Origin of the sequence: Rhodopseudomonas pseudopalustris, from assembly GCF_900110435.1 — a bacterium.
GTDB lineage: Bacteria > Pseudomonadota > Alphaproteobacteria > Rhizobiales > Xanthobacteraceae > Rhodopseudomonas > Rhodopseudomonas pseudopalustris.
This window is the reverse complement of record NZ_FODT01000002.1, coordinates 397,410-452,369: the sequence shown is the minus strand read 5'-3', so window position 1 is coordinate 452,369 and position 54,960 is coordinate 397,410. Positions and strand designations below refer to the sequence as shown.

At 64.1% G+C, this 54,960-nt stretch carries 58 protein-coding genes and 1 pseudogene (2 of these 59 running past the window's edge); 25 read left to right on the top strand and 34 right to left on the bottom strand.

Annotation, left to right across the window (positions count from 1 at the left end):
* The 4 genes from BMY71_RS05480 to BMY71_RS05465 form a co-directional block, all read left to right on the top strand.
* Positions 1–194, top strand: partial view of a TerC family protein gene (locus BMY71_RS05480; RefSeq protein WP_092682254.1) — the 3' end only. Its footprint begins 469 nt before the window's first position; 194 of the gene's 663 nt are visible here — the last part of the coding sequence; its start codon lies beyond the left edge, outside the window; it ends in the stop codon at positions 192–194.
* A gap of 61 nt (positions 195–255) precedes the next feature.
* Complete coding sequence (locus BMY71_RS05475; RefSeq protein WP_092682252.1) at positions 256–1,758, top strand: sigma-54-dependent transcriptional regulator; 1,503 nt, start codon at positions 256–258, stop codon at positions 1,756–1,758.
* A gap of 344 nt (positions 1,759–2,102) precedes the next feature.
* Positions 2,103–4,265, top strand: coding sequence for a L,D-transpeptidase family protein (locus tag BMY71_RS05470; protein ID WP_092682251.1), 2,163 nt, complete (start codon positions 2,103–2,105; stop codon positions 4,263–4,265).
* A 293-nt stretch (positions 4,266–4,558) separates the two neighbouring features.
* Positions 4,559–6,163, top strand: a complete 1,605-nt coding sequence (locus BMY71_RS05465; protein ID WP_092682249.1) for a peptidoglycan L,D-endopeptidase MepK — start codon at positions 4,559–4,561, stop codon at positions 6,161–6,163.
* 281 nt (positions 6,164–6,444) lie between these two features.
* Here the strand turns inward: BMY71_RS05465 and BMY71_RS05460 are convergent, their stop codons facing one another.
* Entirely contained in the window at positions 6,445–6,717 is a 273-nt protein-coding gene (locus tag BMY71_RS05460; RefSeq protein WP_011501826.1) for a DUF2312 domain-containing protein, read from the bottom strand.
* 174 nt (positions 6,718–6,891) lie between these two features.
* On the bottom strand, positions 6,892–7,185 hold the full coding sequence (locus tag BMY71_RS05455) for a DUF1244 domain-containing protein (RefSeq protein WP_175557618.1): 294 nt from the start codon (positions 7,183–7,185) through the stop codon (positions 6,892–6,894).
* A gap of 215 nt (positions 7,186–7,400) precedes the next feature.
* Here BMY71_RS05455 and BMY71_RS05450 point away from each other — a divergent pair, with 215 nt between their 5' ends.
* Positions 7,401–7,991 (top strand): DUF1036 domain-containing protein, encoded by a 591-nt coding sequence (locus tag BMY71_RS05450; RefSeq protein ID WP_011501824.1) that lies wholly within the window; start codon positions 7,401–7,403, stop codon positions 7,989–7,991.
* Positions 7,988–9,421 carry a pyruvate kinase gene (gene pyk, locus BMY71_RS05445; protein WP_011501823.1) on the top strand — a complete coding sequence of 478 codons (1,434 nt, stop codon included), beginning with the start codon at positions 7,988–7,990 and terminating at the stop codon, positions 9,419–9,421. Before BMY71_RS05450 ends, pyk begins: the two co-directional genes overlap by 4 nt.
* A gap of 358 nt (positions 9,422–9,779) precedes the next feature.
* Here pyk and BMY71_RS05440 read toward each other — a convergent pair whose 3' ends face one another.
* The 4 genes from BMY71_RS05440 to ykgO all read right to left on the bottom strand — a co-directional run bounded on the left by BMY71_RS05440 (position 9,780) and on the right by ykgO (position 12,233).
* A complete protein-coding gene (locus BMY71_RS05440) occupies positions 9,780–10,208 on the bottom strand; it encodes an OsmC family protein (protein WP_092682247.1) in 429 nt (142 codons plus the stop codon).
* A 37-nt stretch (positions 10,209–10,245) separates the two neighbouring features.
* The gene (locus BMY71_RS05435) at positions 10,246–11,208 is read right to left on the bottom strand and encodes an alpha/beta fold hydrolase (RefSeq protein WP_092682245.1); all 963 of its coding nucleotides are present in this window, start codon (positions 11,206–11,208) and stop codon (positions 10,246–10,248) included.
* Positions 11,209–11,278: 70 nt separating this feature from the next.
* A complete protein-coding gene (locus tag BMY71_RS05430) occupies positions 11,279–11,959 on the bottom strand; it encodes a tetratricopeptide repeat protein (RefSeq protein ID WP_092682243.1) in 681 nt (226 codons plus the stop codon).
* Between the two features lie 148 nt (positions 11,960–12,107).
* Positions 12,108–12,233, bottom strand: a complete 126-nt coding sequence (gene ykgO / locus BMY71_RS05425; protein WP_011501819.1) for a type B 50S ribosomal protein L36 — start codon at positions 12,231–12,233, stop codon at positions 12,108–12,110.
* Between the two features lie 328 nt (positions 12,234–12,561).
* On the opposite strand from ykgO, the gene BMY71_RS05420 reads away from it, so the two are divergent.
* Complete coding sequence (locus tag BMY71_RS05420) at positions 12,562–13,431, top strand: amidohydrolase family protein (RefSeq protein WP_092682241.1); 870 nt, start codon at positions 12,562–12,564, stop codon at positions 13,429–13,431.
* A gap of 111 nt (positions 13,432–13,542) precedes the next feature.
* Positions 13,543–14,025, top strand: a complete 483-nt coding sequence (locus tag BMY71_RS05415; protein WP_092682473.1) for a YbaK/EbsC family protein — start codon at positions 13,543–13,545, stop codon at positions 14,023–14,025.
* 66 nt (positions 14,026–14,091) lie between these two features.
* Here the strand turns inward: BMY71_RS05415 and BMY71_RS05410 are convergent, their stop codons facing one another.
* From BMY71_RS05410 to BMY71_RS05395, 4 genes are all read right to left on the bottom strand, one after another.
* A complete protein-coding gene (locus tag BMY71_RS05410; protein WP_011501816.1) occupies positions 14,092–14,391 on the bottom strand; it encodes a hypothetical protein in 300 nt (99 codons plus the stop codon).
* A 170-nt stretch (positions 14,392–14,561) separates the two neighbouring features.
* On the bottom strand, positions 14,562–15,887 hold the full coding sequence (locus BMY71_RS05405) for a methyl-accepting chemotaxis protein (protein ID WP_092682239.1): 1,326 nt from the start codon (positions 15,885–15,887) through the stop codon (positions 14,562–14,564).
* Positions 15,862–16,383: a PAS domain-containing protein gene (locus BMY71_RS05400; RefSeq protein WP_092682237.1), complete on the bottom strand. Its 522-nt coding sequence runs from the start codon at positions 16,381–16,383 to the stop codon at positions 15,862–15,864. The genes BMY71_RS05405 and BMY71_RS05400 overlap by 26 nt, the downstream gene beginning before the upstream one ends.
* A gap of 221 nt (positions 16,384–16,604) precedes the next feature.
* A complete protein-coding gene (locus tag BMY71_RS05395) occupies positions 16,605–16,814 on the bottom strand; it encodes a hypothetical protein (RefSeq protein ID WP_041805193.1) in 210 nt (69 codons plus the stop codon).
* Between the two features lie 279 nt (positions 16,815–17,093).
* On the opposite strand from BMY71_RS05395, the gene BMY71_RS05390 reads away from it, so the two are divergent.
* The 3 genes from BMY71_RS05390 to BMY71_RS05380 are packed head-to-tail and all read left to right on the top strand — an operon-like array spanning position 17,094 to position 19,024.
* Complete coding sequence (locus tag BMY71_RS05390; RefSeq protein WP_175557617.1) at positions 17,094–18,455, top strand: lipopolysaccharide biosynthesis protein; 1,362 nt, start codon at positions 17,094–17,096, stop codon at positions 18,453–18,455.
* 51 nt (positions 18,456–18,506) lie between these two features.
* Positions 18,507–18,737 carry a hypothetical protein gene (locus BMY71_RS05385; protein WP_011501811.1) on the top strand — a complete coding sequence of 77 codons (231 nt, stop codon included), beginning with the start codon at positions 18,507–18,509 and terminating at the stop codon, positions 18,735–18,737.
* Entirely contained in the window at positions 18,734–19,024 is a 291-nt protein-coding gene (locus BMY71_RS05380) for a type II toxin-antitoxin system RelE/ParE family toxin (protein ID WP_092682234.1), read from the top strand. The genes BMY71_RS05385 and BMY71_RS05380 overlap by 4 nt, the downstream gene beginning before the upstream one ends.
* Before the next feature lie 20 nt (positions 19,025–19,044).
* Here BMY71_RS05380 and BMY71_RS05375 read toward each other — a convergent pair whose 3' ends face one another.
* The 4 genes and pseudogenes from BMY71_RS05375 to BMY71_RS05360 all read right to left on the bottom strand — a co-directional run bounded on the left by BMY71_RS05375 (position 19,045) and on the right by BMY71_RS05360 (position 21,940).
* Positions 19,045–19,833, bottom strand: coding sequence for a 3-hydroxybutyrate dehydrogenase (locus tag BMY71_RS05375; protein ID WP_092682471.1), 789 nt, complete (start codon positions 19,831–19,833; stop codon positions 19,045–19,047).
* A gap of 45 nt (positions 19,834–19,878) precedes the next feature.
* A pseudogene (locus tag BMY71_RS05370) lies at positions 19,879–20,142 on the bottom strand (DUF3734 domain-containing protein); the annotation flags it as partial.
* A 75-nt stretch (positions 20,143–20,217) separates the two neighbouring features.
* Positions 20,218–20,730 carry a CAP domain-containing protein gene (locus BMY71_RS05365; protein ID WP_011501808.1) on the bottom strand — a complete coding sequence of 171 codons (513 nt, stop codon included), beginning with the start codon at positions 20,728–20,730 and terminating at the stop codon, positions 20,218–20,220.
* 175 nt (positions 20,731–20,905) lie between these two features.
* Positions 20,906–21,940, bottom strand: a complete 1,035-nt coding sequence (locus BMY71_RS05360) for a glutamine synthetase beta-grasp domain-containing protein (RefSeq protein ID WP_092682232.1) — start codon at positions 21,938–21,940, stop codon at positions 20,906–20,908.
* Positions 21,941–22,412: 472 nt separating this feature from the next.
* Between BMY71_RS05360 and BMY71_RS05355 the strand changes: the two genes are divergently transcribed.
* Positions 22,413–22,616, top strand: coding sequence for a DUF2735 domain-containing protein (locus tag BMY71_RS05355; RefSeq protein WP_175557616.1), 204 nt, complete (start codon positions 22,413–22,415; stop codon positions 22,614–22,616).
* A gap of 104 nt (positions 22,617–22,720) precedes the next feature.
* Here the strand turns inward: BMY71_RS05355 and BMY71_RS05350 are convergent, their stop codons facing one another.
* From BMY71_RS05350 to cysG, 5 genes are all read right to left on the bottom strand, one after another.
* Positions 22,721–23,656 (bottom strand): glutaminase, encoded by a 936-nt coding sequence (locus BMY71_RS05350; RefSeq protein ID WP_011501805.1) that lies wholly within the window; start codon positions 23,654–23,656, stop codon positions 22,721–22,723.
* A gap of 232 nt (positions 23,657–23,888) precedes the next feature.
* The gene (locus BMY71_RS05345) at positions 23,889–24,398 is read right to left on the bottom strand and encodes a DUF934 domain-containing protein (RefSeq protein WP_092682230.1); all 510 of its coding nucleotides are present in this window, start codon (positions 24,396–24,398) and stop codon (positions 23,889–23,891) included.
* Positions 24,385–26,040 carry a nitrite/sulfite reductase gene (locus tag BMY71_RS05340; RefSeq protein WP_092682228.1) on the bottom strand — a complete coding sequence of 552 codons (1,656 nt, stop codon included), beginning with the start codon at positions 26,038–26,040 and terminating at the stop codon, positions 24,385–24,387. The genes BMY71_RS05345 and BMY71_RS05340 overlap by 14 nt, the downstream gene beginning before the upstream one ends.
* A gap of 9 nt (positions 26,041–26,049) precedes the next feature.
* Positions 26,050–26,364 carry a DUF2849 domain-containing protein gene (locus tag BMY71_RS05335; protein WP_092682226.1) on the bottom strand — a complete coding sequence of 105 codons (315 nt, stop codon included), beginning with the start codon at positions 26,362–26,364 and terminating at the stop codon, positions 26,050–26,052.
* Positions 26,361–27,797 (bottom strand): siroheme synthase CysG, encoded by a 1,437-nt coding sequence (gene cysG / locus BMY71_RS05330; RefSeq protein WP_092682224.1) that lies wholly within the window; start codon positions 27,795–27,797, stop codon positions 26,361–26,363. The genes BMY71_RS05335 and cysG overlap by 4 nt, the downstream gene beginning before the upstream one ends.
* A gap of 350 nt (positions 27,798–28,147) precedes the next feature.
* On the opposite strand from cysG, the gene cysP reads away from it, so the two are divergent.
* The 5 genes from cysP (at position 28,148) to BMY71_RS05305 (ending at position 33,745) form a co-directional block, all read left to right on the top strand.
* Positions 28,148–29,155, top strand: coding sequence for a thiosulfate ABC transporter substrate-binding protein CysP (cysP, locus tag BMY71_RS05325; RefSeq protein WP_092682222.1), 1,008 nt, complete (start codon positions 28,148–28,150; stop codon positions 29,153–29,155).
* Between the two features lie 183 nt (positions 29,156–29,338).
* Entirely contained in the window at positions 29,339–30,166 is an 828-nt protein-coding gene (gene cysT, locus BMY71_RS05320; RefSeq protein ID WP_092682220.1) for a sulfate ABC transporter permease subunit CysT, read from the top strand.
* A complete protein-coding gene (gene cysW, locus BMY71_RS05315; RefSeq protein ID WP_092682218.1) occupies positions 30,166–31,032 on the top strand; it encodes a sulfate ABC transporter permease subunit CysW in 867 nt (288 codons plus the stop codon). The genes cysT and cysW overlap by 1 nt, the downstream gene beginning before the upstream one ends.
* A gap of 147 nt (positions 31,033–31,179) precedes the next feature.
* Complete coding sequence (locus BMY71_RS05310) at positions 31,180–33,354, top strand: malate synthase G (RefSeq protein WP_092682216.1); 2,175 nt, start codon at positions 31,180–31,182, stop codon at positions 33,352–33,354.
* A gap of 190 nt (positions 33,355–33,544) precedes the next feature.
* Positions 33,545–33,745, top strand: coding sequence for a CsbD family protein (locus BMY71_RS05305; RefSeq protein WP_011501796.1), 201 nt, complete (start codon positions 33,545–33,547; stop codon positions 33,743–33,745).
* Between the two features lie 266 nt (positions 33,746–34,011).
* Here the strand turns inward: BMY71_RS05305 and BMY71_RS05300 are convergent, their stop codons facing one another.
* A complete protein-coding gene (locus tag BMY71_RS05300) occupies positions 34,012–34,167 on the bottom strand; it encodes a Thivi_2564 family membrane protein (RefSeq protein WP_011501795.1) in 156 nt (51 codons plus the stop codon).
* A 127-nt stretch (positions 34,168–34,294) separates the two neighbouring features.
* Positions 34,295–34,960 carry a DUF2865 domain-containing protein gene (locus BMY71_RS05295; RefSeq protein ID WP_092682214.1) on the bottom strand — a complete coding sequence of 222 codons (666 nt, stop codon included), beginning with the start codon at positions 34,958–34,960 and terminating at the stop codon, positions 34,295–34,297.
* Between BMY71_RS05295 and BMY71_RS24815 the strand changes: the two genes are divergently transcribed.
* A complete protein-coding gene (locus BMY71_RS24815) occupies positions 34,896–35,051 on the top strand; it encodes a hypothetical protein (RefSeq protein WP_175557602.1) in 156 nt (51 codons plus the stop codon). The genes BMY71_RS05295 and BMY71_RS24815 overlap by 65 nt on opposite strands.
* A 34-nt stretch (positions 35,052–35,085) precedes the next feature.
* On the opposite strand, the gene BMY71_RS05290 is transcribed toward BMY71_RS24815, so the two are convergent.
* Positions 35,086–35,838 carry a L,D-transpeptidase gene (locus tag BMY71_RS05290; RefSeq protein WP_092682469.1) on the bottom strand — a complete coding sequence of 251 codons (753 nt, stop codon included), beginning with the start codon at positions 35,836–35,838 and terminating at the stop codon, positions 35,086–35,088.
* A 245-nt stretch (positions 35,839–36,083) separates the two neighbouring features.
* On the opposite strand from BMY71_RS05290, the gene BMY71_RS05285 reads away from it, so the two are divergent.
* Positions 36,084–37,187: an AI-2E family transporter gene (locus tag BMY71_RS05285; RefSeq protein WP_139202599.1), complete on the top strand. Its 1,104-nt coding sequence runs from the start codon at positions 36,084–36,086 to the stop codon at positions 37,185–37,187.
* Between the two features lie 261 nt (positions 37,188–37,448).
* Here the strand turns inward: BMY71_RS05285 and BMY71_RS05280 are convergent, their stop codons facing one another.
* Both BMY71_RS05280 and BMY71_RS05275 read right to left on the bottom strand, forming a co-directional pair.
* Positions 37,449–37,829, bottom strand: a complete 381-nt coding sequence (locus BMY71_RS05280) for a hypothetical protein (RefSeq protein WP_041805189.1) — start codon at positions 37,827–37,829, stop codon at positions 37,449–37,451.
* 471 nt (positions 37,830–38,300) lie between these two features.
* On the bottom strand, positions 38,301–39,107 hold the full coding sequence (locus BMY71_RS05275; protein ID WP_092682212.1) for a response regulator: 807 nt from the start codon (positions 39,105–39,107) through the stop codon (positions 38,301–38,303).
* A 224-nt stretch (positions 39,108–39,331) separates the two neighbouring features.
* On the opposite strand from BMY71_RS05275, the gene BMY71_RS05270 reads away from it, so the two are divergent.
* The gene (locus BMY71_RS05270) at positions 39,332–39,550 is read left to right on the top strand and encodes a NepR family anti-sigma factor (RefSeq protein ID WP_011501789.1); all 219 of its coding nucleotides are present in this window, start codon (positions 39,332–39,334) and stop codon (positions 39,548–39,550) included.
* On the top strand, positions 39,550–40,095 hold the full coding sequence (locus tag BMY71_RS05265; protein ID WP_011501788.1) for a sigma-70 family RNA polymerase sigma factor: 546 nt from the start codon (positions 39,550–39,552) through the stop codon (positions 40,093–40,095). The genes BMY71_RS05270 and BMY71_RS05265 overlap by 1 nt, the downstream gene beginning before the upstream one ends.
* A 121-nt stretch (positions 40,096–40,216) precedes the next feature.
* On the opposite strand, the gene BMY71_RS05260 is transcribed toward BMY71_RS05265, so the two are convergent.
* From BMY71_RS05260 to BMY71_RS24810, 3 genes are all read right to left on the bottom strand, one after another.
* The gene (locus tag BMY71_RS05260) at positions 40,217–41,872 is read right to left on the bottom strand and encodes an HWE histidine kinase domain-containing protein (protein ID WP_092682210.1); all 1,656 of its coding nucleotides are present in this window, start codon (positions 41,870–41,872) and stop codon (positions 40,217–40,219) included.
* Positions 41,873–42,090: 218 nt separating this feature from the next.
* Positions 42,091–42,723 (bottom strand): urease accessory protein UreG, encoded by a 633-nt coding sequence (ureG, locus tag BMY71_RS05255; protein ID WP_092682208.1) that lies wholly within the window; start codon positions 42,721–42,723, stop codon positions 42,091–42,093.
* Between the two features lie 316 nt (positions 42,724–43,039).
* The gene (locus tag BMY71_RS24810) at positions 43,040–43,207 is read right to left on the bottom strand and encodes a hypothetical protein (RefSeq protein ID WP_175557615.1); all 168 of its coding nucleotides are present in this window, start codon (positions 43,205–43,207) and stop codon (positions 43,040–43,042) included.
* 308 nt (positions 43,208–43,515) lie between these two features.
* Here BMY71_RS24810 and BMY71_RS05250 point away from each other — a divergent pair, with 308 nt between their 5' ends.
* Both BMY71_RS05250 and BMY71_RS05245 read left to right on the top strand, forming a co-directional pair.
* Positions 43,516–43,755 (top strand): hypothetical protein, encoded by a 240-nt coding sequence (locus tag BMY71_RS05250; protein WP_041805188.1) that lies wholly within the window; start codon positions 43,516–43,518, stop codon positions 43,753–43,755.
* Positions 43,756–44,120: 365 nt separating this feature from the next.
* Positions 44,121–44,405: a hypothetical protein gene (locus tag BMY71_RS05245; protein WP_092682206.1), complete on the top strand. Its 285-nt coding sequence runs from the start codon at positions 44,121–44,123 to the stop codon at positions 44,403–44,405.
* A 70-nt stretch (positions 44,406–44,475) separates the two neighbouring features.
* Here BMY71_RS05245 and BMY71_RS05240 read toward each other — a convergent pair whose 3' ends face one another.
* The 3 genes from BMY71_RS05240 to aadR form a co-directional block, all read right to left on the bottom strand.
* Positions 44,476–46,587, bottom strand: coding sequence for a molybdopterin oxidoreductase family protein (locus tag BMY71_RS05240; protein WP_092682204.1), 2,112 nt, complete (start codon positions 46,585–46,587; stop codon positions 44,476–44,478).
* A gap of 573 nt (positions 46,588–47,160) precedes the next feature.
* Complete coding sequence (locus BMY71_RS05230; protein WP_041805741.1) at positions 47,161–48,417, bottom strand: cyclic nucleotide-gated ion channel; 1,257 nt, start codon at positions 48,415–48,417, stop codon at positions 47,161–47,163.
* A gap of 50 nt (positions 48,418–48,467) precedes the next feature.
* A complete protein-coding gene (aadR, locus tag BMY71_RS05225) occupies positions 48,468–49,187 on the bottom strand; it encodes a transcriptional activatory protein AadR (RefSeq protein WP_011501779.1) in 720 nt (239 codons plus the stop codon).
* A gap of 218 nt (positions 49,188–49,405) precedes the next feature.
* Between aadR and BMY71_RS05220 the strand changes: the two genes are divergently transcribed.
* Positions 49,406–49,690, top strand: coding sequence for a c-type cytochrome (locus BMY71_RS05220; protein ID WP_092682200.1), 285 nt, complete (start codon positions 49,406–49,408; stop codon positions 49,688–49,690).
* Here the strand turns inward: BMY71_RS05220 and BMY71_RS05215 are convergent.
* Genes BMY71_RS05215 through BMY71_RS05205 form a run of 3 tightly spaced genes read right to left on the bottom strand, consistent with a single transcriptional unit; the run spans position 49,653 to position 52,748 of the window.
* Positions 49,653–50,825 carry an ABC-type transport auxiliary lipoprotein family protein gene (locus BMY71_RS05215; protein ID WP_092682198.1) on the bottom strand — a complete coding sequence of 391 codons (1,173 nt, stop codon included), beginning with the start codon at positions 50,823–50,825 and terminating at the stop codon, positions 49,653–49,655. The genes BMY71_RS05220 and BMY71_RS05215 overlap by 38 nt on opposite strands.
* A 7-nt stretch (positions 50,826–50,832) precedes the next feature.
* Positions 50,833–51,609, bottom strand: coding sequence for an ABC transporter ATP-binding protein (locus tag BMY71_RS05210; protein ID WP_011501776.1), 777 nt, complete (start codon positions 51,607–51,609; stop codon positions 50,833–50,835).
* Positions 51,610–51,611: 2 nt separating this feature from the next.
* The gene (locus BMY71_RS05205) at positions 51,612–52,748 is read right to left on the bottom strand and encodes an ABC transporter permease (protein ID WP_011501775.1); all 1,137 of its coding nucleotides are present in this window, start codon (positions 52,746–52,748) and stop codon (positions 51,612–51,614) included.
* Between the two features lie 178 nt (positions 52,749–52,926).
* Between BMY71_RS05205 and BMY71_RS05200 the strand changes: the two genes are divergently transcribed.
* Positions 52,927–53,337: a hypothetical protein gene (locus BMY71_RS05200; RefSeq protein WP_041805186.1), complete on the top strand. Its 411-nt coding sequence runs from the start codon at positions 52,927–52,929 to the stop codon at positions 53,335–53,337.
* Positions 53,338–53,410: 73 nt separating this feature from the next.
* Here the strand turns inward: BMY71_RS05200 and BMY71_RS05195 are convergent, their stop codons facing one another.
* Positions 53,411–54,960, bottom strand: partial view of a bifunctional acetate--CoA ligase family protein/GNAT family N-acetyltransferase gene (locus tag BMY71_RS05195; protein WP_092682196.1) — the 3' portion only. The gene runs 1,174 nt beyond the window's last position; only the last 1,550 of its 2,724 coding nucleotides appear in the window; its start codon lies off the right edge, out of view; its stop codon occupies positions 53,411–53,413.

The window sequence follows — 54,960 nt, the reverse complement described above, 5'->3', positions numbered from 1 at the left end:
TGATCTTCGGCCTCGGCCTGTCGATCGCGCTGATGGGTCTCGCCGCGACCGTGATCGCCAAGCTGCTGCAGAAGCACCGCTGGATCGCCTATGTCGGTCTCGCCATCATTCTCTACGTGGCGCTCGACATGATCTATCGCGGCGTCCTCGAAGTTTGGCCGCACGCATTCACCGCGCTTTCGTCACTTTCATGAACCATTAACGCTTTCACGCCCATGGTGCACCAATTCGGGACACTGCAGGCTTGAGAGTGGTATGGTTGAGCGGATTTTGATCGCAGACGACGACCCGGTGCAGCGCCGGCTGGTCGAGAACATGGTGCAAAAGTGCGGCTACGAGGCCGTGCTGGCCGATAGCGGCGACGCCGCGATCGCGCTTCTGACAGCGCCGGATACCGCCGCGATCGACGCCGTGGTACTCGATTTGGTGATGCCGGGCCTCGATGGCCTCGGCGTGCTCGGCAAGATTCGCGAGTCGGGTCTGAGCGTTCCGGTCATCGTACAGACCGCGCATGGCGGCATCGACAACGTGGTGTCGGCGATGCGCGCAGGCGCGCATGATTTCGTGGTCAAGCCGGTCGGCATCGAGCGGCTGCAGGTATCCTTGCGCAACGCGCTGAACGCCAGCGCGCTGAAGGGCGAGTTGCAGCGCATCCGCCACAGCCGCGAGGGCCGGCTGACCTTCGCCGACATCATCACCCGCAGCGAGTCGATGGCCGCGGTGCTGCGCGCCTCCGAGAAGGCCGCAGCTTCCTCGATCCCGGTGCTGATCGAGGGCGAATCCGGCGTCGGCAAGGAGATGTTCGCGCGCGCCATTCACGGTTCGAGCGAACGGCGGAGCAAACCGTTCGTCGCGGTCAACTGCGGCGCGATCCCCGACAATCTGGTCGAATCCATCCTGTTCGGTCACGAGAAGGGTGCGTTCACCGGCGCCACCGACCGTCACATGGGCAAGTTCGTCGAGGCGACCGGCGGCACGCTGTTTCTGGACGAGGTCAGCGAATTGCCGCTGGCCGCGCAGGTCAAGCTGCTGCGGGCGCTGCAGGAAGGCGCGGTCGAGGCGGTCGGCGGGCGCAAGCCGCTGAAGGTCGACGTGCGCATCATCTCGGCGACCAATCGCCGCCTGCTCGACCGGGTCAAGGCCGGCCAGTTCCGCGAAGACCTGTTCTATCGCCTGCACGTGCTGCCGCTGACGGTCCCGCCGCTGCGATCACGGCGCGAGGACATCCCGCCGCTGCTGCGGCATTTTCTGGTGCGGTTCTGCGCCGAGGAAAACCGCACGATCGGTGGCATCACCGGCGAAGCGATGGCCCGCCTCGCCCAGCTCGACTGGCCGGGCAACATCCGCCAGCTCGAAAACGCCGTGTACCGCGCGGTGGTGATGAGCGACAGCGACCAGCTCGGCGTCGACGACTTCCCGCTCGCGAGCGCGCCCTCGACCGTCCCGACCGGCGAGGCGGACGGCGAGCCGCTGATCCTGGAGCCGCCGACCTCGGCGCAATTCGTCGCCGCCAACGAGGCGCCGATCGCGCCGCTGCCGACCCATGGCAGCCTGCCGATGCTGAATAGCGACAATGATGTCCGGGCGCTGGACGAGCTGGAGAGCGAGATCATCCGCTTTGCGATTTCCCATTATCGCGGCCAGATGTCCGAAGTGGCACGGCGGCTGAAAATCGGCCGCTCGACGCTGTATCGCAAGCTCGACGAGATGGAAGCTGTTCGGGCGGCGCAGGCGTCATCGCCGGCGAATACCCGCTGAGAAATTGTGGCGACGCCGTGGCACCGCACCGCCACGGCCTTGACCGCCCGGAACATTTGAACCGTTGCGGAGTGGTGACAGACAAAGCCGGCAACACATGGCAAAAACGCTGCGCATCAACGGTTAACGCTTTCTAACCGGGATGCGCGGTCAGTTTGTCGTGACTCGCCCGGCGGGCGCTGGCCGCTCCGACAGGGCGCGTGTATCGTCGGACGAGTCGTGAGTTTGCGACGCGTTGTCGCTCGTGGCGCGGGTCACTCGTGGCGCGGGTCAGCGAATCCATCGAAAAACGAACAGCAAGAACACGAACTGCCCTCCGGCAGCTTCTCCCAAGGGGTGCACGAATGCGAGATCACTCGACTGGCCGCCGCGGTTTTGAAGGTGTGCTGATGGCCGTTGCGGCAACCTTCCTGACCGTATCGGTGACCTCTGCGATCGCGCAATCGCCCAGCAAATCCCCCGCCGATCTCGCGATCGACGCCGCCGTTCCGGTGCCGCAGCCGGTCGACCTGCCGCCGCCGTCGATCGGCGATTTCAAGCCCGACACGCTGGCCGCTCCGGTGAATCCGCCGGCCGAGACCAACACCGACAGCGCCGCCGCGCCCACGCCGGCCGCGCCCGCACAGTCTGCGCCTGCGCCGACCGCAGCGGTGCCGGAAACGGCCTCGCCGGTCGCCGCGCCGCCCGCCGCCACCGCGACGGCGCCCGCCGCCGAGCCCGTCAAGGAGCCGGTGAAGACGCAGGCAACCAAGGACCAGCCCGCCGAGCCGCAGAAGGCCGCGAGCACCGTGCCGGCCGCCGATCAGCCGGTCGCCGACAAGGTGCGCGACACGCTCGCCACCAAGGCGGCGCGCTATTTCGACCGCAAGGCCGAGCGCGCCGCGGTCGAGAAATTCTATGAAGGGCGCGACTACGCGCCGGTGTGGACGGCGTCGGGCGCCTTGACGTCCGCCGGAAAGGGCGTGATCGCGCGGCTGAAGGACGCCGCCGCCGACGGCCTCGATCCGACCGATTACCCGGTGCCGGATTTCGCCGCAGCGACCTCGCCCGACGCGCTCGCCGAGGCCGAGCTGCGGCTGACCGAGAGCATGATGGACTATGCGCGCCAGGCGCAGAGCGGCCGGATGCACTGGTCGCAGGCCGGCTCCGACATTCAGTATCCGGAACACCCGATCGATCCGGCCGAAGTGCTCGCCAACGTCACCACCGCGAAGGACGCCTCGGCGGCGCTCGACAGCTACAACCCGCCGCACAAGCCGTATCGCGAACTGAAGAAGAAGCTCGCCGAACTGCGCGGCGAAAGCGGCATGCCGGTGCTCAAGATCGCCGAGGGCGAGACGCTGAAATTCGTGCCGGCGCGCAAGAAGCAGCCGGCGGTGACCATGGACGATCCGCGCGTGCCGCAGCTCCGCGCCAAGCTCGGGATCACCGAGGACGCCGATAGCTCCACCTACGACGCCAAGGTCGCCGAAGCGGTGCGCAAATTCCAGCGCAGCGCCGATCTGAAGCCGACGGGCGTGCTCGACGACCGCACCGTCAAGGTGCTGAACACGCCGAAGCGCGACCGCAGCATCGACACCATTATCGTCAACATGGAGCGCTGGCGCTGGCTGCCGCGCCAGCTCGGCGCGGCCTCGATCGGCAACGCCTATGTGATCCTCAACATCCCGGACTACACGCTGAAGGTGATGCAGAACGGCGCCCAGGTCTGGACCACGCGCGTGGTCACCGGCAAGCCCGGCAAGCACGCGACGCCGCTGCTGACGGAAACGATGAAGTACATCACCGTCAACCCGACCTGGAACGTGCCGCCCTCGATCATCAACAACGAGTACCTGCCGGCGCTTGCGCAGGACCCGACCGTGCTCGACCGGATGGGCCTGAAGATGTCGCGTAATCGCGACGGCTCGATCCACATCTCGCAGCCGCCGGGCGAAGCCAATGCGCTCGGCCGCGTCCGCTTCAACTTCCCGAACAAGTTTCTGGTGTACCAGCACGACACCCCGGACAAGAATCTGTTCGCCCGTGACGAGCGCGCCTTCAGCCACGGCTGCATGCGGGTGCAGAATCCCGATCAATACGCCGCGGCGTTGCTCAACATCACCATGCCGAACGAGCGCTATACGCCGGAGAAGATCCGCTCGATGTACGGCCGCAGCGAGATCGACCTGAAATTCCCGACGCCGATCCCGGTCAACATCACCTACCAGACCGCGTTCGTGGACGATGACGGCAAGCTGCAGATCCGCAAGGACATCTACGGCCGCGACTCCGCCATGCTGGCGATCTTGCGCAACGACAAGGGCAAGAACCTCGAAGCCGTGGTTGCTCACTCCCAGCCGAATTACAGCCGCCCGACCAGTCTGCCGCCGGGCGTGAACGTCGCCGGGGACTACACCGGGTCGTCGCAGGCCTCCGGCTTCAACTTCTTCGAGCGGCTGTTCGGCGGTCCTCCGGCACCTCCGCAGCAGCAGATGCGCCGCCAGCAACAGCGCTACACCCGCTGATCGCGGTTCCGGCGTTAATCTGAAAAGCTGAAATGGAACAACGGCTCATCTCCGGATGAGCCGTTTCCATTAACCATTGTCCATCAGGATGCCGGCAGCGGGCTCGATTTCGCCATAGTCCGCGGGTTATGGTTGACGATCGACTTGGGGAAACGGGCGTCGTTTTCGGTTCGGTAACGCTCCGTCGGCGATGTAACGACCCTGTCCGGCATTTGGTCTGGCAGACTTGGTCTGACAGATCTGGGGTTTGCCGACAGGCTCCCGTTCGGTCGTCCTTCTGGTGGGGCTTCTTCGTGCTAGCTGGACTCACGCGCCGTCTAAAATCATTGTCATTTCCCAGAGCCGGCTATGGCGCCGTGCTGAGTTCGGCCGTGCTGCTGGCCGGCGCGGGATCCGTGCACGACGCCTCGGCGGTCGGGGACAGCCGCACCCTCTCCTTCCACCACACCCATTCCGGCGAAGACCTCACCGTCACCTTCAAGCGCAACGGCCGTTACGACGAAGAGGCGCTCGGCAAGCTCAATCACTTCCTGCGGGACTGGCGCAGCCAGGACAAAACCGTGATGGACCGGACGCTGTTCGACATCCTCTGGGAAGTCTATCGCGACGTCGACGGCAAGCAGCCGATCCAGATCATCTCCGCCTACCGCTCCCCCGCCACCAACGCGATGCTCCGCCGCCGTTCCTCCGGTGTGGCCCGCCATAGCCAGCATACGCTGGGCCACGCGATGGATTTCCATATTCCGGGCGTGGCGCTCGAGCAGATCCGCTTCGCCGGGCTTCGCCTGCAGCGTGGCGGCGTCGGCTTCTACCCGACCTCCGGCTCGCCCTTCGTCCATCTCGACACCGGGCGGATCCGCCACTGGCCGCGCATGAGCTCCGACCAGCTCGCCAGGGTGTTCCCGGATGGCCGCACCGTTCACCTGCCGACCGACGGCAGGCCGCTGCGCGGCTACGAACTGGCGCTGGCCGACATTCAGAAGCGTGGCGACGGCAGCGGCGCCTCGTCGTCCAAATCCAATTTCCTGACCGCGCTGTTCCGCGGCAAGTCGGCCGACGACGAAGACGAGGGCGCGAGCGCCGCCACCGCAGCCGCCAGCGCCAAACCGGCCGGCAAGCTTCCGGACATCAAGGTCGCGGACGTCAAGGCCGCCGAGGTCAAGCTCGTCAACACCGAGCCGGTGCCGATGCCGCGCGCTAAGCCGGCCGTGCCGATTCAGGTCGCGTCCGCCGACAACATCGTCCCGCTGCCGTCCGCGAAGCCCGCCAGACAGGCAGCGAAGTCCGAATCGAAGCCGCAGACTCCGACGGATATCATCAACGCGCGCGGTTTCTGGGATGACATTCCCGCGGCGCCGAAGCAGGCCAGCCCGGCGCAAGTCGCCGCGATCAGCGCCCGTCAGGCGCTGGAAGCGGCGGACCCGCAATCGCCGATGAACGCGATGGCGTTTGCCGCCAATTCGAGCGAGAAGGCCGCGAAGCCGCAGACCCATCCGCAAGTGGTGACAGCGAGCGCGCCGATCCCGTCCGGTAGCCGATCCGCATCGCTGGCGCGCCATCCGGTGACGACCAGCAGGATCGACACCGTGGTCGGCAAGACCGCACAGGGCAAAGTCGGCGTGGTCGCAAATTCGGCGCGGATCACCGCCGCCGGCAGCCGCGACAGCGACGTCTGGATGCGCGCGATGATCCTGATGCCGAGCGCGGTCACGACCGGCGCCACGGCGATCGGCGATGCCGACATGACGCAGCTGACCAAGCACTTCGCCAAGCCGCAGACCACGGTGACGATGGCGTTCAGCGACGATCCGCAGCCCGGCCTCTACGCCGACACGTTCACCGGCCCGGCCGTGGCGACCGTGTCGACCACGACCTTCACCACCGCCGCACTGCGCTGAGCGCAGCCGCATCACACATCTTGCTGCCTCGCATCATCGCTGCTTCTCGCAGGTCATCGCGAGTCCGCGAAACAGCTGCATCCCACTCCGACGTTATCGCCCGCGAAAGCGGGCGACCCAGTATTCCAGAGCGCCTAGCTTCGGATCGAACATCGCATCGGCTCGGCATCCACCATCGGGATGCTCTGCGATACTGGTCACCCGCTTTCGCGGGTGATGACGACGTTGCTGTTGTGCGCGGCCTGTCGAGGCCGCGAAGGACTGCTTGAGAGCTCGCGCCCTCACAGCATTCCGAGCGCCTGCATGTAGGTCTCGAGGATGGTCTCCTGCTCGGCGCGCTCGTTGGCGTCCTGCTTGCGCATCCGCACGATGGTGCGCAGCGCCTTGACGTCGTAGCCATTGCCCTTGGCCTCGGCATAGACGTCGCGGATGTCGTCGGAGATCGTCTTCTTTTCTTCTTCCAGCCGCTCGATCCGCTCGATGATGGCCTTGAGCTGATCCTTGGCGAATCGGGTCGCGGGTTCGTCTTGGACGGCGGCAGCAGAGGTGGCCATCGTTCACTCCTGGGGGCATGATGATCTGAAAAGGGCGGCGGGGATGATCGCCTCGCGCCGCATCTGAGGGGGGACAGTCCCCAGAGCGACCCGCCCCGTCAAGGGGCATCGTGCCGATCCACAGCGACGCACAGAAGAAATCTCGGAGGGAGTTTTGCGTGCTGGACTCGCGCGTCAGTGGCGGTGGGTTTTCTTGAACGCGTCGAGCTGCGCCGGCGTCGCTTCGCTCTGATGCTTCGCTTTCCACGCTTCGTAAGACATGCCGTAGACCGCCTCACGGCTCTCGTCACGGCTCAGCGCGACGCCCTGCGCGTCAGCGGCCTCCTTCAGCCAGTTCGACAGGCAGTTGCGACAGAACCCGGCGAGATTCATCATGTCGATGTTCTGGACGTCGCTGCGCTCGCGCAGATGCGCCACCAGCCGCCGAAACGCCGCGGCTTCGAGTTCGGTCCGTGTGTTGTCGTCCATCGTGGTCACCTTCTCGTGCACTTCAACGCCCTTCTCAAATGGGCGCGGTCTCGAATTCTGCCACATCTTGCGGCTCATGCGATGGGATCGAACAGCCGCGCCAGAACATCATCGCCACGTTCCAGGGGCGCCCTACCGGACATTCGCCCTGCAGCGCCGTTGACAGGCCGGTCATGTCACGCGAAATCATCCTCGTTTTGTTATAGCTTGGCGGCATGACCAGCACAGATTCTCTCCCCCGCATCGCACAACCGCGCCGTATCCAGGTCGCCCTGTCGGCCGCGCTGGCGCTTTGCGCCGTGGTGCTGGCCGTGGCGCCGGCGGCGGCGGATTTCCGGCTGTGCAACAACACGTCGAGTCGGGTCGGCATCGCGCTGGGCTACAAGGACGTCGACGGCTGGACCACCGAGGGCTGGTGGAACGTGGCGTCGCGGAGTTGCGAGACGCTGCTGCGCGGCACTCTGGTGGCGCGCTATTACTACATCTACGCGCTCGACTATGACCGCGGCGGCGAGTGGTCCGGTCAGGCTTTCATGTGTTCACGCGACAAGGAGTTCACCATCAAGGGAACCGAAAACTGCCTCGCGCGAGGCTTCGACCGCACCGGCTTCTTCGAAGTCGACACCGGCGAGCAACGCGCCTGGACCGTGCAGCTCACCGAGAGCAACGAACAGAACACCCAGAAGCTGCCGGGACTTCCCGGCGGCTCGCCGCCAGGCGCCGGGATGCCGGGCATCCCGCCGACGCCGGGCCGCACCGCGCCGGCCACACCGACCGCGCCGCCGGGCGACGGGAACAAGCCATGAGACGCCTGCGCCGAATCAAGATCCTCGCGACCTTGGGCCCCGTTTCTTCCGACAGCGCGATGATCCGAAAGCTGTTCGAGGCGGGCGCCGACGTGTTCCGCATCAACATGAGCCACACCTCGCATGACAAGATGCGGGAGCTGGTGAAGACCATCCGCAATGTCGAGGGCAGCTACGGCCGCCCGATCGGCATTCTGGTCGATCTGCAGGGGCCGAAGCTTCGTGTCGGCTCGTTCGCCAACGGCCCGATCCAGCTCAACAACGGCGCGACCTTCGTGCTGGATTCCAGCAAGGAGCCCGGCGACGCCGACCGCGTGCAGCTGCCGCACCCGGAGATTCTCACCGCGCTGAAGGTCGGCGACGCGCTGCTGCTCGACGACGGCAAGGTCCGGCTGATCTGCGAAGAGGCTTCGCATGATCGCGCGGTGACCCGCGTGGTGATCGGCGGCAAGATGTCCGACCGCAAGGGCGTCAGCCTGCCCGACACCGATCTGCCGGTGTCGGCGATGACCCACAAGGACCGCGCCGACCTCGAGGCCGCGTGCGAGACCGGCATCGACTGGGTGGCGCTGTCCTTCGTGCAGCGCGCCGATGACGTCGCCGAGGCGAAACGGATGATCCGCGGCCGCGCCGCGGTGATGGCGAAGATCGAAAAGCCGCAGGCGATCGATCGGTTGCAGGAGATCCTCGACGTCTCCGACGCGCTGATGGTCGCGCGCGGCGATCTCGGCGTCGAGATGCCGCTGGAGCGGGTGCCTAGTCTGCAGAAGCAGATGACGCGGATGGCGCGCCGCGCCGGCAAGCCGGTGGTGATCGCGACCCAGATGCTGGAATCGATGATCTCGAGCCCGGTGCCGACCCGCGCCGAAGTCTCCGACGTCGCCACTGCGGTCTATGAGGGCGCCGACGCGATCATGCTGTCGGCGGAATCCGCCGCGGGCAAGTATCCGGTCGAAGCGGTCTCGACGATGAACCGGATCGGCGAAGAGGTTGAACGCGATTCGATCTACCGCACCGTGGTGACGGCGCAGCGACCGGAGCCGGAAGCCACCGCAGGCGACGCGATCGCCGGCGCGGCGCGGCAGATCGCCGAAACGCTCGACCTGTCGGCGATCATCTGCTGGACCAGCTCGGGCTCGACCGCCCTGCGCGTCGCGCGCGAGCGGCCGAAGGTCCCGGTGGTTGCGATCACCCCCAACATCAACACCGGCCGCAAACTATCGGCGGTGTGGGGCGTGCATTGCGTCGTCGCCGAAGACGCCAAGGATCAGGACGACATGGTCGACCGCGCCGGCCGGATCGCCTTCCGCGACGGCTTCGCCAAATCCGGCCAGCGCGTCATCATCGTCGCCGGCGTGCCGCTCGGCACACCCGGCGCCACCAACATGGTCCGGATCGCTTATGTCGGGCCGACCGATACGGATGTGTGAGGCTAGAGCTTTTCCGGTTCTGATAGAATCAGAGCCGGAGCTCTAGCTTTTTGTTCCGACGCGTTTTCTTCACGCGAACCGGTTTCCACTTCGCTCGAAAACGCTCTAGGTGACCTGCGCACGGTCCGCACAACATCAACGTTGGTCATTCCGGGGCGTGCGCAGCGCGAACCCGGAATCCATAGCCCCAGAGTTCGTTAGTTCCGATCACTCCCCCAGTGCTTCACAATGAACACAGGGAATATGGATTCCGGGTTCGCGAGCTACGCTCGCGCCCCGGAATGACGAACGAAAAGCCTGGTTGCGCAGAGAGCATGAGTTGCGCTCGTGAGCTCATGCTTCGTCTCTAATTCGCCACTCAGCTCGCCAGCTTGGCGTCGAGGGTGATCTTGGTGTTGAGCAGTTTCGACACCGGGCAACCGGCCTTCGCCTTGCCGGCGAGTTCCTGGAAGGTGGTGTCGTCGGCGCCGGGGATCTTGGCGTTCAGCGTGAGATGAACCGCGGTGATGGCGAAGCCGTCGCCCTGTTTTTCAAGCGTGACGTCGGCCTTGGTCTCCATCTGCTCGGCGGTGAGCTTGGCTTCGCCGAGGATCAGCGACAGCGCCATGGTGAAGCAGGCGGCATGGGCGGCGCCGATCAGCTCTTCAGGATTGGAGCCGGGCTTGCCTTCGAAGCGGCTGGCGAAGCCGTAGGGATAGTCGGACAGCGCGCCGCTCTTGGTCGAGATCGCGCCCTTGCCGTCCTTGATGCCGCCCTGCCATTTGGCCGAACCGAATGTGGTGCTCATTGGGTAGCTCCTGCGTTGGTGAGTAGTCGTGTGAAGACTAATGCAGCGCTGCGTGCGATTTCGTGACGGTGGTCGCAATCAGCGCCTCGACTTCGCGCTGGACCAGATCCAGAGCGGTATTCTGCACCATGTGCCCGACATCGGGCAGCACGATCAGCTTCGCCTGCGGAACCGCGGCGGCGAAAGCGCGCGAATGAACGTCGACAGACACAATCCTGTCGGCGTCACCGTGGATCAGCACGGTCGGCGCTGTGATCTGCGGATAGCGCGCGGCCTGCTCGGCCACAGCCTCGTTCAGCGTGGTCAAGTCCCAGCTATTAGCGAGGAATGCGCGCGGCCGCAGCAGCAGCGGTGTCGCGCTGGCGTCGACGTAATCCACGGGCATGGTCTGCGGCGTGAACGCCGCGCGCGCCCCGGGCTCCGTGAGCAGCAATCCGAGCGGCAGCGTGACGGTATGAGCCAGCAGCGGGCCGATCACCGGCGTCGTCATCACCTGGTTATAGGTGCCGACGCCGCCGCGCCACGGATGCGTCACCGGCGCCAGCATCACCAGCCCCGCCACCCGCTGTGGCTGGTCGAGCGCCAGCCGCGCCCCGAGCGCGCCGGCCATCGAATGCACCACGAAGATCGCGCGCGAGACGCCGAGCCGGTCGAGCGCCTCGCCGATCGCCTGCGCCTGCATCGCCGGTGACGAATTGGTCAGATCGTCCCGGAAACTCCAGCCATGTCCGGGCCGGTCGACCAGAAGCACACGATGCTGCTGCGCGAGTCGGTCGCCGAGCGGCGCCTGCATCGCGCGGAGATTCGAGCTCGCGCCGTGGATCATCACGATCGGCGGCTCGGCGAGGCCGCGCGGGCCGAGATCGACCACGTGCAGCACGCCGCCACCGACCGAAATCAATTCGCCCTGCGGGGGAAATTTGCTTTGCAGCCACAGCACGCCGGTATGCGTCAGCAGCGCCAGGACGGCGAGCGTGGCGACGGCGCCGATCAAAACCATGGAGAGGACCCGGGAGAGATTTCGCACGGATGAGTTACGCCGTGCTGCCGCGATTGTTTCGTCGGCCTGTTCAGATATCGCGGCCTTCGACCTTTTCCGACAGCGTCTTCACGAGGTCGGGAAGCTTGTCGAGATGCGGGTTGACCACTAACGCCTTTCGGAACGCCTCGAGCGCACGCTTGTCGTCGCCCAGCTCCTGCATGATCATGCCGAGGCCGGCCAGCGCGCCGAAATGGCGCGGCTCGCGCATCAGCACCTGCTCGATATCGCCGAGCGAGCGGACATAATTGTTCTGCAGATAGAAGATGGTGGCGCGGCGATTCCAGCCTTCGACATAATCCGGCCGGAGCTTGACCACGGCGTCGAGCAGCTTCACCGCGACGTCGTATTGCTTGGCCTCCACCGCGACCTTGGAGCGCGCCATCAACAGCGCGGCAGTGTCGCTCGGGGTCTTGCTCCACAGCGCCCAGATCCGCGCCTCGACATGCTTGGCGCTGGCCTGGTCCGGCGCCGCCTTCAGCGCGCCGAACAGGAAATCCAGACCCTTGACCTGATCGCCACCGACGCGCGGAAGCTTGGCCGGCGGCGACGGCGGCACATCGAGCGGCTTTTCCGGATGATGTTTCGGAGGCGCGGTCTTCGGCGATCCGTCAGGCGCCTGCGCCTGCGCGGCAAAAGGAGCCAGCGACAATAGCGCGGCGAACAAGGCCGCGCGAGGCAGGTGACGGCAGGCGGAGAATCCAGAAGCCATCCGCGAAGTCTAGACGCAGCGACACGCGCTGCAAAGCAGCGCGCGCGTCACACAGGCGTGATGGATCATCGTTCGGCCACCGGACGAGCTCAGCCGCGTGCGACCAAGCTCGATGCGAGCAACCAGGTTGCGCGCAACCGGGTCGCGATCAGCCCTGGCGGGCCTTGAAGCGGCGCTGCACCTTGTTGATCACGTAGATCCGGCCCTTGCGGCGCACAAGGCGGTTGTCCCGATGACGGGAGCGCAGCGACTTCAGCGAGTTACGGACCTTCATGGGTCTTTCCTGACTGTTTGAAAGGCCGTTTTTGGACTGGCCGAAGGTGTAAAATATACCTTTCCCGCCGGCGGCACTCCGCCCGGGACGGTCGGTTTCTAACGAGGGGAGCCGGACCTGTCAATCGAACCGGACGGCCCATCCCCTCAATTCCGCAGGAAAATTCGCCGACGACGCGAACGGAGCCGCCTTGGCCAGCGCGAGGTCCATTTTCGCCGCGCGCCCCCGCCGATGCGCGGCTTCACAGCCCGGTGAATTGATTATAGAATATAATCAATTCACCGCTCCGCCAATCCGCCCCGCCAAGAAGGCTCCAAGGAAACACCCGATGCTGAACCCCGACGACCTCGTCGCCATCGACATCCACACCCACGCCGAGGAGCCCTGCGGCTCGCACCCCGACGACGGCTATGACGATTTCCAGGCGCGGATGGCGGAGTATTTCGGCTCGCCGAACAAGCATCCGCCGACCGTGCCGGAGACCGCGGCCTATTATCGCGCCAAGAAAATCGCGGCGGTGATCTTCCCGGTCGACGCCGAGCGCGAGACCGGCTTTCGCCGCTACAACAACGACGAGATGATCGAGATCACGCGGCAGAACTCCGACGTACTGATTCCGTTCGCTTCGATCGATCCGCACAAGGGCAAGCTCGGGGTGCGCGAGGCGAAGCGGCTGATCGCCGATTACGGCATCAAGGGATTCAAATTTCACCCGACGATGCAGGGCTTCTATCCCAACGATCGCCTCGCTTATCCGCTGTATGAAGCGATCCAGGAAGGCGGCGCGATCGCGCTGTTCCACACCGGCCAGACCGGTGTCGGCTCCGGGATGCCGGGCGGCATGGGAATGCGGCTGAAATTCTCCAACCCGATCTACATGGACGACGTCGCCGCTGACTTCCCCGACATGAAGATCATCCTCGCGCATCCCTCCTTCCCATGGCAGGAGGAGGCGCTGTCGGTCGCGACCCACAAGCCGAACGTCTATATCGACCTGTCGGGCTGGTCGCCGAAATACTTCCCGCCGATCCTGGTGCGCTACATCAACGGCCTGTTGCAGGACAAGATGCTGTTCGGCTCCGACTGGCCGGTGATCACCCCGGACCGATGGCTCGCAGACTTCGCCAAACTCGAGATCCGCGACGAGATTCGCCCGAAGGTGCTGAAGCAGAACGCCCGGAAGCTGCTGGGAATCTGATATCGCTTCGTCATCACGAGCCCACGGGTCGGCACGAAATGCCGATCCGGGTGCTGCTCGCCATGACGAATGAACTTGATTGCCGGCTTCAATCGCCGCCGAAGGAATCGCATGAGTCTCGACTCCGTTCGCGCCTGGTTCGCGCAACACGCCCCGGACATTGCCGTCGAGGAATCCGACAAGAGCTCAGCCACCGTGCCGCTCGCAGCCGAAGCCCATGGCGTGCCGCCGGAGCAGATCGCCAAGACGCTGTCGTTGCGGGTCGGCGAACGCGTCGTGCTGGTGGTGACCAGCGGCACGGCGCGGCTCGACAACAAGAAGGCCAAGGCGGCGTTCGGCGCCAAGCCGAAGATGCTCGGCGTGCACGAGGTCGCCGATCTCACCGGTCATGAAGTCGGCGGCGTCTGCCCGTTCGGCCTGAAAGATCCGCTGCCGATCTATTGCGACATCACCCTGCAGGCGTTCGACATTGTGCTGCCGGCGGCGGGCTCCATCAACAGCGCGGTGCGGATCGCGCCGCGGCGGATGGCGGAACTGGTCGGCGCCGAATGGGTCGATGTCAGCGAGATGCGCGCGGAACGACAGGCTCCCTGAACAGCAGGCGCCCTGAACGACAACGGGGCCCGAAGGCCCCGCGATCCGTCCGATGGAGTGAGGCTGTTACCAGCGGCGCCCGCCGTGCCAGCCCGGCCGGCCGTAATGGCGCGGGCCGCCGTAGAAGCGCGGCGCGCCGTAGACCCGCGGGCCATAATGGCCATAGGCGCCGTAGGAGTTCGGACGCCACCAGCAGCGACCCCACTCGTTACAGACGTAACGCACCTGATCGACATTGGCGGCCTGGCTGCCGGCCGCGTTGGCCGCGCCGGCAAGGCCGTTCGGCATTGCGGCGGATGCAACGCCCGGCGAAAGCGCAACGGCGCCCAGAGCAGCGGCGGCGGCAACAGCGAGTTTGAGTTTCATCGGATCAACCTCCTTCAATTCAACTCCGAAACTGCGGGCAGCCTAGGAAGTCGCAGGTGAATGAGCGCTGACGATGGAGTTCATCTAGATGAAATCTTGGCAAGGTACGGACCGCGTCGTCGTCACCGAAACGCCGCCGCGATCGACTATCAACTCTGGAACCCGCGACGTCATGCGGCGTGGCGTGATCCGGTTTCGCTCCGCCGCAACGACCTCAGGAAGTCGCGCACCGCATCGCCGAGCGTCGTCGCCTGCTGCGCGAGCGAGCCGGACGCGGTCAGCGTGGTTCCGGCATGTTGCTCGGTTTCGGCGACGTTGACGGTCACGCTCTGGATGTTGAACGAGATGTCGCGAATGCCGGCGAAGGCCTGCTCGATGTTGCGCGCGACCTCGCTGGTCGCCGCCGTCTGCGTCTCGACCGCGATTGCGACCTGACCGGTGATGGCGTCGACCTCGCCGATGCTCTGGCCGATGCTGGAGATCGCGTCGACCGCGGCGCGGGTCGTCTCTTGCACTTCGGCGATGCTCATCGAAATGTCGTGGGTCGCCTTGGCGGTCTGCGCCGCAAGCGACTTCACTTCCTGAGCCACCACCGAGAAGCCCCTGCCCGCCTCGCCGGCGCGCGCGGCCTCGATCGTCGCGTTCAGCGCCAGCAGATTGGTCTGCGAGGCGATCTCTTCGATCAGTTGCACGATGGTGCCGATCCGCTCGGTTGCGGTGGACAGGCTGCCGACGGTTTCCCGCGCATGGTCGGAGGCGCTCACCGCGGTTCTGGCGATCGAGGCCGAGCGATTGACGCTGCCGAGGATCTCGTTCGCGGACGCTGTCAGCTCGGTTGTCGCCGCCGCCACCGTCTCCATGTTGGTCGAGGCCTGCTCCGAGGCCGCCGACACAGCCAATGCGCGCTCGCGCGTAGCGGCGACGCCGCGGTTCAGGCTTCCCGCGGTCTCGCCCATATTGTTCGAAGCCGACGACACAGTGTCGATCACCGTGCCGATCGCGCCTTCGAACTCCGTGGTGTTGGCGTTGAAGGCCGCGACCCGGGTCTCGATCACCTGCATCGCCTCGTTGATGGTCCGGCTGGCGATCAGCAATGAGCCGCGCAATCCGGCCGGCAGGATGTGACGATAGTATTTGTCGTCACGGATCGCGCCCATCGCCGCGCTGGCTTCGCGCACGAAGGCGTCGCAGCGGTCGATCATGTCGTTGAAGGTGTGATGCAGCGCGCCGATCCGACCGCCTTCCCGGCTGCCGATGATCCGCGCCTCGAAGTCGCCATTGGCGATGCGCTCGCAGATCGCGCTGAAATTCACCAGCGTCCGATCGAGCCGCAACAGCATCCAGCCGAGCAGCCCGCAAAACACCAGCGCCGCGACCAGGCCGATCTGCTGCAACAGCGGCGCGCCGGTCATCACACCGACGGACGCCGTCAGCGTGGAAACGACCACGCCGCCGAGACAGACGGCCGCGTTAGACAGCGAAGATGAACTGATCATAGGACACATTTTTCGCTTTGACGAAATCGATCAGATGCCGATAGCCGGCGGCGAGACCGTCCTTGCCGTTGCGATGATGGGATTCCACCTCACACAACTGGGCGTAAACCGGCGCCAGCGCGGCGACGACACGGCGATCCGGCACCCGGCGATTGGAGTGATATCCAATCACCTGCCCCTTCGCGTCGAAAGACGGCGTGACATGGGCGAAGACCCAATAGTAATCGCCCTTGCGAGTCATGTTCTTGACGTAGGCGAAGATCTCGCGACCTTCCGCCAGCGTGTCCCACAACAGCTTGAACACGCAGCGCGGCATGTCGGGATGGCGCAAGATCGAGTGCGGCTGGCCGATCAGCTCTGCTTCGCTGTATCCGCAGATATCGGTGAATACTTTGTTGGCGTAGGTGATCCGGCCTTTGAGGTCGGTCTTGGAGACAATGATGTCGTCGGCGTCGAAGAACACTTCGACGGTGGTCGGTGTTACGACTTGTTTCACGGGCAATGTCCGGCTGCGAACGATCACGCCGAACCCGCAATGGTCCGGCCTCGAACAAATACGGGCCAGGAACTTAAGAGTTAGTTCGCTCTAAAAATGCGTCTAATGCTCGAACACAGCATAATTTACGGGATTCGCCGATCTTCCTATATCGAGATACTGATTGCGCTTCCACGACCCCGACGAAAGTCGCAGTACGAGCGACTAAATAATTGCAGCGCTCAGCTTTTGTCTTTTTGCTGGCGACCTATTCCGGCGACGAGCAGAAACGCGACGACCAGACTCACCACATTGAGCGCACCCTCGCGTACCGCCTCTCCCGAGAAGCCCAAGGTGGTGGATGTGATCATACTGAGAAGACCGGCGACGACGATGGCGGCGAAGCCCGCCGCAGCGATGAGACCAATCGTCTTCGGAGCGAGTTTCGGCATTGTAACATCCTGCCCTGCACGTGAGTGGTAACGAACGACCGTCCTGACGCCGACGACGCGAACGCGTCCGGAAGCGAAAACGCGTTTGACTACCGGTAGCGTATCAACGCGACCGTGAGCGTCCGGTTTCCACGATACACCGCCCATGCGGATGAATATGCAAATTATTCGTGATGTGGTCTGCCGCCGCACCCAACCCAATCTTAACATCTGGTTGCTAAAGGGATCAGGCTACCGCGGTCACCCGCGGCCATGCCCTCGGGGTTCGCTTTGGCTGTCATGGATGCTCCACCGGCAACATCGCTGCTCGCCGGGCTGAAGGCGCGGCTCGCTGCGCTGTTCGGCGGCGCGAACGAGCGTTCGCTGACCAATCGCCTCGCCGGTACTATTTTCCTGATCCGCGTCATCAGCGCCGGGATGGCCTATCTCGCGCAGATCCTGCTGGCGCGCTGGATGGGCGGCTCCGACTACGGCGTCTATGTCTATGTCTGGACCTGGGTCCTGCTGCTGGGATCGATGCTGGATTTCGGCATTTCGGCGTCGGCCCAGAAGATCATCCCCGAATATCGCGCGCGCGGCGACCTCGACCGGTTGCGCGGGTTTCTCTCAGGCAGCCGCTGGGCGACGCTGGCGGCTTCCAGCCTGGCGTCGCTGCTGCTGGCGGCCCTGGTCTGGGCGCTGTCGTCGTCGCTCGACTCCGCCACCGTGCTGCCGCTGTATCTCGGTTGCCTGACCTTGCCGGCGTTCGTCGTCGCCAATACCCAGGACGGCATTGCCCGCTCGCACGACTGGATGCCGCTCGGGCTGATGCCGCAGTTCATCATCCGGCAGGCGCTGATCATCGGCTTCACCGCCGGCCTGTTCGTGCTCGGCTTCCAGCTCGGCGCGGTCGCCGCGATGGCGGCGAGCTGCGCGGCGGTGTGGATCGCGATGATCGGGCAGATGATCGCGCTCAACCGCAAGCTCGGCCGCCATGTCGATGCCGGTCCGCGCGCCTACGATTTCCGCGGCTGGCTCGCCACCTCGTTGCCGATCCTGCTGGTCGAGAGCTTCTATCTGCTGCTGTCCTACACCGACGTGCTGGTGCTGCAGCAATTCCGCTCCGCCGAAGAAGTCGGGGTTTACTACGCGGTGGTCAAGACGCTGGCGCTGGTGTCGTTCATCCATTACGCGATGTCGGCGACCACCGCGCACCGCTTCACCGAATATCACGCCGCCGGCGACAAGGAACGTCTGGCGGCCTATGTGAAGCACGCGATTGCCTGGACGTTCTGGCCCTCGCTCGCGGCGACCGTGGTGCTGCTCGCGCTCGGCAAGCCGCTGCTGTGGCTGTTCGGCCCGCAATTCACCGAGGGCTACGGCATCATGTTCGTCGCCGCGATCGGGCTGATGGTCCGCGCCGCGATCGGGCCGGTCGAGCGGCTGCTGAACATGCTCGGGCATCAGAACATCTGCGCGCTCGCCTATGCGCTGGCGTTCGCAGTCAACCTCGCGCTGTGCCTCGCCCTGGTGCCGAAATTCGGCGGCTACGGCGCCGCGGCCGCGACCTCCGCGGCGCTGACCTTCGAAACCGTGCTGCTGTTCTGGATCGTTCGCCGCCGCCTCGGCCTGCACGTCCTGGCGTTCGGGAAGAAGGGCTGAGCCGAAGTCCGCGGACTGGCTCCGAAGGGGCTCCCGTGCTAGCCTCGCCCCATGAGTGTGGACCTCAAAGCCCTGATCGAGCGTGCCGAAACCTGGCCCGAAGCGGCCCGGGACGAACTCGCATCAATCGCCGAACAGATCGAAAGCGAATTGCAGACCAGCGAGTATTTCGCGAGCGCTGACGAACTGAACGTGATCGACGCAGCGATGGCTTCGCTCGATCGAGGCGAGCAGGCGACCGACGAGGAAATCAGAACAGCCTTCGCTCGATTTCGACAGTGAGGGTTGTCTTTTCGCGACAGGCTCTCGCCGATCTGGAGCGTGTCGTCGACGACTACACCGGCAACGCCGGATCGACCATCGCCCGATCGATCGGCCGACGGATCGAGGATGTCATCGACCGGATCGCCAAATCACCCAACTCGGCACCTCGAGTCTCACAACGATCCAATGTCCGGACGGTAGCCGTGATTCGCTACCCGTTTCGGATTTTCTATCGGTTGCGGCAGAACCAGATCGAGATCCTGCACATCCGGCATACATCGCGACGGCCGCTGTCGTCCCCGTAAGGACGACAGCGCCGCTTGCGCTACGCCGCGGTCCAGCCGCCGTCCATCGAGAGGTTGGCGCCGGTGATCTGGCTGGCGTCGTCGCCGCACAGATAGACGGCCAGCGCCGCGACCTGTTCGGACGTGACGAATTGCTTGGTCGGCTGCGCCTGCAGCAGCACGTCGTTGATCACCTGATCCTTGGTCAGGCCGCGCGCCTTCATCGTATCCGGGATCTGCTTCTCGACCAGCGGAGTCCAGACATAGCCCGGCGAAATGCAGTTGCAGGTGATCTTATGGGTCGCAAGCTCCAGCGCCACCGTCTTGGTCAGGCCGGCGATGCCGTGCTTGGCGGCGACATAGGCCGACTTGAACGGCGAGGCGACCAGCGAATGCGCCGAGGCGGTGTTGATGATGCGGCCCCAGCCGCGCTTCTTCATGCCGGGCACCGCGGCGCGGATGCCGTGAAACGCCGACGACAGGTTGATGGCGATGATCGCGTCCCATTTGTCGACCGGAAAATCCTCGACCGGCGAGACGAACTGGATGCCGGCATTGTTGACCAGGATATCGACCGAGCCGAGGGTTTTCTCGCCGAGCTTGATCATCTCGGCGATTTCCGCCGGCTTCAGCATGTCGGCCGGCGAATACAGCGCCTTCACCGCGAAGTCGGTCTCGATCGCCTTGCGCGCCGCCTCGATCGCATCAGGCTCGCCCATGCCGTTCAGCACCACATTGGCGCCGGACTTGGCGAAGGCGCGCGCATAGGCCAGTCCGATGCCCGAGGTCGATCCGGTCACGACCGCGGTTTTGCCGGTGAGATTAGCCATCATCTGCTCCTGTTCGAACGTCTGCGAAAGCGGCGCTGGCGGCCGCTATTTGAATGCATCCCGCGTCAGGTCCCAGGTCACCATGGTCTCGCCGTCCTGCGGCCCGCGCTGCCATTCCTCGTGGCGCATCGAGACATAGACATCCTGCTCGCCGGATTTCCAGTGTTCGATCATGTTGAGGCGGGAGAAATCGTAATCCTTGGACGCCGCCTCGTCGTCGCGTTTGCGGTAAATCAGGTGCACCACGGTGACGGCATTCTCCTGCGCCGCGTCGTGCAGGATCGCGCAGGCCAGATCGCTGCGCAGCTCCAGGGCAGGCCGCAGCGGCGCGGCCCAGCGCCGCGACGTCAATCGCGCAACCGGAGAACTCCAGTCAAACCCGGCCTAGCGCGGCGGTTCTGTCGACGCGAGGATCAGGGTCCAGAACACCTTGTACTTGGTGTTCGGCGCGTAGCTGGCGGCGATGCCGAGCTTGGTGACGCCGCCCTTCAACATGTTCGCGCGATGCGGCGGCGAGTCGCGCCAGCCGGAAAACGCCTCCGCCAGCGTGTGATAACCGGCCGAGACGTTCTCGACCGCGATCGACGCCGGATAGGCCGAGGCGTTGAGCCGCTGCGCCAGAGGCGCCTTGGCGTCGTGATCGAGCTTGTTGCGCTTCGCCATCGTCGCCGACTGCTCTTCGGCGAGCTGCGTCAGCGCCGGATCGACCACCACCGCGCCGAGACCGTTGTTCTGGCGATATTGCGAGATCATTGTCGCCGCGGCGACCGCGTCGACCCTGGCGCCTTCGCGCGCCATGCTGGCGTACATCGACGGCGCCTCGACGCTCGGACCAACATCGCCGGCGCACCCCGCCAGCAGCAGAAGGCCGAGAACGGCCATCACCCCACGCAACATTCAGCAATCCCCATGCGCGCATCGGCGTCGCCGGTCCCGTCACCGGCCGCCGCGCGCGGCTCCGTTGTTGCACAGGAACCGTGGCTGAAAGGTGAAGATAGATCGGGCCAAGCTGCCCCGAAACGACGGCGGCCCGGACTTGCGTCCGGGCCGCGTTTGCAGTCGCCGTGGAGGCTCAGGCGGCGGCGGCGATCTTGGAGGTAGGAACCGAGGCGATCGTCTTCAGAACCTGGAACGCGATCTGGTAGGGGTCGCCTTGCGAGTTCGGGCGGCGGTCTTCCAGATAGCCCCTGTAGCCGTTGTTGACGAACGAATGCGGGACGCGGATCGAGGCGCCGCGATCCGCCACGCCGTAGCTGAACTTGTTCCACGGCGCGGTCTCATGCTTGCCGGTCAGGCGCATGTGGTTGTCCGGACCGTAGACGGCGATGTGGTCGTGCAGATTGTCGTCGAACGCCTTCATCAGCGCTTCGAAATACGCCTTGCCCCCGACCTCGCGCATATAGGTGGTCGAGAAGTTGCAATGCATCCCCGAGCCGTTCCAGTCGGTATCGCCGAGCGGCTTGCAGTGGAATTCGATATCGACGCCGTACTTCTCGGTCAGACGCAGCATGAGATAGCGCGCCATCCACATCTCGTCGGCGGCCTTGCGCGAGCCCTTGCCGAAGATCTGGAATTCCCACTGGCCTTTCGCCACTTCGGCGTTGATGCCTTCGTGGTTGATGCCGGCTGCGAGGCAGAGGTCGAGATGCTCCTCGACGATCTGGCGGGCGACGTCACCGACGTTCTTGAAGCCGACGCCGGTGTAATACGGCCCCTGCGGCGCGGGATAGCCGGCTTCCGGGAAGCCGAGCGGACGGCCGTTCTTGTAGAAGAAGTACTCCTGCTCGAAACCGAACCAGGCGCCCTCATCGTCGAGGATCGTCGCGCGCGTGTTCGACGGATGCGGGGTGACGCCGTCGGGCATCATCACTTCGCACATCACGAGAATGCCGTTCTTGCGGGCGGCGTCGGGATAGAGCGCCACCGGCTTCAGCACGCAGTCCGAGGTCTGGCCTTCCGCCTGCATCGTCGACGAGCCGTCGAAGCCCCAGAACGGAAGCTGTTCGAGCGTCGGAAAGATCTCGAACTCCTTGATCTGGGTCTTGCCGCGCAGGTTTGGCGGGTTGTAGCCGTCGAGCCAGATGTACTCGAGCTTGTACTTCGTCATGCGATTCTCTCTCTTGATCTGCAAAGGGCAAACTGACCCGAAGCGGACTTTGAACCGCGCTACCCGGCGGTCGGCGTCCGGCAACTCGTAAGCATTTGCTGTGCCAGAGTCAGCATTTGCTGCACCGGAATCCGACAGGCTGCGGCAATCTCGCGCAGGCGCGACCAAGCCTTTGTGGAACCTGCGGTTCCCTGGGCTTGGCAGGCAGAGAAATCCCGAGAATCTCTCCGGATTCGAACGGATCGGACGCGCGGAAAAAATTAACCGGTCGGGCGCACGCTTTAATCTCTCAGGATGGTTCCTGCTCGTTCGCAACCAAGACGGCAATGCGACGTTGCCCGAGCAACCTGAGCGCGAGAGCACGGCGTATTGCCTATGTTTTCGGCAAACGATGATATTTCGTTGGGCATTCTGCGCGACGCATATGCGCGGCCGATATCATCGGACCATGTAGAGTAGTGCAATCGAGTGAATGCAACGAAGGAGAGAAGGAGAGACAGTGAATCCCCTGAACCAGACATCCGCAAAGATCTATCAGTTCCCGGTCGGCGGTCGAAGCGGCCCAAGCCGGCGCGAGCCGAACGTAGCTGACGCCGGCTCCCACAATGTGTTGACCTGCGCGAGCTGGTACCACGAAGCAGCGTTGCTCGAAGAGCAGACCCGCAAACCGCAATGACACCGATGCCAGCGACGCCGCGTGGCGTGAATTTCGAAACCTGACGAAGGGCCGGCGTGCAAGCGTTTCGGCCCTTTGTTTTGCCCTCGTCCCGGATCGGCGGCTCAGACGCCGAAAATCGACCAGCCCAGCCGCTTGGTCAGCGCTTCCAGCGCAATCCGGCCGAGATGAGAATTTCCCGAGGCATCCAGCCCCGGCGACCACACCGCGATCGAGGCCTTGCCAGGCGCCACGGCCAGCACGCCCCCGCCCACCCCGCTTTTGCCCGGCAGACCGACCCGATAGGCGAATTCGCCCGAACCGTCGTAGTGCCCGCAGGTCAGCATCAGCGCGTTGATGCGCCGCGCCCGCTGCGCCGACACCACGTTGTGACCGGTCGACGGGTTGCGGCCGTTATGCGCGAGGAAGCGCCCGGCCATCGCAAGTTGGCGGCAGCTCATCGCGATCGCGCAATGGTGGAAATAAACGCCGAGCGTGTAGTCGACCGGATTGTCGAGCACGCCGAAGGATTTCATGTAATTGGCGAGCGCAGCGTTGCGGAAGCCGGTGCGCTGTTCGGAGGCCGCCACCGCCTCGTCGATCGTGATCGCCGAATCCGCGGCGAGAAATTGCATGAAACGGAGAATTTCGCCGAGCGCCTCGCGCGGCTGATGCCCGGACAGGATCAGATCGGTGACGGCGATCGCGCCGGCATTGATGAATGGATTGCGCGGAATGCCGCGCTCGCGCTCGAGCTGCACGATCGAATTGAACGCCGTGCCGGACGGCTCGCGGCCGACCCTGCGCCACACCCGGTCGCCGGCTTTGCCCAGCGCCAGCGTCAGGGTGAACACTTTCGAGATGCTCTGGATCGAGAACGGCAGATCGGCATCGCCGCCGGCCGCGACATGGCCATCGGCGTCGATCACCACGAGGCCGAAGCCCTGCGGATCGACCCGCGCCAGTTCGGGAATGTAGTTCGCCACCTCGCCGCGGTCGGTCCGCTGCGCCATCTCTTCGGCGATCTCTGCGACGGTGCGGTCGAGAAGGTCCGTGCTCATGGCGGCGGAGAGAAAGCCAAGCTCGACGGTAACGCAAGATCAAAGAGGCGGCAGACCGTCAGGACCTGAATTGCGTCGTCGGCCTCACCTGCTCGCAAAGACGGGCCAGCGCTTTGGATCGTATCGGTCGGTTAGAGCATGATCCCGAAACGTGGATGCAGGTTTCCGGAAAAGACCGTGCTCAATCAGGAATCCAGAGCAGGACGACAATTCGAAGATTCGTCATCCTGATCTAGGTAGCGGCCGCGGTGTGCCGCTTGCGGCGGCGCTGCAGCGCGCTGAGATGGCCGTCGCCGGTCGGCTGATAGAATTCGGTGTAGCGATGCGTCGCCTCGCTGAAGGCGTGCGCGTCCGACTCCTTGGCGACGGCGAAGGCGTCGAAGCCGTTGCGCAGCAGAAACGTGAACTGATCGCGGAGAATCTGCCCGGTGGCGCGCAGCTCGCCGCGGAATCCGTCGATCTCGCGCAACCGCCGCGCCTGGCTGTGCGCCCGGCCGTCCCTGAAGGTGGGGAACACCAGCGCGATCAGCGACAGCCGGTCTAGCCATGGCGCAAGCTCGGCGACGTCGCGATTGTTCGGCCAGATCACGCCCAGCGGCGCGTTGCGGGTCGCCAGCGCCTCGGCGTCGGCAAGGAAACGCGCGGCCGAGATCAGCACGGCGCCGCCCGCGGGCAGTTCGGCGTCGTCGGCGATCGCGACGAAGTCGTCGGCGACGATCGCGCCGTTCTTAACGAGTGGCATAGACCCGCTCCTTGAAAGGTTCGACGCCGAGCCGCTTGACGGTGTCGACGAACAATTCTTCCGGCTTTTCGCGCAACGCCAGATAGGCCTCGACGATATCCTCGATCACGTCGGCGACCTCCGCATAAGGCACCGCGGGGCCGATCAGATCGCCGACGCGGGCGTCCTCGTCGGCGCGGCCGCCGATGGTGATCTGATAGAACTCCTCGCCGTTCTTTTCGACGCCGAGAATGCCGATATGGCCGACATGGTGATGGCCGCAGGCGTTGATGCAGCCGGAAATATTGACGTGCAGCCGGCCGATCAGATTGGCGGTCTCGTGATTGGCGAAACGCCGCGTCAACTCCTGCGCGATCGGGATCGAGCGGGCGTTGGCGAGCGAACAATAGTCCAGCCCCGGGCAGGCGATGATGTCGCTGACCAGATTGACGTTCGGCGTGGCGACGCCGATCGCGTCGAGCGCAGTCCACAGCGCCGGCAGGTCGCGCTTGGCGACATGCGGCAGCGCCAGATTCTGTTCGTGGCCGACGCGGATTTCGCCGAACGAGTATTTATCGGCGAGATCGGCGATCGCATCCATCTGATCGGCGGTGGCGTCGCCGGGCGGGCCGCCGACCGGCTTCAGCGACAGCGTGACGATGGCGTAGCCCGGCTCGCGATGCGGCGCGACCGAGTTCTTGCGCCACGCCTCGAAGCGGGCGTCGTGCGCAGCCTTGCGCAATTCGTCCGGCATCGCCGGCAGCTTTTCGTAGGCCGGATAGATGAAGCGCGAGCGGATGTCCGCGATCATCTCGTCATCGAGCGTCAGCGGTCCGTCGGCGATCGGGCGCCACGCCTGTTCGACCTCGGCGGCGAATTTCTCGATGCCGAGTTCGTGCACCAGGATCTTGATCCGCGCTTTATAGATGTTGTCGCGGCGGCCGTACTGATTGTAGACGCGCAGGATCGCCTCGACATAGCTGAGGATATCGCGGCCGGGGACGAACGCCTTGATGGTCTTGCCGATGAACGGCGAGCGGCCGAGGCCACCGCCGACCAGCACTTCGAAGCCGGTCTCGCCGGAATCGTTCTTGCGCAGCCGCAGCCCGATGTCGTGGACCTTGATAGCGGCGCGGTCGTGATCGGCCGCGGTGATTGCGAATTTGAACTTGCGCGGCAGAAACGAGAATTCCGGATGCAGCGAGGTGTGCTGACGCAGGATCTCCGCCCACACCCGCGGGTCCTCGACCTCGTCGGGCGCGACGCCGCCCCATTGGTCGGCGGTGACGTTGCGGGTGCAGTTGCCCGAGGTCTGCATCGCATGGATGCCGACCTCGGCGAGGTCGGCCAGCGCGTCCGGCAGATCGGCGAGCGCGATCCAGTTGAACTGGATGTTCTGCCGCGTGGTGAAGTGGCCGTAGCCGCGGTCGTATTTGCGCGCGACATGGGCGAGCTTGCGCAATTGCGGCGACGACAGCGTGCCGTAGGGAATCGCGACGCGGAACATATAGGCGTGGAGTTGCAGATAGACTCCGTTCATCAGCCGCAGGACCTTGAACTCGTCCTCGGTCAGTTCGCCGCTGAGCCTGCGCTGCACCTGGTCGCGAAATTCGGCGACCCGTTCGTTGACCAGCGTGCGGTCGATGTCGTCATATGCGTACATTGAAGAACCTTAGGCCTGAGCGGGCAGCGCGATGGTGACGCCGCTTTTGCGGATCTGTTCGCGCAGATTGCCGGGAATGATGACGCCGGCGTCGTCGATCTTCACCGGTGCGATATAGGCGCCGACCGCGCCGACATCGTCGGCGACGGATTCGGCGAGCAACGCGCGCGCCGTCGCCGCCTCACGCACGATCGCAGCCTCCGTCAGATCGGTCGACCAGCCCTGCGCGCCAGTGCGGTAGATCACGACGCCGTCGAAGGTGCGGTTCGCCGTCACGACCGACGGGCCGGTGATCTTGATCTTCTGTTGCAGCGGAGAGGTCATTCGGCGGCCACCTGATAGGTCGACAAGAGTTGCTGGAGTTGTTGCTGGCGCCACGGCGCCGAATGCGCGACGACGTCGCCGATCACCAGGATCGCCGGGCCGGCCCCGACCTGATCGACCAAGGCCGGCAAGTCGTCGAGCGTGCCGACCGCGGCGCTGGCGTCCGGCCGCGTCACCCGCGCGAACACGCCGACCGGCGTCTGCGGCGAACGCCCCGCGTCGAGCAGGCCTTCGCGAACGGTCGCCGCGGCGGTCATGCCCATATAGACGACGATGGTCATCTTCTCGTCGATCAGCGCCGACCAGTCGACCGCCTCGGCGTCTCTGGCCTTGTGCGCGGTGAGGAAGGTGATGCGCAGCGCCTCGTGACGATAGGTCAGCGGCACTTCGAACTGCGCGGCGGCGCCGAGGCCGGCGCTGATGCCGGGCACCACCGAATACGACACGCCGGCGTCGCGCAGCGCCTCGATCTCTTCGCCGCCGCGGCCGAACACGAACGGATCGCCGCCCTTCAGCCGCACCGCGCGCTGACCGGCCTGCGCGGCTTCGATCAGCAGCGTGTTGATAGCATCCTGGCCGATCCCCGGTTTGCCGATACGGCGGCCGACCGGGACGCGCGCGGCGTCGCGGCGGATGCGGTCGAGAATCTCGGGCGACACCAGCTCGTCGTAGAACACCACGTCGGCGTCCTGCAGCGCGCGCAGTGCCTTGATCGTCAGCAGATCGGGATCGCCGGGACCGGCGCCGACCAGCGTGACGTGGCCCTCGGCATGTCCCGATTCAGAGCCGCGCGCATAGGCCGACGGATCGCCGATCATCTTCAACTGGTCTTCCGCCTCGGCGAGCCGGCCGTCCAGCACGGCCTTGCCGATCGGTCCATCGACGACGCGCTCCCAGAACCGGCGGCGCAGCGGAAACTCCGGAAGCCGCCCCTTGATCGGATGGCGCCAGCGGCCGATCAGCGCCGCGAGATCGCCGATCCGCGCCGGCAGCATCTTCTCGATCATCTCGCGCACGCGCCGCGCCACCACCGGCGAGGCGCCGCCGGTGCCGACCGCGACCACCACATCGCCGCGATCGACGATCGCCGGGAAGATGAAAGTTGAATGCGACAGTTCGTCCATCACATTGACCGGCACGCCAAGCGCACGGGCCTTGACGGCGAGCGTTGCCGCGATGTCGCCGGCGCCCGCACACAGCAACGCGATCGCGCCGGACAGATCGGCGTCACGCGGATCGCCGTCGGCGAATGTCACCCGCGCGCGGTCGGCCTCGCCGAGGCCGGCGAGGTCGCGATCGCCGTCAGTCACGTACCAGCGGATCGCCGCGCCGGCCGACAACAGCAGCCGCATCTTGGCGCGCGCCATCTCTCCGGCGCCAACCAGCACCACCGGCCCTGCCGCGAGATCGAGAAAGACCGGAAGGAAACGCATCACAGCTCCGTTGCCCCGACGGGGTTCGCCAGAATTATTTTCTACCTGGAGTCGTTACAAGTCTCGCCGAAAGAAAACCAATCCTTTGCACTGCCGCAGAGCAGTGTGGAATTTCCATCCCTCCAGGTCAGTTGCGGGAGACAACCATTCTCCGGCCCGCGCCGCGGTCTGCTCCGCGCCTTCACCGCGGCGGCGTTGTTCCGGCGCCGGCCGCTTCACACGCGCGATTAGCTCGACTATCTGACCACAATCGGCGCGATCGAACCGAGGCTTCGAAGCTCCACTTTTTTCATGCGAAGGGGTCGCTTCTCGCCGACGCCTGATGCCGTAGGCCAACAATAGGAGTTCCCGTGAACCGTTTCGCCCTTGCATTGTTCGCTGGTGTCGGCGCGCTCGTAACCGCGCTGCCTGCGCAGGCGCAGACGCCGACCACGCTGCTCAACGTCTCCTACGACATCTCCCGCGAGCTCTACGCCGAGATCAACGCGGCGTTCATTCCGCAATGGAAGGCGAAAACCGGACAGGACATCGCCATCAACCAGTCGCATGGCGGCTCGTCCCGGCAGGCGCGATCGATCCTCGAAGGACTCGAAGCCGACGTCGTGACCTTCAACCAGGTCACCGACGTCCAGGTGCTGCATGACAAAGGCAAGCTGATCCCGGCCGACTGGGCGAAGCGGCTGCCGAACAATTCCTCGCCGTATTATTCGCTGCCGGCGTTTCTGGTTCGCGCCGGCAACCCGAAAGGGATCAAGGATTGGGACGATCTGGTGAAGCCGGACGTCAAGGTGATCTTCCCGAACCCGAAGACCTCGGGCAACGGCCGCTATACCTATCTGGCGGCCTATGCCTTCGCGAAGCAGAAATACGGCAACGAGGCGGAGGCCGACGCGTTTATCAAGAAGCTGTTCGCCAATGTGCCGGTGTTCGACACCGGCGGCCGCGCCGCGACGACGACCTTCGTCGAGCGTCAGACCGGCGACGTGCTGATCACTTTCGAGGCCGAAACCAGCTCGATCCGCGACCTCGCCGGAGCCGACAAGTATCAAGTCGTGGTGCCGCCGACCAGCCTGCTGGCCGAATTCCCGGTCAGCGTGGTCGACAAATACGCCGACAAGCACGGTACCCGCGCGCTCGCCACCGCCTATCTCGAATATCTGTATTCGCCCGAGGGCCAGACCATCCTCGCCAAGGCGTATAACCGCGTGCAAGACAAGGCCGTGATCGAGAAGTTCAAGGACAAGTTCCCGGAGGTGAAGCTGTACCGGGTCGAGGACGAATTCGGCGGCTGGGACAGGCTCAACGCCGCGCACCTCGCCTCCGGCGCCAAGCTCGATCAGCTGTTCGGCGGACGGTGAACAGCTGTCGCTGCAATAGAGTTCGTCATTCCGGGGCACGAGCGCAGCTCGTGAACCCGGAATCTCTCTTTGCAACATCTCGGGATTCCGGGTCTGCGCCGCTCCCGCGGCGCATCCCGGAATGACAATTTGAGTTTTGTGCTCGTCGACTAACCGCCAACTGCGGATCGGATACAACTCGCCTTGCGACGCAGCGTCATTCCCGGATTTGGCCTCAGCCTCGGCATCACCGTGCTGTATCTCGGCGCGATCGTGCTGCTGCCGCTGTGCGCGCTGATTCTGAAGGCCTCCGACATCGGCCCGGCGCAGCTCTGGGCGATCCTGTCGTCGCCGCGCACGCTGGCGGCGATCCGGCTGACGGTGACGATGGCGCTGGCTGCGACGGTGTTCAACGCGATCTACGGTCTGCTGCTCGCCTGGGTTCTGGCGCGCTATCAGTTTCCCGGCAAGCGCCTGCTCGACGCGCTGGTCGACGTGCCGTTCGCGCTGCCGACCGCGGTCGCGGGTCTGGCGCTGACCGCTTTGTTCTCGAAGACCGGCTGGTTCGGCGCAGCGCTCGAGCCGCTCGGCGTGAGTGTGGTCTACACCCCGTTCGGCATCGCGATCGCCATGGCGTTCACCAGCATTCCCTTCGTGGTGCGCACCGTGCAGCCGGTGATCGAGGATCTCGGCAGCGACGTCGAGGAAGCCAGCCGCTCGCTCGGCGCCAGCGATCTGCAGATCCTGTCGCGGATCATCTTTCCATCGATCTTTCCCGCGCTGCTGGCCGGTTGCTCGCTGGCGTTCGCGCGCAGCCTCGGCGAGTTCGGCGCGGTGATCTTCATCGCCGGCAACCAGCCGATGAAGACCGAGATCGTCGCTCTGCTCGCCTTCATCCGGCTCGAGGAATACGACTACCCGGCGGCCGCGGCGATTGCGACCGTGATGCTGGCGATGGCTTTCGCCATGCTGATCGTCACCAACGCGGTTCAAGCCTGGCAGCTCCGCTATCTCGGACGGGGCAACGCGTGATGGCGAAACCGCGACGCGCTGCAAAAGCGGACTGGATGGTCACGCCGGTCGGGGCCGGCCCGGTCGCGCGCTTCGTCGTGCTGAGCGTGGTCGCGGTGGTGACGCTGTTCATCCTGATCGCGCCCCTGGCGGTGATCCTCAGCTCGGCCTTCGCGCAGGGCGTCGGGGTCTTCCTGCGCAATCTCGGCGATCCCGGCACGCTGCACGCGATGTGGCTGACCACGATCACCGCGCTGATCGCGGTGCCGATCAACATTCTGTTCGGCGTCGCCGCGGCCTGGACCGTTACCAAGTTCGAGTTCCCCGGCCGTACTTTGCTGATTGCGCTGATCGAACTGCCCTACTCGATCTCGCCGATCGTCGCCGGCGTCGCCTATCTGTTCGTCTATGGCTCGCAGGGCCTGTTCGGGCCGCTGCTCGACCAGTTCGACCTCAAGGTGATGTTCGCGCTGCCCGGCATCGTGCTCGCCAGCATGTTCGTCACCGCCCCTTACGTCGCCCGGGAGTTGATCCCGCTGATGCAGGTTCAGGGAACCGACGAGGAAGAGGCCGCCGTCACCCTCGGCGCAGGCGGGTTCGCCACCTTCTTCCGCGTCACACTGCCGAACATCCGCTGGGCGATGCTGTACGGCGCAATTCTGTGCAACGCGCGCGTGCTGGGCGAATTCGGCGCGGTTTCGGTGGTGTCCGGCAATGTCCGCGGCCAGACCACCACGCTGCCGCTGCAGATCGAGCTGCTGTACCAGGACTATAATGTCGCAGGCGCATTCGCCGCCGCGACCACTTTGACGGCCGTGGCGGTGGTCACCATCCTGCTGAAAATGCTGCTGGAGCGGCTGGCCGGCGACGAGCGTCCGCAGCCCTGATCCGGCGCCCTCGCCGAGGGGGCCTTCCAAAGCCCTCGCCTTTGGCGCTAAAAGAGGCCTCCCGAGGCCGCCTCTCCGCGGTCATCGGCTCATTTTGACCCCTGAAACGGCCGCCCCTTGGCGCCCTTTCTCGCGAGACATCCTCATATGAATCGTATCGACGCCCACGGCTTGAAAATTGCGCCTGTCCTGTTCGACTTCATCGCCAAGGAGGCCGCGCCGAAGACCGGCGTCGCGCCCGACGCATTCTGGGCCGGGCTCGCGGCCATCGTCCGCGACCTGACGCCCAAGCTCCGTAAGGCGCTGACGACGCGCGACGATCTCCAGGCCAAAATCGACGCCTGGCACCTCGCCAACAAGGGCAAGAAGCAGGATCTCGCGGTCTACACCGCCTTCCTCAAGGAGATCGGCTATCTGCAGCCGGAGCCGGCGACGGTTGCGGTCGAGACCGCCAATGTCGACGAGGAGATCGGCAAGCTGTGCGGCCCGCAGCTCGTGGTGCCGCTGTCGAACGCGCGCTACGCGCTGAACGCGGCGAATGCGCGCTGGGGCTCGCTGTATGATGCGTTCTACGGCACCGATGCGATCCCGCAGGAAGCCACTCAGGCCAAGGGCTACGACAAGGCGCGCGGCGACAAGGTGATCGCCAAGGCCAAGGCGTTCCTCGACCAGGCCGCGCCGCTGGTCGCCGGCAGCCACAGCGACGTCACCGCCTACAGCGTGATCGCCGGCCAGTTCTCGGCCAAGCTGAAGAGCGGCAACGCCACCGGCCTGAAGAAGCCTGAGCAGTTCGCCGGCTATCTGGGCGACGCCGCGTCGCCGAATGCGGTGCTGCTGGTCAATAACGGCCTGCACATCGAGATCAGGATCGACCGCGCCAACACCATCGGCAAGGACGATCCGGCCGGCGTCGCCGACCTGGTGATCGAGTCCGCGGTGTCGACCATCCTCGACATGGAAGACTCGGTCGCGGCGGTCGACGCCGAAGACAAGGTGCTGATCTATCGTAACGTGCTCGGCCTGATGGACGGCACGCTGTCGGAGAGTTTCGACAAGGGCGGCAAGACCGTCACTCGCGCGCTGAACGGCGACCGCACCTATACCGGCCCCGACGGCAAGGACATCACGCTGCACGGCCGCAGCCTGTTGCTGATGCGCAATGTCGGCCATCACATGTGGACCGACGCGGTGCTCGACGCCGACGGCGCGGAGATTCCGGAAGGCTTCCTCGACGCCGCCGTCTCCGGCCTGATCGCGATCCACGACCTCAAGGCGCTCGGCAAGACCCGCAACAGCCGCAGCGGCTCGGTCTACATCGTCAAGCCGAAGATGCACGGCCCGGACGAAGTGGCGCTGACCTGCGAACTGTTCGGCCGCGTCGAGAAGATGATCGGCCTGAACGACAACACGCTGAAGGTCGGCATCATGGACGAGGAGCGCCGCACCACGGTGAACCTCAAGGCCTGCATTCAGAATGCGTCGAAGCGGATCGTGTTCATCAACACCGGCTTCCTCGACCGCACCGGCGACGAGATCCACACCTCGATGGAAGCGGGTCCGATGATCCGCAAGAACGAGATGAAGGCGCAGCCCTGGATCAAGGCCTATGAAGACTGGAACGTCGATACCGGCCTGATCGACGGCCTGCCCGGCCACGCCCAGATCGGCAAGGGCATGTGGGCGGCGCCGGACAAGATGGCCGACATGCTGACGCAGAAGATCGGCCATCCGCAGGCCGGCGCCACCACCGCCTGGGTGCCGTCGCCGACCGCCGCGACGCTGCACGCGCTGCACTATCACCAGGTCGACGTCATCGCCCGTCAGCAGGAACTGCAGAAGGGCGGACCGCGCGCCAAGCTCGACGACATCCTCACCATTCCGGTGTCGCAATCGAACTGGGCGCCGGACGACGTCCGCCAGGAGATCGACAACAACTGCCAGGGCATCCTCGGCTATGTCGTGCGCTGGATCGACCAGGGCGTCGGCTGCTCCAAGGTGCCGGACATCCACGATGTCGGCTTGATGGAAGACCGCGCGACGCTGCGCATCTCCAGCCAGCATCTGGCGAACTGGCTGCATCACGGCGTCGTCACCAAGGAGCAGGTGCTGGAATCGCTGAAGCGGATGGCCGCCGTCGTCGACAAGCAGAACGCCAGCGATCCGCTGTACCGGCCGATGGCGCCGGATTTCGACGGCGTCGCCTTCGAGGCCGCCTGCGACCTGATCTTCAAGGGCCGCGAGCAGCCGAACGGCTACACCGAATTCATCCTGCATATCCGTCGCCGCGAAGCCAAGGCCGCGCATCTGCAGGATCTACGCTGATCCAGATACCACACTGATCGGTCGGTCCGCCGACCCTCACACGACAAAACCTCTCCCTCGCGGGGGAGGTTTTTTTTGTTTGGGATTGAATGATTTGAGCCGGCGATCGAAGCGAACCTTGCCCGATCACATGTCGGGAACCTTGCTCGCAGCGGTCCGTTGTCCTGCATACGAACAAGAGGAGTTGACGATGAATTGGGACCGCGTTGAAGGCAACTGGAAGCAGTTCAAGGGGAACGTCAAAGAGAAGTGGGGCAAACTCACCGACGACGATCTCGATGTGATCGCCGGCCGCCGCGACCAGCTCGAAGGCAAGCTGCAGGAGCGCTATGGCTTCGCCAAGGAGCAGGTTCGCACCGACGTCGACGCCTGGTTCAAATCCCTGCCCTGATCGGCGCGCGATGCGCTGAACAAGAAAGCCCCGGCGATGACGCCGGGGCTTTCTTCGTTAGACATCCTAGAGCGGTCGTCATCCTGAGGTGCGAGCGTAGCGAGCCTCGAAGGATGCGGCGACAGTCACCGTGGCTCATCCTTCGAGGTCCGGTGCGCCGCGCAGGAGCGCGGCATACCGGACACCTCAGGATGACGTTGAGTGGTTCGATATTTAAGGCTTTTGGTATGAGAGCTCCGGTTCTGATCTATCAGAACCGGAACGCTCTAAAACACCGCCAGATATTTCAGCAGCGAGATGATGCCGATGATGATGACGACGACGCGCGCGATCTGTTTGGCGCGGCCGTCGAGCGGCAGCAGATTGATGAGATACAAGACCAGAATGACGACCAGAAACGTAATCAGAATACCGATCAGCATCGTAGAATCCTTTCAGCCCGAGCCCTTGCCCGCGCTGCAATAACGAAGTGAACGCGCGACGGTTCCACGATTGGAACTGATTGCGATGGGGTCGGCGGAGGACCGCTCAGTGCCGCAATGATGCGGCTCAGTTCGCCGCCACCACAGGCGCCCTGCCATAAACGGCGCGGATCGACGCCGGCGCAGGCGAGAAATTGACCGCGCCTTCGCGGCGGTCGGTTCTTCCGGCGACCTTCAGGCCGTCCTCGCTCGCGACGATGTCGCCCTTGCGCACGGTCGGATCGTCTTCGATCTTGATCTGCGCCAGGCCGAAATGATCCTTGCCGTTACAGGTGCAGCCGGCCACGATCTCGGTGCGATACTTGAAAGCGTTCGGTAGTTCCGAATACGACTTGCCGCTCGACGTGCGGGCACCATCGATGCCCGAGCCATAAACTACCTTCGTGTCGCTCGCGGGACACAGACTGCTGCAAGTCTCGTTCTTGCTCTCTCCGCCTGTGGCCGAGATCGGGAAATAACGCCCGTCGCAAGTCCGGACGCAATAGGCCTGACCGCCGCTGGCGTGCACGCGCGGGCTGTAAGCGCGCGGGCTGGAGCGAGGCAGGCGTGGCGCATAGTCGCCTTCGATGGCGAACGGAATTGCGCGCTCCGGCGCATAGCCGCGCGTCGACGGTTGAGATCCATGGAACAGCGCCGAGAAAAAGTCCTGTGCCTGCGCGCCCGATTCCATGCCCGCCACCGACAGCCACGCGACGCATCCAATCCCGATTATTCTCGCAGCAGAGCGGCGCATCCTGGACCTCCGGTCCGTGGTGAAAGAGAGCGCGATCGCGACAACCGGGCAACGGCTTTCGGAAACGATCATGCTCGAACAAGAATCTTGAACGGGATGACGATCCGAAGATGAGTCATTTTGCTCTAGTCGACCGACGAAACCGAAATGATCATCGCCTGCCGGTCGGGCCGGGCCTTGCGGGCCTCGCGGTTCGGCGACGATTTCGGCAGCACGACAACCCGGGCGCCGATATTGGCGCGGCTGAACAGGTCGGCGACGTCCTCATTGGTGAGCCGGATGCATCCCGACGAGACGTACTTGCCGATGGTCGAGGGATCGTTGGTGCCGTGGATGCGATACTGGGTCGATCCGAGATACATCGCCCGCGCGCCGAGCGGATTGCCGGGGCCTCCAGCCATGAAGCGCGGCAGATAGGGCTGGCGCGCAATCATCTGGGCCGGCGGATGCCAATCCGGCCATTCAGCCTTGCGGGTGATGGTCTGCGTCCCCGCCCAGGTGAAGCCCTCGCGGCCGACGCCGACGCCGTAGCGGATCGCCCGGCCGCCGCCCAGCACGTAATAGAGATAGGTGTTCGCGGTATCGATCACGATGGTGCCGGCCGGCTGGTTGCCGTCATAGGCGACGACCTGCCGCCGTAGCCGGTCAGCGAGTTGCGCGTCATCGCCGCCGACGGCTTCGTCGGGCGACGCCGTCCGGGGCGGGGCGGCCATGATCTCGTCGTCGGCCTCGAACGGACCGGCCTGTGGCGCGGCCGCGTAGCCCAGCATCTGCGCCGATGCTCCGCCAGGAAGCGCGGCAGTCAGCAGAATGGCGGCCGCGAAGGCCAACAACGGAGCCATCGAACTTCGTCGCGATGCGATCCCGGAAGTAATCATGGCGATGTCCCCGAATTTGCGTTGCATCGTTTGAGATGCCGCCAATCAACGCGATGTGGTCATAAGCGTTCCGCGCCGCCCGGCAGGCGCTTGCGGGCACGCCGGGCCGCGGGCCGTTGAGCTCTGGAACTTTCGCGACGAGTTGATGTTAAGCCGCCGAGTTATCGCGGTACCACGCCGCGGCTGAGAGCCGGGCGCGGCACGTCGTCAATGCGATCTCGAACGCAGAAGCTGGGTGGGTGATTGTGCGAAGTCTTCCCGTCGAGCCTGCAGGCGCTCCGCTCCCCGACAGCAAGGAAGAGCGGCCGCCGCTGATCCGGCGAACCGAAATCGTCGCGTTCGCGCTGGTGGCCCTGCTGATCGTCGTGGTGATCGGCCTCCTCTATGTCGCCAAGCCGTTCTTCCTGCCGATCGTAACCGCCTTCGTGGTCGGCACCATGCTGTCGCCGGCGGCGACCTATATGGAGCGCGGGCGTATTCCACGCGCGGTCAGCGCGGTGCTGATCGTCGGACTGGCGCTGGCCGGCGTTGGCTTCATGGTGGCGCTGATCTCGGTGCCGCTGATCGACTGGACCAGCCGCCTGCCGGAGCTCGGCGCCATCCTGCGCGACAAGCTGACCTTCTTCGAGCGGCCGATGGCGTTCTGGCGGCAATTGCAATCGGCTATGGGCGGCTCGGAGCTGCCGTCGACGCCGATCCAGATGCCGCAGATCGACTGGATGCAGCCGACCGTCGAATTCCTGTCGCCGACCCTCACCGAGTTCCTGCTGTTCCTGGTCACCTTGGTGCTGTTCATTGCCACCTGGAAGGACCTGCGCCGCGCGCTGGTGATGAATTTCGGCGGCCGCGACGCGCGGCTGCGGATGCTGCGGATCCTCAACGAGATCGAGCAGAGCCTGGGCGGCTATCTGCTCACCGTGACGGTGATCAACCTGTGCTACGGGGCGGCGACCGGCGTGATCTGCGCGCTCGCCGGGATGCCCAATCCGGCCGGGCTCGGGGCGCTCGCGGCGACGCTGAATTTCATCCCGGTGATCGGGCCGGTCGTGATGTTCGTCATTCTGACGTTGGTCGGAATCATCAGTATGCCGACGATGGGCGAAGGCCTGCTGGCGCCGATCGGCTTCGTCCTCCTGACCTTCGTCGAAGGCCATTTCATCACCCCGACCATCATCGGTCGGCGGCTGGAGCTGAACGCGCTCGCTGTGTTCATCGCGCTGGCGTTCTGGACCTGGCTGTGGGGCCCGATGGGCGGCTTCCTTGCCTCCCCGCTCCTGATCGTGGGTCTGGTCCTCAAAGAACATCTGACGCCCGACGACGCGCCGCAACTGCCCGGCCGTGACGACTGATCGCGGCCCGGCCGGCCGATGGCGGATCGCATCCGGGGAAGGCTATAGCGTTTCAAGCGAAGTGGATGCCGGTTCGCGTCAAGAAAACGCGTCAGAACAGAGAGTTAGAGCTCCGGTTCTGAATCTATCAGAACCGGAAAGGCTCTAATCAGGTCCGTAGGCGGCAAACAGCGCTCAAACGAAAGCATCCGCCAAACGATTGGCGGATGCTTTCGTCTTGCCGGATTTTCGTCGTGACGCGACCGGGTCAGGTCATGAAGCTCAGGTCATGCAGCGGCCGGGCTCGAGTTGCTTGGCCACATCGGTCAGGACGCTGACCACCGGCTCGCAGGCGACCATCGTGCGGCGCGGTGCGGTGGTGGGTTGCTGAACCCGGACGCGGGTCGCCTGGCCGATCTGCTGTTCGGGAATGCGGACCAGCACCGATTGGCCGACCAGCTTGACGGCGAACGTCTCGCCAGCCTGCAGTTGCTGCGCCAGCGCCGCGCGATCGGCCTTGCCACCGCGGTTGACGTCCTGTGCGATCGTTGCCTGATTTTGCGAACGGAGCTGACCGAGATCGCCACCCATCGCCAATTGCGCTGCGCCAAGTGTGCCGGTGACGGCGATGGCGCCTAAAATTCCCCGCACGATCTGTGACATGGATCCAGCCGCTCTTTGTTTGCGCGGCATGATCGCCGCTTCCCTGTTTTCGGCGGCTTGTCAACACCCGCCGCACCAATTAATCGCGTTGGTGCCGCAGAGGTTCGATAATAACTGATCAACTAAGTGTGTGGTTTTTCCGGACCGCTCGGTGGAACCGATGCAGATGGGTCGGCGTTGTGAGAACGCCGGTTAGTCCCCCTGCCCCAATTAACCGGCGACACAGGGCGCAGCTGTGGTGATGCCAGCTGCGCCCTGTTCTTTTTGGCAAGGCCAACTCTTTTGGGCAAGGCCAACTCTTTTGGGCAAGGCTAACCGCAGTGGGCAAAGTAGTTCGCAGCTTACGCAGCAGCGCCGGGCCCTAATCGCACAGCCGCCTGCTTTGTCCCCTCATCCGCGACAAAAAGCCGCCCGCGCTGTTGGCGCGGACGGCTTCGGTCGATCTGCTCAGAGCCTGACAAGCTCCAGACCTCAGGAAACGGCGGCTTTGGGCGTGCGATTGCGTGAATTGCGCTGGAAGAACAACGCCTGACTTGCCACCGCCGAAACCATCGCGGGCTGGAACGGCTTGGAGATCAGGAACGCGGGTTCCGGTCGCTCGCCGGTCAGGAAACGCTCCGGATAGGCGGTGATGAACACCACCGGCACTTCGAACTTCTTTAGTAATTCGTTAACAGCATCGAGACCGGAGCTACCGTCGGCCAGCTGGATATCAGCCAGGATCAGGCCGGGCTTCTTGGTTTGCGCCAGCGCGATCGCATCGGCATGGGTTCGGGCGACGCCGATGACATTGTGGCCGAGATTCTTCACCAGGCTCTCGAGATCCATCGGGATGAAGGTCTCGTCCTCGATGATCAGAACGTCGGTCGCGATCTCTTCGGCCATCTCGCGGCCGGCGGTGTCAGCTAGTTGGCGAATTTCACCGACATTGGTGCGCAGCACGAAGGCGACTTCTTCCTCGGAAAAGCCTTCGAGCGACAGCAGCAAGAAGGCCTGCCGCGGCAACGGCGTGATCGCCGAGAGCCGGCGTTCGGACGGCATAGGCAGAATTCGCACCTCGGAATCGTCGTTCAGCGCCACAGAATTCCAGATCTGCGCGAACAGGCGGAAAAGGCCGACGCGCGGCCCATGCCTTTCGTCGAGCAATGCCGGGTCCTGAAGCAGGGCCTCCAGCATCGCCCCCACATAGGCGTCACCCGACGCCTGGCTTCCGGTCAGCGCCCGAGCATAACGGCGCAACAACGGCAAATGCTCGGCAACCAATTGAGATCTCGACATCCCCACTCCAATCTCGAATCTTGTCTCGGCCGTTGGCTCTTCGGAGCGGCCGGGCTCCCCAGTAGCACTACCTACGCCGGAGCGCGGGGAAAGTTCCATCGAAGCGGGGAACTTTACCGCCGCGAGTGAATTGTGCTTTCAGTGACACGGCAAAACCTTCAAAAATCAAGCAAAACCCTCAAAGTTTCAGGGTACTTGACCATGGGGAAGACATTGGATCAGTCATGAAAGATTTCAAGGCTCAGACAAGCAAGAAGTCCGCGCCTGGCAGCAAGGGCGGTCTCAACCAAGAGATCCAGGCCCGGATCGGTCATCAGCTCCGCGCCATGTATGATGACGTGGTCAGACAGGGCGTCCCGGATCGGTTTGCGGACTTGGTCAAGCGGCTCGACGATCCCCAACAAGGCAATCCGGCGGCCGCCGACAACGAGAGGAGGGAATAATGCCTCTCACAGACTCTCTTCGGGACGACATTCTGGCGGCGGTGCCGAGCTTGCGTGCGTTCGCAATTTCGCTCAGCGGAAATGGTGATCGCGCCGACGATCTGGTGCAGGAAACTCTGCTGCGCGCGCTCGCCAACATCGATTCGTTTCAGCCCGGCTCGAACCTTCCGGCGTGGCTGTTCACGATTTTGCGCAATCTGTTTCGCTCCGACTACCGGAAACGGCGGCGCGAGGTCGAGGATGCCGATGGCAGCTACGCCAAGACGCTGAAGTCGCAACCGGGCCAGAACGCGCATCTGGAATTCGAGGAATTCCGTGTGGCCCTGGACAAGCTTCCGCAGGACCAGCGCGAAGCCCTGATCCTGGTCGGCGCCTCCGGCTTCTCCTACGAAGACGCAGCCGCGATCTGCGGCTGTGCGGTCGGCACCATCAAGAGTCGCGTCAACCGCGCGCGTTCGAAGCTGAGTGCGCTTCTCTATGTCGATGGCGCGGAAGACTTCGGCCCTGACAATACTGTGCGGGCCGTGATCGGCGGAAACGGCTGATCGACGTCATCCTCTCCACGGATCAGGCAAAGCAATGCGAAGTTGGCCTCCGGGCCGCTTCGCTATTGCTGCTTGTCTGAAACAAACTCCCCGGGACATTGCTCCGGAGCCCGCAGCGGGTTCATCTGTTCCGCAGCGGCGCCGAGATCTGGCCGGTGCGATCGCGTTCGTTCATATCAACGACCGTATCCATCGGTGCCGTCAGCTCATAGACATAGCTGACATCCGTGAAATAGCGCTTGGCGGTGCCGCCGAGCGCTTCCGGCGCAACGCGATCCAACAGGATAACGCCGAACTCGCTTTCGGCCCGTCGCGTCGCTTCGCTGGTATTGAACTCCTCCCAGCGAAAGTTGAAAATGGAGTCGGCGCCCTTGCCGATCACCTCCCAGCTCGCGACGATATGCGGGTGCTTTCCGACCAGCGACAGCCCCTCGTCGGAATGCGAGGCGAGTTCGAAAAACAGCAACGACAGGCTCTGCGCCGCGCGGGCGCTCACCGCGATGTCGGGCCCATTCACCGCGATGCGGTCCGAATGCGGAATCGCGCGCGCCGCGAACAGCCCCTTCAGCAATACGCCCTGCCACTGGCTCTCGCTCAGCAGCGAGACGACGTTCGACATGGCATGAATCCGCCCGATCAGCAGCTCGCGGGCGACATCCATGTCCGAACCGCTCCGAAGCGTGCGGGTCACGATCGACTGGATCACGGCGAGGATGTTTTTGACCCGGTGATTGAGCTCGTCGATCACCGCGGTCAGCCGGCGCTCGAAGCCGATCCTGATCTCGATCTCGCGTCGCAGCCTGAGATTGCTGTTGCTGACGTAGCCGAACAAGCCGCAGACGATGATGGTCAGCGCCAGACCGACCGCTGCAACGATGGCGGCGACCTGTTGGGCGCGGACGAACGGATTGACGCGCGCGTAATAGGCCAGCGACCAGTCGCGGGCGCCGAACGTCACGGTCCTGACGATCGTCGGCCCCTCGCCGCCCGGGCGCGCCGGCCGCTCGGTGACCTTGCCGCGATCATCAGCAATCAGTTCGACATCGGCCTGCCGAGGGTCCTTCAGAACCACCGAGAACAACGACATATCGTCGTTGGTCAGCATCAGCGCCGAGAGATCGTAGGAGAAGGTGATGAATCCGATCACCGCCGATGAGTCGTCCGTCATGACCGGCGCGGCGAGAACCACCCCGATCGGACCATCGGGACCGTTGAGGTGCATTGGATCGGAGGCCTCGGGTTTGCCTGCGGCGAGCGAGCGGGCGAACATCTGCCCAAGCACGGGATGATCGTCGAGCGAACGGCCCGGCAGTGCGACGGTCTCGGCGTTGCGCGGCTCGATGTCCATGACAACGTCGACCGGCTCCCTGAGCGTCGCGGGATCGATCGCCGCGCCGTCGGAATGCCGGATCGTGGTGTCGGCGAAACCGGCCTTGGCCAGTTCGGCCTGGGCGGCGGAAAACTCGTCGGCCTTCAGCCTGACCACCCAGCTTGCCAGTTGGAAGTCCGTCTTGAACGCGTAGATCGACGAGCGCAGCGGCTTCAGCATGTCGGCCTTGATAACAGCCGGCGTGCGGAACAGCCCGGATGCAACTCTTCCGAGTAGTTCGCGCTCGGTCAATCGGTCCTGTACCTGGCTGGCATGAACGTCGATCGCCCGCCCAAGCGCAATTCGCTCGATCGCCGACTCCTGATCGTAGATCCGATAGGCCGCGAAACCGGAGAGTAGCATCCCCACGATCGCAACCAGAGCGATGATGAAACCCAGCCGAACCACGCTTTTACTCGATCAATATAGGGAGGGCGCTGCTGCCACCTATCATGATGTATCAGAGCCACAAACGATCAGGAGGAATAACCGTCGCAGGGCAACTGGGACCATTTCTGGTGAACATCCTTGGCAACGCTATTGGCTGACACGAAGCGGCACAACGTACACAACCTCGGAATGTTCCGGCAGGACAGGCTTTGGGCCGATAGGCTGCAAATGCTGAATCAGGCAGTGTCCGCCTTTGGTTTCAAGCCGCCCTTGGTCTCGATGAAGCTCAGAATGCGCTCGAGCCCCTCGTGCGTCTTGAGATTGGTCATCACGAACGGCCGCTCCCCGCGCATCCGCCTGGCATCGGCATCCATCTTGTCCAACGACGCGCCGACATACGGGGCCAGATCAATCTTGTTGATGACCAGCAGGTCCGAACGGGTGATACCGGGACCACCCTTCGACGGTATCTTGTCGCCCGCAGAGACGTCGATCACATAGATCGTCAGGTCTGCGAGTTCCGGAGAGAAAGTGGCGGCGAGATTGTCGCCGCCGGATTCGATCAACACCAGATCGAGACCGGGAAACTTGCTCCGCATCTCCGCCACGGCGGCGAGATTCATCGACGCGTCTTCGCGGATGGCGGTGTGCGGACAGCCGCCGGTCTCGACGCCGGCGATGCGATCGGGAGTCAGGGACCCGGACCGCACCAGGAACTCAGCGTCCCATTTGGTGTAGATGTCGTTGGTGATCGCGGCGATGTCGTAGCGCTCGCGCATCGACTTGCACAGCAGATCCATCAGCGCCGTCTTGCCCGACCCGACCGGGCCGCCGATGCCGACGCGCAAAGGACCGTGATGAGTTGACATGGATTTTTCCAATAATGCAGGCTTATCGTGGCCGATGGCGGCAGCTCGACGATGGCGCCGCACCGTGAGCAAATAAGAACGATGCGGTCAAAGAATGCAAGATACCGTCGACTAGGAGCGTTTTCGAGCAAAGTGGAAACCGGTTCGCCTGAAGAAACGCGTCAGAACAAAAAGTTGGAGCTTCAGTTCTGATTCAATCAGAACCGAAGCTCCAGGAGCATGTCTGATCGACGCGGAATTCGGCCGCTTCTTCGGCGCAGTCCCTTCGCGCCATCCTCGTTGGCCGCCATCGTTGATCTTTGCATCGTTCCGCGGCTCAGCGGCGGCCGCCGTCCGCGCGGGCGTTTGCGTCACAACGTCGCCAGCTTCGCCGCGCGCGCGGCCCGACGCGTCCGCATTCTTCTCTTGAGAGATTCCAGCCGGCATCGCCGCGCGCGGACTTCAGCACTTCGATGCTGAGCGCGTCGAGCTCGGTCATCGACATCGGCTGGCTCTCCAAATCGACGATTGGCTGCCGGGTACCGCTTAAGCCGCGAGCGTCCGACGGAATTGTCCACCGGCCGAGAAAGCACGCCTGCATGTGGGTTGACGCCCGCGCGCCGCTGGACTCAAAGATGCTGATCGGGGATCACAATGACTTCATCGAAACTGCCGAACAACGAGATCGCGGGGCGTTCAGGGAATCCCGACACCCGCCGGACAGCTCCTGCGTCCCGAAATCGGACTGAGACACCTCCGCCGGCCGCGCCTCGGAGCGAGCTATCAGCGTCCGCCGCGCCAGATAGCAGCGCTATGTCAGCGGCCGGCGGCGAAGCGCGCGCGGCCCAATCCGCCGCGGAGAACGCTGCCACAGCGGCTCCAGAGCCCGATATTGCGCGAAATGCGCCTGACGAACGCGCCGAAATCCTCAAACGCATTGCTGCATTCCGAAATTTGCAGGTCAAATTGCGCCAGGATCGCGAAAAGTATTACGACGAGACCTTGGCCCGCACGCGAAAGCTGCTGTCTCAGCCGATGAAGCCCCGCCGCTGAGCCTATAGCGCTCGGCCGGGCCGCCCGGTTAGTCCCACTACGTCTTTGGTTGCACGAATATCCCGCTATGCGGACGCAGCGCGCAATCTTCGCATCGCATTCGCCTTCAATCGTGACGAATCAGCGCACCCCAAGGCGGGCGCTTAGCGGCCGCTCGTCACGAATATCGTGGGCCGGGGCAGATCAGTCGGGGGCATGACCTGTATTTACTACCTAAGCCGCGCTGATTTCCGCCGGAATCTCAACTAAGCACGCTTAAGCGAATGCTAACCGACGCCGTCCTGCTGAGGACGAATCGTGAAAATGAGAATTGTCGACACGAAACGAGTGTAGTAGAAGGGCGCTTCACTAAAGGAGCCCTACGCGTGGCAAAGAAAGCAAAAGCGAAGACTGCAAAGACTGCAAAGACTGCAGCAAAGACGAAGAAGGCGAAGACCGTAGCGAAGACCGTTGCGAAACCCGCTACCAAGGTCGCCAAGAAAACCAAGATCACTCGGCGCGAATACACCAAGGAAGACATCAAGGAGTTGCGCGCGCATTCGAAGGCGCGGACTCCGGTGGCGCAGATCGCCAAGCTGACCAAGCGGACCGTCGGTTCGCTGCGTCAGAAGGCGCTCAAGCTTGGTATCGGTCTCGGCCATCAGCGCTGAGGTCGGCAAAACCCGCCTCGCGAAGCGATCAACGACTGCCGATCGGCGGCTTCCGCCGCTCGTTCGGGTATCAGTCGCGCTTCGCGAGCGGCGGTAAGGCCTTCTTCGCCCATACTTTATTGTCGTGAAACGCTGCACCGCCGTGCGGCGCGATCGAGTCTGCGCTGGTCAAGACATTGATCCCGCGGCCGCCCGCATGTGCGCGGTTCGGGAAGATCGACACGGCGATCAGCACGCCGCGGCGTAGCCCGGCGTCGAGCTTCGCAGTCAGCGTCGTCTCGCCGCGCTGATTTCCGAGCGTCACCGCATCCCCCTCGCCCACTCCGATCGTTGCGGCATCAGCCGGGTGTATCAAAACCGTCGGCGCGCCTTCGCGCGCGCGCGACGACGGCGTCTCATTGAATGTCGTATTGAGAAAGCTTCGCGCCGGACTGGTCGCCAGCCGGAACCGATGTTCGTCGTCGGCATGCTCAGTCACCGCCCAATGGTCGGGCAGACTCGGCATCGCCTGCCACGGACCGAATTTCATCTGCCGCGGCACGTTCACCTCGCCCCAGTCGGCGCGGAAGTGGAATTTTCCGTCGACATGAGCGAAGCCGTCGAGAAAGTGCGCCGCGCGGAAATCGGGCTGCAGGTCACGCCACAATTCCGCCTCAAGCGCCGCAATTTCGCCCCAGCCGCTTTTCTTCAGCGTGGCATCGATCACTTCGCGCGACGTCATTTCGAACGCCGGGTGCCGGACCTCGAGCCTGATCGCGAGGCCCTGCAGAACCTCGTGGTTGGAGCGACATTCGCCCGGCGGATCAATCAGTCTGGCCCCGACAGAAATGTGCTGGTGCCCGCCGCCGTAGTACAAATCGTCATGTTCGAGAAACATCGTTGCAGGCAGCACAATGTCGGCCATCAGCGCGGTTTCGGTCATGAACTGCTCGTGCACCGCGACGAACAGATCCTCGCGCGCAAAGCCGTCGCGAACCAGCGTCTGCTCCGGCGCAACCGTCATCGGGTTGGTGTTCTGGATCAGCATCGCCTTGACCGGCGCGCCGCCGCCGAGCGCCTCGGCGTCGCCGGTGAGGATGCGGCCGATCTTCGATTGGTCCAGCACCCGCGTCGACGGATCAAGCGTATCAAGTCCCTCGATCAACGTCTTGTCGAAGCCGAAGATAGCGCCGTTATTGAAGAAGGCGCCGCCGCCTTCGTACTGCCAGGCGCCGGTCACCGCCGGGATACACAGTGCCGCATGCATCTGCGCCGCGCCGTTGCGGCTACGCGTGAAGCCATAGCCGAGCCGGAAGAAACTACGTTTGGTCTCGCCGATCGCATGGGCGAAGGCCTCGATTTCGGCCACCGGCACGCCGCAAATCGCGGACGCCCATTCCGGCGTGCGCACCGCCAGATGCGCCTCCAGCTCATCAGGGCAATCGGTGTAGCGGGCGAGATAGTCTCGGTCGGCGTAGCCGTCGCGGAACAGCACATACATGACGCCGCAGGCGAACGCACCGTCGGTGCCCGGACGCAGGATGATCCGGATATCGGCCTGCTTCATGGTCTCGTTGTCGTAGATATCGACCGCGGCGATCCGCGCTCCCCGCTCCTTGCGGGCGCGGGAGGCGTGCGTCATCACATTGACCTGGGTCGAGACCGCGTTGGTTCCCCAGATCACGATCAGGTCCGACTTCGCCATTTCCCGCGGATCGACGCCGGCGACCTTGCCGACGCCGGCCGCATACCCCGCCCAGGCGACGTTGGAGCAGATCGTCGCGTAGAATCGCGAGTACTTCTTGGCGTTGGCCAACCGGTTGATGCCGTCGCGCATCACCAGTCCCATCGTTCCGGCGTAGTAATAGGGCCAGACCGACTCCGCGCCGAATTCCGCTTCTGCGGCGTTGAACCGCGCGGCGATCTCGTCGAGCGCCTCGTCCCAACTGATCCTGACGAACTGCCCCGATCCCTTCGGGCCGGAACGGCGCATCGGGTATTTAAGCCGGTCGGGGTGATGGATGCGCTCGGCGTAGCGCGCAACCTTGGCGCAGATGACGCCAGCCGTATAGGTTTGCTGCTTCGACCCGCGCACGCGGCCGATGGTCGAACGGTCGATCACCTCGACGTCGAGCGCACAGGCAGACGGACAATCATGCGGACACGTCGAATGTCGGATCTCGATGTCTGGGCGCTGATTCATTTGCGAACTATTAGCATATTAAGCCGCCACTGAGAACGGTCGCCGGGGCGCGCTATTCCTGGCGTGCCTGGAACTTGCTGACCGCCACGCAACTTCCCGGCCGTTCGGCAGTTACTGCCTCTGATATCAGATTGGGCAGCCCGTGCACCCGGCGAGAATTTTCCAGTTCGAACGGCTCTTGAAGGAATTCAGTACATGGCGCGCGATCCGCGATGACGATCGAGCGCCCGCCGCGGCGTGGTGGTGGGGAACGGCCATGGAGTTGCGAGCCGAAACGGAATCGATGCGGCCGGAGTATTGCGCGGCGTTCAACTTGCCTGAAGGCGCCTGTTACGCTGACGCTGCGTCACAGCTGATGGCTTCGATTGCAGCGCAAAAGTCGCTGACGTCCGTGAATGAGTTCCCCCGCAGGCGGAGACAGTTCCAAAAAGTGGCCGACCGTTCGCCACGTCCAAGCGCAGCGCACTGACCTAACAGACTGTTGAAAGTCGCTTTCGGCGTGAACACAACGGATTCGAGCCGCGAACGAAGTGGGATCGGAACGGGAACGTTGTTCTCTTTTTCTACGGCCTACTAAGCGGTCTTTTCCAAGGTCACATCTTTCTCCGAACTCACCTCATCCTGGCCTTCGAGATCGGCGATCTCGAGATTCAGATTGCGGCCCGTGCGACCCTCGACAATCTGGTCTATCTTGCGTGCGATGCCGGGTTCGCGGCTGATTAAAGCCCGCAAGTCAGCGGCGTCGAGCACCAGCAGCCTGACCCGCGACACCGCCTTCACCGTCGCAGAGCGCTCCGCCCGCTTCAGTACCGCGATCTCTCCGAAGAAGTGCCCGGTGCCGAGCCTTATTCGGCGGCCCTTCTCTTCTGGCCCAAGCTCGATCTCAACGTCGCCTTCGGCGATGAAATACATCGCGGTCGCCGGATCGCCGCGGCGGAAGATGACGTCGCCACGGTCGATCTGCCGCGCCTGAAGCAACTGCATGATATGGGCAATGTCACCCGCGGTGAGGTGCGAGAACAGCGGCACCCTCGCCACCATGCTCCAGTTGACGATGAAATCGCGGCGGTGGATCACATCGGAAAAAGCATTGGCGACGATGCCGACCGGAAGCGCGATCATCACCAGCCCGCCAACGATGGTGACCGATGCGATCATCCGGCCGACGCCGGTCACCGGCACCACATCGCCATAGCCGATCGTGGTCAGCGTCACGATCGCCCACCACATTGCATCGGGAATTGTGCCGAACTTGTCCGGCTGCGCGTGGCCCTCGACGATATGCATCGCGGTCGCGGACACCAGCGTGGCGCAGCCCAAAATCACCAGGCAGGCCAGCAGCGCGCGCCGTTCGGATTCCAGCACTTCCAGCAGCGACCGCATTCCGGACGAGTAACGGGCGAATTTCAGGACCCGCAGCACCCGCAGGATGATCAGCACCCGCAGATCGTCGAAGCCGAGCATCGCCACCCACAGCGGCATTACTGCGAGGCAATCGACGATGCCCTGCGGGCTGATCATGTAGGCCCAGCCGGCCCTGAGCGCGCTCGTCTCGCGGTACGGGACATGCTCCGCTGCAATCCAGATCCGGACGTAGTACTCGATCGAGAAGAACACTAGGCAGACGAATTCGAGCGCGTGAAACAGCGGCTCGTATCCCTCGCGGAACCGCGGCACCGACTCCACCACCGTAACGCCGATGCTGAGTGTGATGAAGAAGATGATGACGCGATTGACGCTCACGCCGACGCGCGTGCTTTCCGCGTGCGATTCGAGAATTTCGTAGATGTATTGCCGTGCTCTCAGATGGAGCGACCGGTCGTGACGCATCATTGGGCCTCGAATGGGCCCCGAGCGGACGCGCCGTTAGACGAACCGGTTCAGGCCGCGGCGAGCGCGTCGAAACGCTTCGGATCCAGCACGCGTACCCCGTCCGGGACGATCACGATCAACTTTTCCCGCTCCAGCTTGGTGAAGGTGCGGCTTACGGTTTCAATGGTCAGCCCCAGGAAGTCGGCGATATCCTGCCGTCCCATCGGCAAACTGACGGTCTTGGTGACGCCTTCGAGCCGGGCAAGTCGATCGCGCCAGCCGACCAGAAAGGCCGCGACCTTCTCTTCGGCGGAGCGGCGTCCGAGCAGCAGCATCTGATCCTGCGCCAGGCTGAGTTCGCGCGTGGCGAACTCGTTCATCCGCATCAGCATATGCGGCTTGTTTTCGATGAAGCGCAGGAACGGCCCACGGAAGAATTTGCAGACGGTGACACCGCCGATCGCATCCGCCGAGAACGAGTAGCGGGCCGAAGGCGCCATCCCGAGAAAATCGCCAGGCAACGCAAATCCGATGATCTGACGGCGGCCGTCGGGCAACAACTTGTAGAGCCGCGCGATGCCTTCGACCAGGCTGTAGACCGCATCGGCGACTTCATCCTCCGAGAACAGGGCTTCCTTCGCCCCGTAGCGAACGTGCTGGGCGAGGCGTTCGAACTCCTCGTGCTCCGCCTGTTCCAGCTCGCCACAAATTGCCAGCGGGCGCACCGCGCAATGCGTGGCGCAACGGAAACCGTCGCAGTTCGAGTTCGGAAAAGCGAGGTGCGGCATCCATTACTCCATGCGGTCGCTAGATCTACTGCTTTGCCGCGCACTGCCATCGAATGATCGCGTACCATGCGCTAAAAAAGTTAATATGTCGGCAAATCGTCAAGGCGGCTTGACACAGATCAAGGCCATTCAGCCTGTCTCCATCGATGGTCGGGTGCGCAATTGCGCCTTTTCTAGACAGAGCGCCAATGCGAATTGTTTCCGGGTTTTCCGCGATTATGCTTCTGATGGTCAGCACTGCTTCGGCGTCGACAGACGTCGAGCGGCGGGGACTGGTATTTGCCAAATCGCATTGCGCGCGCTGCCACGCAATCGGCCGGACCGGCAAAAGTCGATTGAAGAAAGCGCCGCCGTTCCGCACGTTGCACAACCACTATCCGGTCGAGACTCTGGCCGAGGCGTTCGCCGAGGGCATTTACACCGGACATTCGAAGATGCCGGCGTTCGAGCTCGAGCCGGATCAGATCAACGACCTTTTGTCGTACCTGAAGAGCCTGGAGTAACCGGTCTCGCCTCACCTGCGCCGGTGGCCAGACTATCCACGGTCCATAGGATCAACGCTTTGGCGGTGGCGTCGAAGGCCGTTTCGAAGGCCGCAACGGCCGCTGCGGGCTCTGGGTTACCTAATTTGGACGACTGCTGAAACAGCCGCGCCGCGACGAGCTTTCCGCCCTTGTCGATGATCTTGGCGCCGAAGGCGACTTCAGCGACCAGCTCAGCCTCGCGGCCGGCGATCTGAAAACTTCTAAGGTCGATGAGCAACTGATAATCCGGCTGCACTGCATCGTTCGGCCGCAGCGGCGGATGAGCGATGTCGTAGTTTTCGAAGCTCTGGATCAGCTTTTCCTGGAGCATTTTCGGAATGCTGTCGCTCCATTGCGCACCGGCGAAGGCCGGCAGTTCGAGGCCGGGCGCCAACAGCATTTTCTGAGAATCGTACAGCACCACCGTGGTCGGCTCCGGAATGGTGAGTTGGCCTCGGATCGACTTGGTCGGCGGCGGAAAGCCCTTGGCGGGCTGGAGATCGTACACGACCTTTTTCACCACCGGCTCGTTGGCCCCGGTCATCCGCTCGACGCCGCCGAGAATACCATCGAGCTTGCCGGTCTTGTTCGACAGCCATTCCGAGAAGGTCTTCAGATTCCCGATTGTCTCCTTCAATGGCTGCGAATTCTCACCGAGCACCGAATCGACCTTGCGCAGCGCCTCGCGCGCCGCCTGGGTCATGCTCATCCCCGCGCCCGGCTCCGCGATCAAGGTGGTGGCGATTGCAGATCCCGTCAGATCCTTGCCGCCCTCCAGCGCAACCACCGGCACGCCAGTGAGCCCCTGGAAGTCGAGCCCGACCCTGGTGTCCGGCCGCACCGGCGTATCGGTCGCCACCGCGATCGTCGCGTTGACGCGGCGCGGATCGTCGGTCGCAAGCCCGAGCGCGGTAACCTCGCCGACGCGGATGCCGTTGAACAATACGGCGGCGCCGACCAGCAGGCCCGGCACCGGATCGCGAAACTGGATGTGATAACTGGTGCGCGCGCCGATCCCGCTGGTGTTGTGCAGCCAGAACACGAAGCCGAACACCGCGAGGATGGCCGCAAGCACGAACGCACCGACAATGACGAAGGGAGCACGGGTTTCCATGGGCGTTCTAGTCCTGTTTGGGGCGCAGCATCTCCGAGCGCTTGCCGTGGAAATAGGCGCGCACCCAGGGATGTTCGGATTGCAGCAGTTCGGTCATCGGGCCGATCGCCACGATCTTGCCGTCGGCCAGGGCCGCGACGCGGTCGCAGACGACGTTGAGGCTGGCGAGATCGTGGGTCACCATGAACACAGTCAGCCCGAGCGTGGTCTGCAGCGTCTTGATGAGCTGATCGAAATCGCCGGCGGCGATCGGATCGAGGCCGGAGGTCGGCTCGTCGAGAAACACAATGCTTGGATCCAGCGCCAGCGCACGCGCGAGCGCGACGCGCTTGGTCATGCCGCCTGAGAGCTGCGCCGGGTATTTGTCCCAGTCGTCAGGCGCAATGCCGACCATCTCGAGCTTGGCGGTCGCGATTTCGTCCTGCAGCTTCTCCGAGATGTCGAGCATCTCGCGCAGCGGAAACTGCACGTTCTGCCGCGCGGTCAGCGACGAGAACAGCGCGCCCTGCTGGAACAGGATGCCCCATGTGGCGGCGACCGCCGTGCCGCGGCCGAGCCCAAGATCGCTGTCCCGCCCCATCACCGTGATGCGCCCTTCCTGCTTCGGGATCAGGCCGATGATGGTGCGCATCAGCACCGATTTGCCGCCCCCTGAGGCGCCGACCAGGCCGAGAATTTCGCCGCGGCGGACATCGAGCGACAGATGATCGATCACGATCTGGTGGCCAAAACCAACCACGAGTTCGGAAACGCGAATAGAATAAAGATCGGCGAATGCGTCCATCGCTACAACCCGATCGAGGCGAAGAATACAGCGAACAGGCCATCGAGCACGATCACCAGAAAGATCGACTTCACCACCGAAGTGGTGGTCTGCAGGCCGAGCGACTCGGCGCTGCCCTTGACCCGCAGGCCCTCGCTGCAGGCGACGATGCCGATCACCAGCGCCATGAACGGCGCCTTCCAGATCCCGACCTCGAAACTGTTGAGCGACACCGCCTCGTGCAACCGCGCGATGTATACCGCGGGCTGCATGCCGCCGTAGAACCACGCGGTCAGCAATCCGCCGTACAGCGCCGACATCGATCCAATGAAGGTCAGGATCGGCAGCGCGATCACCAGCGCGATGATGCGTGGCAGGATCAGCACCTCGACCGGGTCGAGCCCCATGGTCGATAGCGCGTCGATCTCCTCGCGCATTTTCATCGAGCCGAGTTCGGCCGTGTAGGCGCTGCCCGAGCGGCCGGCGACCATGATGGCGACGATCAGAACGCCGATCTCGCGCAACACCAGGATGCCGACCATGTCGACCACGTAGGATTCCGCACCAAATTTGCGGAAGTGGAAAATGCCCTGCTGCGCGATGATCGCGCCGATCAAGAAGGTGATCAGCACGACGATCGGGATCGCCCGCCAGCCGACGCGATAGATCTGGTAGGTCAACGAGGTCAGCCGCAGCGAACGCGGCCGCCGCAGCACGCCGAGCAACGCGACGCCGAGCGCACCGAACATGTCGAGGAATACCGCGATGTCCTGCGTGGCGCTCCAGGCTGAGCGACCGACCTGATCGAGTCGCGCGATGATCGGATTGACCTTGGGTTTCGGCGTCGGTCTGTGGCGGTTGACTTGCCGGACCTCTTCGATCAACCCGGCGTAGCGTTCGCCGACCCCGACGAAATGCGCGGTGCGACCAGCCTGCGCGGCCTCGCGTGACGCCTTTTCCAGCAGCCAAGCGCCGATGGTGTCGATCTCGATCACCTCGGTCATGTCGATCTTGAGTGATTTTGCAGCGGCGACCTGCGGCGCGACGCCCTCGAACAGCCGTTCCAGCGCGGCCGATTGGCTGGCGATCCACGCGCCGCCGGGATGCAGTTCCAGCACGTCGCCGTCGGTCACTACAGTCAGAACTGGCGCAGAAATCACTGCCGCTCCTGCCCGGCCTTCAATGCCGCCATCCGATGCTCCGTTTGCGATTCGCGAGCCGCCGGAGCGGCACCCTCGAGCCGACAGCTTGCGTCGCGGGATGCGATTGATGCAAATCAATTATCGCGCCCCGGCGCTGCGTAAGCTTTGTCCCTGCAGCGATGATAGGATCGATCCAATGACCAAGGGCTCTCCGTCCGCCATCCTCAACTCTTCGTTGCCCGCGCGCTTCCGCCAAATCCGGCTCGAGCTTGCGCGCGAGCCCGGACATCCGGAAGGCGAATCGCGGATCGCTTACGTGATCGTAGCGCCGCTCGACGAGAACGACCGGATCGACGCCGAAACCTGGAAGAAGCATCGCGAGGCCTGCCGCGTGGCGCGGCAGCGTCCGCAGCAACCGGACAGTCTCGGCCATTTGGTTCATCGTCCCGGCGGCTCTTGGGCGTTTCAGTACGACGCTGCCGCCAACATCCCGGATGAGGCAGGCTACCACTTCGGCGACGAACGCTTCGTGCAGGGCGAATACGTCTCGATTCGCGAGGAAGGCGACATGCATACTTTCCGCGTCGTGGCGGTGAGCCGGCTATAGGTCTTTCCCGTCGATCGAGCAAGCATCACGCGGCGCCGGCGGCGCGTTCCGAGATATTCAAGCCTCTTGATGTTCAAGATTTGGCGGCGGCGCGAGCCGACTCGTCGGTCAGCGGCAGCGTCACGTTGAGGATGTCCGGTTCGGAGTAATCGGTCTTCGCCTCGAAACCGAGCTGACGGCACATTCCGAGCATCGCGGCGTTCTCGCGGAGCACCTGACCGCAAACGAATTTCAGCCCTTCGGCGCGCGCATATTCGATGATCAGCTTCATCAGGGCCCAACCGAGGCCTTTGCCCTTGAGGTCGGAGCGCAGCAGGATGGCGTATTCGCCGCTTTCGTAGATCGAGTCCGAGTGAATCCGCACCACGCCGAGAGTTTCGCCGGTCGCCTCGTCGATCGCGACGAACGCCATCGCGCGGGCATAGTCGATCTGGGTCAGCCGCGCGATGAAGGCGTGGCTGAACTCCTTCATCGCCGCGAAGAATCGCAGCCGCAGATCCTCGGGTGTCACGTGCTTGAGGAATTCGTGGATCGCCGGCTCGTCGTCGGGCCGGAGCGGACGCGCCAGCACGCGCCAGCCGTCTTTCACGACCAGATGCCGCTGCCATTCCGATGGATACGGCTTCACCGCGAAGGTGCTGTTGCCGAGCCCTGCAAATTTGCGCTCGGCTTTCCGCACGAGGACGCGGGCGTCGATCGCCACCACGCCGCCCTCGTCGGCGAGCAGCGGGTTGATGTCGAGTTCGTGGATCTCCGGAAAGTCCGCCGCTATCTGAGACAGCTTGACGAGCGTCAGCGCAACGGCGCCGTCCTTCACCGCCGGCACGTCACGATAGGCCTGTAGCAGCTTCGATACCCGGGTGCGCGCGATCAGCGAATCGGCGAGCGGCAGATCGAGCGGCGGCAGCGCCAGGGCACGGTCGTCGATCATTTCGACGCCGGTGCCGCCATGGCCGAACGCGATCACCGGTCCGAAGGTCGGATCGTCGGCGATGCCGACCGTCAGCTCGCGCGACTTGCGACGTATGATCATCGGCTGCACGATCACGCCCTCGAGCCGCGCTTTCGGCCGCAGCTTTGCGGCGCGGGCGAGAATTTCGCCGACGGCGGTGCGCACCGCATCGGCGCTGGTGAGGTTGAGCACCACACCGCCGACGTCGGATTTGTGGGTGATGTCACGCGACATCACCTTGACCACCACCGTCACGCCCTGCGCCAGAAACGGCTCGGCCCACGCCACCGCCTCGTCGGCATCGGCCGCAGCCAGCGTCGGGACCATCGGGATCTGATACGCGGCGAACAGCGCACCGACTTCGATCGGATCGAGCCAGGAGCGCCCCTCCCGCAACGCCTTCTCGATCACCAACCGCGCGGCCTCGGTGTCCGGATCGAACTCCTTCGGCAGGCTCGGCGGCACCTCGGTCAAGAGCTGCGCGGCTTCGCGATAGCGCACCAGATTGATGATGCTGCGGACCGCGTCGTCTTCGGTGAGATAGTTCGGAATCGATGCTGCGTCGAAAGCCTTGGTCACGGTGTCGTCAGCGCCCACCCAGACCGCGAACACCGGTTTGAAGAAGGAGCGGCGAACCCGTTCCTCACCGACCACCCGGATCACCGCCTTGG

Excerpts from the sequence above, each read along its gene's own strand:
- BMY71_RS05475 (WP_092682252.1), top strand. The coding sequence starts at position 256 with ATGGTTGAGCGGATTTTGATCGCAGACGACGACCCGGTGCAGCGCCGG.
- BMY71_RS05470 (WP_092682251.1), top strand. The coding sequence starts at position 2,103 with ATGCGAGATCACTCGACTGGCCGCCGCGGTTTTGAAGGTGTGCTGATG.
- BMY71_RS05460 (WP_011501826.1), bottom strand. The coding sequence starts at position 6,717 with ATGGCCACCTCTGCTGCCGCCGTCCAAGACGAACCCGCGACCCGATTC.
- BMY71_RS05455 (WP_175557618.1), bottom strand. The coding sequence starts at position 7,185 with ATGGACGACAACACACGGACCGAACTCGAAGCCGCGGCGTTTCGGCGG.
- BMY71_RS05450 (WP_011501824.1), top strand. The coding sequence starts at position 7,401 with ATGACCAGCACAGATTCTCTCCCCCGCATCGCACAACCGCGCCGTATC.
- pyk (WP_011501823.1), top strand. The coding sequence starts at position 7,988 with ATGAGACGCCTGCGCCGAATCAAGATCCTCGCGACCTTGGGCCCCGTT.
- BMY71_RS05440 (WP_092682247.1), bottom strand. The coding sequence starts at position 10,208 with ATGAGCACCACATTCGGTTCGGCCAAATGGCAGGGCGGCATCAAGGAC.
- BMY71_RS05435 (WP_092682245.1), bottom strand. The coding sequence starts at position 11,208 with ATGGTTTTGATCGGCGCCGTCGCCACGCTCGCCGTCCTGGCGCTGCTG.
- BMY71_RS05430 (WP_092682243.1), bottom strand. The coding sequence starts at position 11,959 with ATGGCTTCTGGATTCTCCGCCTGCCGTCACCTGCCTCGCGCGGCCTTG.
- ykgO (WP_011501819.1), bottom strand. The coding sequence starts at position 12,233 with ATGAAGGTCCGTAACTCGCTGAAGTCGCTGCGCTCCCGTCATCGGGAC.
- BMY71_RS05420 (WP_092682241.1), top strand. The coding sequence starts at position 12,562 with ATGCTGAACCCCGACGACCTCGTCGCCATCGACATCCACACCCACGCC.
- BMY71_RS05415 (WP_092682473.1), top strand. The coding sequence starts at position 13,543 with ATGAGTCTCGACTCCGTTCGCGCCTGGTTCGCGCAACACGCCCCGGAC.
- BMY71_RS05410 (WP_011501816.1), bottom strand. The coding sequence starts at position 14,391 with ATGAAACTCAAACTCGCTGTTGCCGCCGCCGCTGCTCTGGGCGCCGTT.
- BMY71_RS05405 (WP_092682239.1), bottom strand. The coding sequence starts at position 15,887 with ATGATCAGTTCATCTTCGCTGTCTAACGCGGCCGTCTGTCTCGGCGGC.
- BMY71_RS05395 (WP_041805193.1), bottom strand. The coding sequence starts at position 16,814 with ATGCCGAAACTCGCTCCGAAGACGATTGGTCTCATCGCTGCGGCGGGC.
- BMY71_RS05390 (WP_175557617.1), top strand. The coding sequence starts at position 17,094 with ATGGATGCTCCACCGGCAACATCGCTGCTCGCCGGGCTGAAGGCGCGG.
- BMY71_RS05385 (WP_011501811.1), top strand. The coding sequence starts at position 18,507 with ATGAGTGTGGACCTCAAAGCCCTGATCGAGCGTGCCGAAACCTGGCCC.
- BMY71_RS05375 (WP_092682471.1), bottom strand. The coding sequence starts at position 19,833 with ATGGCTAATCTCACCGGCAAAACCGCGGTCGTGACCGGATCGACCTCG.
- BMY71_RS05365 (WP_011501808.1), bottom strand. The coding sequence starts at position 20,730 with ATGTTGCGTGGGGTGATGGCCGTTCTCGGCCTTCTGCTGCTGGCGGGG.
- BMY71_RS05360 (WP_092682232.1), bottom strand. The coding sequence starts at position 21,940 with ATGACGAAGTACAAGCTCGAGTACATCTGGCTCGACGGCTACAACCCG.
- BMY71_RS05355 (WP_175557616.1), top strand. The coding sequence starts at position 22,413 with ATGCAACGAAGGAGAGAAGGAGAGACAGTGAATCCCCTGAACCAGACA.
- BMY71_RS05350 (WP_011501805.1), bottom strand. The coding sequence starts at position 23,656 with ATGAGCACGGACCTTCTCGACCGCACCGTCGCAGAGATCGCCGAAGAG.
- BMY71_RS05345 (WP_092682230.1), bottom strand. The coding sequence starts at position 24,398 with ATGCCACTCGTTAAGAACGGCGCGATCGTCGCCGACGACTTCGTCGCG.
- BMY71_RS05340 (WP_092682228.1), bottom strand. The coding sequence starts at position 26,040 with ATGTACGCATATGACGACATCGACCGCACGCTGGTCAACGAACGGGTC.
- BMY71_RS05335 (WP_092682226.1), bottom strand. The coding sequence starts at position 26,364 with ATGACCTCTCCGCTGCAACAGAAGATCAAGATCACCGGCCCGTCGGTC.
- cysG (WP_092682224.1), bottom strand. The coding sequence starts at position 27,797 with ATGCGTTTCCTTCCGGTCTTTCTCGATCTCGCGGCAGGGCCGGTGGTG.
- cysW (WP_092682218.1), top strand. The coding sequence starts at position 30,166 with ATGGCGAAACCGCGACGCGCTGCAAAAGCGGACTGGATGGTCACGCCG.
- BMY71_RS05310 (WP_092682216.1), top strand. The coding sequence starts at position 31,180 with ATGAATCGTATCGACGCCCACGGCTTGAAAATTGCGCCTGTCCTGTTC.
- BMY71_RS05305 (WP_011501796.1), top strand. The coding sequence starts at position 33,545 with ATGAATTGGGACCGCGTTGAAGGCAACTGGAAGCAGTTCAAGGGGAAC.
- BMY71_RS05300 (WP_011501795.1), bottom strand. The coding sequence starts at position 34,167 with ATGCTGATCGGTATTCTGATTACGTTTCTGGTCGTCATTCTGGTCTTG.
- BMY71_RS24815 (WP_175557602.1), top strand. The coding sequence starts at position 34,896 with ATGCCCGCCACCGACAGCCACGCGACGCATCCAATCCCGATTATTCTC.
- BMY71_RS05295 (WP_092682214.1), bottom strand. The coding sequence starts at position 34,960 with ATGCGCCGCTCTGCTGCGAGAATAATCGGGATTGGATGCGTCGCGTGG.
- BMY71_RS05290 (WP_092682469.1), bottom strand. The coding sequence starts at position 35,838 with ATGATTACTTCCGGGATCGCATCGCGACGAAGTTCGATGGCTCCGTTG.
- BMY71_RS05280 (WP_041805189.1), bottom strand. The coding sequence starts at position 37,829 with ATGTCACAGATCGTGCGGGGAATTTTAGGCGCCATCGCCGTCACCGGC.
- BMY71_RS05275 (WP_092682212.1), bottom strand. The coding sequence starts at position 39,107 with ATGTCGAGATCTCAATTGGTTGCCGAGCATTTGCCGTTGTTGCGCCGT.
- BMY71_RS05270 (WP_011501789.1), top strand. The coding sequence starts at position 39,332 with ATGAAAGATTTCAAGGCTCAGACAAGCAAGAAGTCCGCGCCTGGCAGC.
- BMY71_RS05265 (WP_011501788.1), top strand. The coding sequence starts at position 39,550 with ATGCCTCTCACAGACTCTCTTCGGGACGACATTCTGGCGGCGGTGCCG.
- ureG (WP_092682208.1), bottom strand. The coding sequence starts at position 42,723 with ATGTCAACTCATCACGGTCCTTTGCGCGTCGGCATCGGCGGCCCGGTC.
- BMY71_RS24810 (WP_175557615.1), bottom strand. The coding sequence starts at position 43,207 with ATGTCGATGACCGAGCTCGACGCGCTCAGCATCGAAGTGCTGAAGTCC.
- BMY71_RS05250 (WP_041805188.1), top strand. The coding sequence starts at position 43,516 with ATGTCAGCGGCCGGCGGCGAAGCGCGCGCGGCCCAATCCGCCGCGGAG.
- BMY71_RS05240 (WP_092682204.1), bottom strand. The coding sequence starts at position 46,587 with ATGAATCAGCGCCCAGACATCGAGATCCGACATTCGACGTGTCCGCAT.
- BMY71_RS05230 (WP_041805741.1), bottom strand. The coding sequence starts at position 48,417 with ATGCGTCACGACCGGTCGCTCCATCTGAGAGCACGGCAATACATCTAC.
- aadR (WP_011501779.1), bottom strand. The coding sequence starts at position 49,187 with ATGCCGCACCTCGCTTTTCCGAACTCGAACTGCGACGGTTTCCGTTGC.
- BMY71_RS05220 (WP_092682200.1), top strand. The coding sequence starts at position 49,406 with ATGCTTCTGATGGTCAGCACTGCTTCGGCGTCGACAGACGTCGAGCGG.
- BMY71_RS05215 (WP_092682198.1), bottom strand. The coding sequence starts at position 50,825 with ATGGAAACCCGTGCTCCCTTCGTCATTGTCGGTGCGTTCGTGCTTGCG.
- BMY71_RS05210 (WP_011501776.1), bottom strand. The coding sequence starts at position 51,609 with ATGGACGCATTCGCCGATCTTTATTCTATTCGCGTTTCCGAACTCGTG.
- BMY71_RS05200 (WP_041805186.1), top strand. The coding sequence starts at position 52,927 with ATGACCAAGGGCTCTCCGTCCGCCATCCTCAACTCTTCGTTGCCCGCG.